The organism is Mycoavidus sp. SF9855 (genome assembly GCF_024582735.1).
Taxonomy (GTDB): domain Bacteria; phylum Pseudomonadota; class Gammaproteobacteria; order Burkholderiales; family Burkholderiaceae; genus Mycoavidus.
On the sequence record NZ_CP102085.1, the window covers coordinates 686,029 to 742,697 of the forward strand.

The 56,669-nt window shown below is 48.5% G+C and carries 57 protein-coding genes, 1 tRNA gene and 2 pseudogenes (1 of these 60 running past the window's edge); 42 read left to right on the forward strand and 18 right to left on the reverse strand.

The window, feature by feature from the left end; all coding sequences use genetic code 11:
- The first annotated feature begins 146 nt into the window (after positions 1-146).
- A tRNA-Leu gene (locus tag NQD60_RS02915) sits at positions 147-231 on the forward strand.
- Between the two features lie 134 nt (positions 232-365).
- Here NQD60_RS02915 and NQD60_RS02920 read toward each other — a convergent pair.
- The 6 genes from NQD60_RS02920 to NQD60_RS02940 form a co-directional block, all read right to left on the reverse strand.
- On the reverse strand, positions 366-1,136 hold the full coding sequence (locus NQD60_RS02920) for a transporter substrate-binding domain-containing protein (protein WP_257100993.1): 771 nt from the start codon (positions 1,134-1,136) through the stop codon (positions 366-368).
- A gap of 408 nt (positions 1,137-1,544) precedes the next feature.
- Positions 1,545-2,417, reverse strand: a complete 873-nt coding sequence (locus tag NQD60_RS02925; RefSeq protein WP_257100994.1) for an NAD(P)-dependent oxidoreductase — start codon at positions 2,415-2,417, stop codon at positions 1,545-1,547.
- Between the two features lie 136 nt (positions 2,418-2,553).
- Complete coding sequence (locus NQD60_RS02930; RefSeq protein WP_257100995.1) at positions 2,554-3,672, reverse strand: sedoheptulose 7-phosphate cyclase; 1,119 nt, start codon at positions 3,670-3,672, stop codon at positions 2,554-2,556.
- A 41-nt stretch (positions 3,673-3,713) separates the two neighbouring features.
- Positions 3,714-5,036, reverse strand: a complete 1,323-nt coding sequence (locus NQD60_RS02935) for an aminotransferase (RefSeq protein ID WP_257100996.1) — start codon at positions 5,034-5,036, stop codon at positions 3,714-3,716.
- A 966-nt stretch (positions 5,037-6,002) separates the two neighbouring features.
- Positions 6,003-6,272 carry a transposase gene (locus tag NQD60_RS09155; RefSeq protein WP_368736111.1) on the reverse strand — a complete coding sequence of 90 codons (270 nt, stop codon included), beginning with the start codon at positions 6,270-6,272 and terminating at the stop codon, positions 6,003-6,005.
- Positions 6,273-6,386: 114 nt separating this feature from the next.
- On the reverse strand, positions 6,387-6,950 hold the full coding sequence (locus NQD60_RS02940; protein ID WP_257100997.1) for a TMEM165/GDT1 family protein: 564 nt from the start codon (positions 6,948-6,950) through the stop codon (positions 6,387-6,389).
- Between the two features lie 170 nt (positions 6,951-7,120).
- Between NQD60_RS02940 and NQD60_RS02945 the strand changes: the two genes are divergently transcribed.
- From NQD60_RS02945 to NQD60_RS03005, 13 genes are all read left to right on the forward strand, one after another.
- Positions 7,121-8,173, forward strand: coding sequence for a methionine ABC transporter ATP-binding protein (locus tag NQD60_RS02945; protein WP_257100998.1), 1,053 nt, complete (start codon positions 7,121-7,123; stop codon positions 8,171-8,173).
- A gap of 1 nt (position 8,174) precedes the next feature.
- Positions 8,175-8,816: a methionine ABC transporter permease gene (locus tag NQD60_RS02950; protein ID WP_257100999.1), complete on the forward strand. Its 642-nt coding sequence runs from the start codon at positions 8,175-8,177 to the stop codon at positions 8,814-8,816.
- 13 nt (positions 8,817-8,829) lie between these two features.
- Positions 8,830-9,630 carry a MetQ/NlpA family ABC transporter substrate-binding protein gene (locus NQD60_RS02955; protein WP_306438081.1) on the forward strand — a complete coding sequence of 267 codons (801 nt, stop codon included), beginning with the start codon at positions 8,830-8,832 and terminating at the stop codon, positions 9,628-9,630.
- A 62-nt stretch (positions 9,631-9,692) separates the two neighbouring features.
- Positions 9,693-10,442 (forward strand): electron transfer flavoprotein subunit beta/FixA family protein, encoded by a 750-nt coding sequence (locus tag NQD60_RS02960; protein ID WP_257101000.1) that lies wholly within the window; start codon positions 9,693-9,695, stop codon positions 10,440-10,442.
- A 45-nt stretch (positions 10,443-10,487) separates the two neighbouring features.
- A complete protein-coding gene (locus tag NQD60_RS02965) occupies positions 10,488-11,435 on the forward strand; it encodes an electron transfer flavoprotein subunit alpha/FixB family protein (protein ID WP_257101001.1) in 948 nt (315 codons plus the stop codon).
- A 135-nt stretch (positions 11,436-11,570) separates the two neighbouring features.
- The gene (locus NQD60_RS02970; RefSeq protein WP_257101002.1) at positions 11,571-11,873 is read left to right on the forward strand and encodes a helix-turn-helix domain-containing protein; all 303 of its coding nucleotides are present in this window, start codon (positions 11,571-11,573) and stop codon (positions 11,871-11,873) included.
- The gene (locus NQD60_RS02975; RefSeq protein WP_257101003.1) at positions 11,870-13,174 is read left to right on the forward strand and encodes a type II toxin-antitoxin system HipA family toxin; all 1,305 of its coding nucleotides are present in this window, start codon (positions 11,870-11,872) and stop codon (positions 13,172-13,174) included. The genes NQD60_RS02970 and NQD60_RS02975 overlap by 4 nt, the downstream gene beginning before the upstream one ends.
- 136 nt (positions 13,175-13,310) lie before the next feature.
- Positions 13,311-14,432, forward strand: a complete 1,122-nt coding sequence (locus NQD60_RS02980; RefSeq protein WP_257101004.1) for a PA0069 family radical SAM protein — start codon at positions 13,311-13,313, stop codon at positions 14,430-14,432.
- A 136-nt stretch (positions 14,433-14,568) separates the two neighbouring features.
- Positions 14,569-14,820 carry a 30S ribosomal protein S16 gene (gene rpsP, locus NQD60_RS02985; protein WP_223694062.1) on the forward strand — a complete coding sequence of 84 codons (252 nt, stop codon included), beginning with the start codon at positions 14,569-14,571 and terminating at the stop codon, positions 14,818-14,820.
- 50 nt (positions 14,821-14,870) lie between these two features.
- Positions 14,871-15,485 (forward strand): ribosome maturation factor RimM, encoded by a 615-nt coding sequence (rimM, locus tag NQD60_RS02990; RefSeq protein WP_257101005.1) that lies wholly within the window; start codon positions 14,871-14,873, stop codon positions 15,483-15,485.
- Positions 15,486-15,540: 55 nt separating this feature from the next.
- On the forward strand, positions 15,541-16,317 hold the full coding sequence (gene trmD / locus NQD60_RS02995) for a tRNA (guanosine(37)-N1)-methyltransferase TrmD (RefSeq protein ID WP_257101006.1): 777 nt from the start codon (positions 15,541-15,543) through the stop codon (positions 16,315-16,317).
- Between the two features lie 156 nt (positions 16,318-16,473).
- Positions 16,474-16,863 carry a 50S ribosomal protein L19 gene (gene rplS / locus NQD60_RS03000; protein ID WP_257101007.1) on the forward strand — a complete coding sequence of 130 codons (390 nt, stop codon included), beginning with the start codon at positions 16,474-16,476 and terminating at the stop codon, positions 16,861-16,863.
- A gap of 105 nt (positions 16,864-16,968) precedes the next feature.
- Positions 16,969-17,913 (forward strand): CobD/CbiB family protein, encoded by a 945-nt coding sequence (locus tag NQD60_RS03005; protein WP_257101008.1) that lies wholly within the window; start codon positions 16,969-16,971, stop codon positions 17,911-17,913.
- A gap of 5 nt (positions 17,914-17,918) precedes the next feature.
- Here the strand turns inward: NQD60_RS03005 and rsgA are convergent, their stop codons facing one another.
- Positions 17,919-18,812: a ribosome small subunit-dependent GTPase A gene (rsgA, locus tag NQD60_RS03010; RefSeq protein WP_257101009.1), complete on the reverse strand. Its 894-nt coding sequence runs from the start codon at positions 18,810-18,812 to the stop codon at positions 17,919-17,921.
- Complete coding sequence (locus NQD60_RS03015) at positions 18,809-20,059, reverse strand: M48 family metallopeptidase (RefSeq protein WP_257101010.1); 1,251 nt, start codon at positions 20,057-20,059, stop codon at positions 18,809-18,811. The genes rsgA and NQD60_RS03015 overlap by 4 nt, the downstream gene beginning before the upstream one ends.
- Positions 20,060-20,161: 102 nt before the next feature.
- Here NQD60_RS03015 and orn point away from each other — a divergent pair, with 102 nt between their 5' ends.
- Both orn and pmbA read left to right on the forward strand, forming a co-directional pair.
- Positions 20,162-20,767 (forward strand): oligoribonuclease, encoded by a 606-nt coding sequence (gene orn, locus NQD60_RS03020; RefSeq protein ID WP_257101011.1) that lies wholly within the window; start codon positions 20,162-20,164, stop codon positions 20,765-20,767.
- Between the two features lie 64 nt (positions 20,768-20,831).
- The gene (gene pmbA, locus NQD60_RS03025; RefSeq protein ID WP_257101012.1) at positions 20,832-22,190 is read left to right on the forward strand and encodes a metalloprotease PmbA; all 1,359 of its coding nucleotides are present in this window, start codon (positions 20,832-20,834) and stop codon (positions 22,188-22,190) included.
- Between the two features lie 59 nt (positions 22,191-22,249).
- Here the strand turns inward: pmbA and NQD60_RS03030 are convergent, their stop codons facing one another.
- From NQD60_RS03030 to lexA, 4 genes are all read right to left on the reverse strand, one after another.
- Entirely contained in the window at positions 22,250-22,744 is a 495-nt protein-coding gene (locus tag NQD60_RS03030) for a dihydrofolate reductase (protein WP_257101013.1), read from the reverse strand.
- Between the two features lie 5 nt (positions 22,745-22,749).
- Complete coding sequence (locus NQD60_RS03035) at positions 22,750-23,583, reverse strand: thymidylate synthase (RefSeq protein WP_257101014.1); 834 nt, start codon at positions 23,581-23,583, stop codon at positions 22,750-22,752.
- A 6-nt stretch (positions 23,584-23,589) separates the two neighbouring features.
- The gene (dusA, locus tag NQD60_RS03040; protein ID WP_257101245.1) at positions 23,590-24,534 is read right to left on the reverse strand and encodes a tRNA dihydrouridine(20/20a) synthase DusA; all 945 of its coding nucleotides are present in this window, start codon (positions 24,532-24,534) and stop codon (positions 23,590-23,592) included.
- A gap of 305 nt (positions 24,535-24,839) precedes the next feature.
- A complete protein-coding gene (gene lexA, locus NQD60_RS03045) occupies positions 24,840-25,493 on the reverse strand; it encodes a transcriptional repressor LexA (protein ID WP_257101015.1) in 654 nt (217 codons plus the stop codon).
- Positions 25,494-25,935: 442 nt separating this feature from the next.
- On the opposite strand from lexA, the gene rpsB reads away from it, so the two are divergent.
- The 17 genes and pseudogenes from rpsB to NQD60_RS03130 all read left to right on the forward strand — a co-directional run bounded on the left by rpsB (position 25,936) and on the right by NQD60_RS03130 (position 41,876).
- A complete protein-coding gene (gene rpsB, locus NQD60_RS03050) occupies positions 25,936-26,694 on the forward strand; it encodes a 30S ribosomal protein S2 (RefSeq protein ID WP_257101016.1) in 759 nt (252 codons plus the stop codon).
- Positions 26,695-26,841: 147 nt separating this feature from the next.
- Positions 26,842-27,729, forward strand: coding sequence for a translation elongation factor Ts (tsf, locus tag NQD60_RS03055; protein ID WP_223694095.1), 888 nt, complete (start codon positions 26,842-26,844; stop codon positions 27,727-27,729).
- Between the two features lie 86 nt (positions 27,730-27,815).
- Complete coding sequence (gene pyrH, locus NQD60_RS03060) at positions 27,816-28,541, forward strand: UMP kinase (protein WP_257101246.1); 726 nt, start codon at positions 27,816-27,818, stop codon at positions 28,539-28,541.
- 70 nt (positions 28,542-28,611) lie between these two features.
- The gene (gene frr, locus NQD60_RS03065) at positions 28,612-29,172 is read left to right on the forward strand and encodes a ribosome recycling factor (protein ID WP_223694097.1); all 561 of its coding nucleotides are present in this window, start codon (positions 28,612-28,614) and stop codon (positions 29,170-29,172) included.
- A gap of 31 nt (positions 29,173-29,203) precedes the next feature.
- Positions 29,204-29,977, forward strand: coding sequence for a polyprenyl diphosphate synthase (gene uppS / locus NQD60_RS03070; protein ID WP_257101017.1), 774 nt, complete (start codon positions 29,204-29,206; stop codon positions 29,975-29,977).
- Positions 29,971-30,873, forward strand: coding sequence for a phosphatidate cytidylyltransferase (locus NQD60_RS03075; protein WP_257101018.1), 903 nt, complete (start codon positions 29,971-29,973; stop codon positions 30,871-30,873). The genes uppS and NQD60_RS03075 overlap by 7 nt, the downstream gene beginning before the upstream one ends.
- Positions 30,874-30,894: 21 nt before the next feature.
- The gene (locus tag NQD60_RS03080) at positions 30,895-32,058 is read left to right on the forward strand and encodes a 1-deoxy-D-xylulose-5-phosphate reductoisomerase (protein WP_257101019.1); all 1,164 of its coding nucleotides are present in this window, start codon (positions 30,895-30,897) and stop codon (positions 32,056-32,058) included.
- 235 nt (positions 32,059-32,293) lie between these two features.
- Positions 32,294-34,549: pseudogene (gene bamA, locus NQD60_RS03085) on the forward strand (outer membrane protein assembly factor BamA); the annotation flags it as partial.
- A gap of 154 nt (positions 34,550-34,703) precedes the next feature.
- On the forward strand, positions 34,704-35,144 hold the full coding sequence (locus NQD60_RS03090) for an OmpH family outer membrane protein (protein ID WP_257101248.1): 441 nt from the start codon (positions 34,704-34,706) through the stop codon (positions 35,142-35,144).
- Positions 35,131-36,240, forward strand: a complete 1,110-nt coding sequence (gene lpxD, locus NQD60_RS03095) for a UDP-3-O-(3-hydroxymyristoyl)glucosamine N-acyltransferase (protein ID WP_257101020.1) — start codon at positions 35,131-35,133, stop codon at positions 36,238-36,240. Before NQD60_RS03090 ends, lpxD begins: the two co-directional genes overlap by 14 nt.
- 36 nt (positions 36,241-36,276) lie before the next feature.
- Entirely contained in the window at positions 36,277-36,759 is a 483-nt protein-coding gene (gene fabZ, locus NQD60_RS03100; RefSeq protein ID WP_257101021.1) for a 3-hydroxyacyl-ACP dehydratase FabZ, read from the forward strand.
- Between the two features lie 19 nt (positions 36,760-36,778).
- Positions 36,779-37,567, forward strand: a complete 789-nt coding sequence (lpxA, locus tag NQD60_RS03105; protein ID WP_257101022.1) for an acyl-ACP--UDP-N-acetylglucosamine O-acyltransferase — start codon at positions 36,779-36,781, stop codon at positions 37,565-37,567.
- 57 nt (positions 37,568-37,624) lie between these two features.
- Positions 37,625-38,785 carry a lipid-A-disaccharide synthase gene (gene lpxB, locus NQD60_RS03110; protein WP_257101249.1) on the forward strand — a complete coding sequence of 387 codons (1,161 nt, stop codon included), beginning with the start codon at positions 37,625-37,627 and terminating at the stop codon, positions 38,783-38,785.
- A gap of 147 nt (positions 38,786-38,932) precedes the next feature.
- Positions 38,933-39,526: pseudogene (gene rnhB, locus NQD60_RS03115) on the forward strand (ribonuclease HII); the annotation flags it as partial.
- An 18-nt stretch (positions 39,527-39,544) separates the two neighbouring features.
- Entirely contained in the window at positions 39,545-40,345 is an 801-nt protein-coding gene (locus tag NQD60_RS03120) for an RNA methyltransferase (RefSeq protein ID WP_257101023.1), read from the forward strand.
- Between the two features lie 319 nt (positions 40,346-40,664).
- Positions 40,665-41,618, forward strand: a complete 954-nt coding sequence (locus NQD60_RS03125) for an Rpn family recombination-promoting nuclease/putative transposase (RefSeq protein ID WP_257101024.1) — start codon at positions 40,665-40,667, stop codon at positions 41,616-41,618.
- 3 nt (positions 41,619-41,621) lie between these two features.
- On the forward strand, positions 41,622-41,876 hold the full coding sequence (locus NQD60_RS03130) for a hypothetical protein (protein ID WP_257101025.1): 255 nt from the start codon (positions 41,622-41,624) through the stop codon (positions 41,874-41,876).
- Positions 41,877-41,880: 4 nt separating this feature from the next.
- Here NQD60_RS03130 and NQD60_RS03135 read toward each other — a convergent pair whose 3' ends face one another.
- Positions 41,881-42,696: a pyruvate, water dikinase regulatory protein gene (locus NQD60_RS03135; protein WP_257101026.1), complete on the reverse strand. Its 816-nt coding sequence runs from the start codon at positions 42,694-42,696 to the stop codon at positions 41,881-41,883.
- 134 nt (positions 42,697-42,830) lie between these two features.
- Here NQD60_RS03135 and ppsA point away from each other — a divergent pair, with 134 nt between their 5' ends.
- The 5 genes from ppsA (at position 42,831) to NQD60_RS03160 (ending at position 49,451) form a co-directional block, all read left to right on the forward strand.
- The gene (gene ppsA, locus NQD60_RS03140) at positions 42,831-45,218 is read left to right on the forward strand and encodes a phosphoenolpyruvate synthase (protein WP_223694130.1); all 2,388 of its coding nucleotides are present in this window, start codon (positions 42,831-42,833) and stop codon (positions 45,216-45,218) included.
- A gap of 58 nt (positions 45,219-45,276) precedes the next feature.
- Positions 45,277-45,702 carry an NfeD family protein gene (locus tag NQD60_RS03145; protein WP_257101027.1) on the forward strand — a complete coding sequence of 142 codons (426 nt, stop codon included), beginning with the start codon at positions 45,277-45,279 and terminating at the stop codon, positions 45,700-45,702.
- Positions 45,703-45,742: 40 nt separating this feature from the next.
- Positions 45,743-46,663, forward strand: a complete 921-nt coding sequence (locus tag NQD60_RS03150) for an SPFH domain-containing protein (RefSeq protein ID WP_223694134.1) — start codon at positions 45,743-45,745, stop codon at positions 46,661-46,663.
- Positions 46,664-46,888: 225 nt separating this feature from the next.
- Positions 46,889-48,067, forward strand: coding sequence for a hypothetical protein (locus tag NQD60_RS03155; RefSeq protein WP_257101028.1), 1,179 nt, complete (start codon positions 46,889-46,891; stop codon positions 48,065-48,067).
- An 808-nt stretch (positions 48,068-48,875) separates the two neighbouring features.
- Positions 48,876-49,451 (forward strand): hypothetical protein, encoded by a 576-nt coding sequence (locus tag NQD60_RS03160; RefSeq protein WP_257101029.1) that lies wholly within the window; start codon positions 48,876-48,878, stop codon positions 49,449-49,451.
- Between the two features lie 152 nt (positions 49,452-49,603).
- Here NQD60_RS03160 and smpB read toward each other — a convergent pair whose 3' ends face one another.
- Positions 49,604-50,050, reverse strand: a complete 447-nt coding sequence (gene smpB, locus NQD60_RS03165; protein WP_223694140.1) for an SsrA-binding protein SmpB — start codon at positions 50,048-50,050, stop codon at positions 49,604-49,606.
- 105 nt (positions 50,051-50,155) lie between these two features.
- Between smpB and NQD60_RS03170 the strand changes: the two genes are divergently transcribed.
- From NQD60_RS03170 to guaA, 4 genes are all read left to right on the forward strand, one after another.
- On the forward strand, positions 50,156-50,590 hold the full coding sequence (locus NQD60_RS03170) for a type II toxin-antitoxin system RatA family toxin (RefSeq protein WP_223694142.1): 435 nt from the start codon (positions 50,156-50,158) through the stop codon (positions 50,588-50,590).
- Positions 50,580-50,897, forward strand: coding sequence for an RnfH family protein (locus NQD60_RS03175; protein ID WP_257101030.1), 318 nt, complete (start codon positions 50,580-50,582; stop codon positions 50,895-50,897). The genes NQD60_RS03170 and NQD60_RS03175 overlap by 11 nt, the downstream gene beginning before the upstream one ends.
- 90 nt (positions 50,898-50,987) lie before the next feature.
- On the forward strand, positions 50,988-52,448 hold the full coding sequence (gene guaB / locus NQD60_RS03180; RefSeq protein ID WP_223694147.1) for an IMP dehydrogenase: 1,461 nt from the start codon (positions 50,988-50,990) through the stop codon (positions 52,446-52,448).
- Between the two features lie 6 nt (positions 52,449-52,454).
- Entirely contained in the window at positions 52,455-54,038 is a 1,584-nt protein-coding gene (gene guaA, locus NQD60_RS03185) for a glutamine-hydrolyzing GMP synthase (protein WP_257101031.1), read from the forward strand.
- A gap of 146 nt (positions 54,039-54,184) precedes the next feature.
- On the opposite strand, the gene NQD60_RS03190 is transcribed toward guaA, so the two are convergent.
- The 4 genes from NQD60_RS03190 to NQD60_RS03205 all read right to left on the reverse strand — a co-directional run.
- Positions 54,185-54,463, reverse strand: a complete 279-nt coding sequence (locus NQD60_RS03190) for a hypothetical protein (protein WP_257101032.1) — start codon at positions 54,461-54,463, stop codon at positions 54,185-54,187.
- A 151-nt stretch (positions 54,464-54,614) separates the two neighbouring features.
- Entirely contained in the window at positions 54,615-55,148 is a 534-nt protein-coding gene (locus tag NQD60_RS03195; RefSeq protein ID WP_257101033.1) for a hypothetical protein, read from the reverse strand.
- Positions 55,149-55,340: 192 nt separating this feature from the next.
- On the reverse strand, positions 55,341-56,396 hold the full coding sequence (locus NQD60_RS03200; protein WP_257101250.1) for an ABC transporter substrate-binding protein: 1,056 nt from the start codon (positions 56,394-56,396) through the stop codon (positions 55,341-55,343).
- Between the two features lie 110 nt (positions 56,397-56,506).
- Positions 56,507-56,669 carry the final stretch of a LysR family transcriptional regulator gene (locus NQD60_RS03205; RefSeq protein ID WP_257101034.1) on the reverse strand. 788 nt of this gene lie beyond the right edge of the window, so the window shows 163 of its 951 coding nt (coding positions 789-951); the start codon falls outside the window, past its right edge; it ends in the stop codon at positions 56,507-56,509.

Consider the following 56,669-nt stretch of genomic DNA (forward strand, 5'->3'; position numbering starts at 1 on the left):
TGGTGAAAGATGATGCCAAAGGCTTTGGATAAACCCTAAAAAATGCGAATTGCGGAGCAAGCCGCAGAATTGCGGAGCAAAAATAGCGATAAAATCAAATAGACATATGCCGCAACTCCTTTGTTTATGGTATTATGCGCCCCATTGCCCAGGTGGTGAAATAGGTAGACGCAGGGGACTCAAAATCCCCCGCCGCAAGGCGTGCCGGTTCGATTCCGGCCCTGGGCACCAAGTAAACATAAGGGTAGAGCTTTTTTAGCTTGTTCTACAAAAATCATTTTGTAGGCGTCACGATTCTTCTTCTAGTAGGGTCATCTAGAAATGGCTGATTTTTAAGCCACAACCTCGTAATCACAGCGAACTTCTCAATTTTTATAGTGACTATGGTTGAGATATTTAGCAGTTAATTTCTGAAATGTACCATCTTGATGGATCTCAGCCAATGCTTGATTGAGTTGCTCTTTCAGATCCTGATCTTTTTTACGTAAGCCAATTGCAATATCCTGTCTCGCCTCAAGGTCTCTGAGGGATGGTCCGGAAAAAGCAAAACTTTGGCCTTGTGGAGTTTTTAGAAAACCAAAAGTAGCCTGCATTTCATCTTGTAGCGAGGCGTCAAGTCGTCTAGACAAAAGATCGGCATACACTTGGTCCTGACTTGCATAGGAAACGACTGTAATCTCTTTAGGTGCCCAGTGCTGTTTTGCGTAAATTTCCGCAGTGGTGCCCTGTTGCACGCCAATCCGCTTACCTTTTAACGTATTGACATCTGGCGTCAGCTTTGCATCCGCCAACGCAACCATACGGACTCGGATATCGAATAGCTTATTAGAAAACTCGATTTGCTTTTTGCGTGGCGCTGTAACTGCCATAGACGATAAAATAGCATCGAATTTGCGTGCTTTTAACGCCGGGATCATGCTGCCAAAATCTTGCTCGAACCAAATACATTTGGCTTGTAGCTTGGCGCAAAGCGCTTCACCAATTCCTACGTTAAGGCCCTGTACTTGACCGCTAGGAGCTTTATATTCGAACGGAGGATAGTTTGGATCAATGCCAAAACGAATGACTTTCCAATCTTTCGCATTTACATTCGCCGCAGCAAACGCGAGCGTCAGATAAATAATCGGCGTTTTCATGATTAGTATCCTGTGGCTTTTATTGTGACGTGAAGGTCAGCAGGTTTAATGCCTTGTTTAGCAAGCCACATCAGTCGTTCAGTGAACCCTGATAGGCTATTGGCTATTTTCTTTGATTTACGTTTTAGGCTCGCTGCATCCAATAGCAACGAGCAGTCCAATTTCGCTTTAGCAACATCGATACTTAGGTAAAACATCTATATATTCTCAATTAAAATGACAATACCAACTCACTCACTATCCTTGTACATACAGGGTCGAACCCTTGGCTACCGTCCAGTGCCATGTTAGTGAGAAGAGAAGGGTTTGATCTCATGTACAAGGTCTAGGCCTTAAGGTGTACAACAAACTCTCTTCACTTCGTGTGATGGTAGCTAACTATCGCAAAAGCAATGATACAAGCTACGGTCAATCCGATAACTTTAATTCTTCGTGAATACCAGATAATTCGTCATTCGGGAACCCGGAAGCAATCCGACGATCGATCAATGTTTGCAGAGGATCGAGTAACTCTGTACTGACATTCGCGTCACGGCTTGCTTTGCGAATCGTGGCAAACCCTATGGACATTTGGCTAAGCTTGGACGCTACATCCTTCGTGTAGTCACCCGAATCAATCTGTTTTGCTAAATGTGGGATGAATTCAGCAATTAAATTCAGATACGGCACGAGTAAAGATCTGGTGAAATCCGCCGCTTTGACGCCTTTTGTGCTAACCATGGTGATGGCATGAACTGCTCCGCCAAGCATGCCTAGCGCGGTTCCGTTCATTGCGAGATCCAGCAACGATGCCAAGCCAGGATCTGCTCCGACATAATGAGCCTTGCCCATCGCCTCTAATAGAGGGCGGTTCTCTTTAAAAGCGTCCTCAGCAGCACCGCTATATAGGATAAACGCCATATTAGTGCCGACCTGCGGTGGCATCGCCATGATGCCCGCATCGATGTAATTTATGTCTCGGGCTTCAGCCCAAGCACTCATGCTCCTAGCTTCGTCTGGCGTACTCGTCGTTAGGTTAAAAATCGCTCGTCGAGAAAGTTCATGTTCGACGGGCTCTAATACGGCATGAACAGCCGAGTAATCTAGCACGCAAACGATGATGATCGGATTTTCTCGAATGGCGTCATGGATAGAGGTAGCGCGTATTGCGCCCTTTGCAACAAGCGCCCTGTCTTTCCCTGCGGTCCTGTTCCAAACTGTTACGTTATGTCCGGCTCTCAGAAGGGCGCAAGCCAGTGCTTGCCCCATTGTACCTAGTCCTAAAACGGCTACGCTACTCATAATATTTCATTTCCTTAATTTTTGGATTTTCACTGTAGATTTCAAAGAAACCGCTTCGTTACCCTGTCCCGATGTCGGTATTTTTTCATTTTCGTTGCTCGTTTTCCATACTGCAACTGGTCTACAGCCAATCATGTTAGATTTCGGCAGCCTCTAAATATCCTGCTAAGCACATGGCATCACGGATATTTTCACGATTTATATCGTTAACAAAAATGCAATTTCCTAGACCTTTGGGTAAAGGTACTCTCTGCAAGCCACCTCTATGTTTAGTTCTTTCTTCAAGACTATTCCAAAGGTCATTTTCATTAATACATTCTGTCGTGGTTTGCATATTGAGAGTATGATAAAGCTCCAATACTTTATTAAAATCATCTTTACTTAATAATCCTTTTGCTACAGAAATTGCACAAGATATGATAATATCAAGCGAAACTGCAATTCCATGACTAATCTGATAATTACTATTTGACTCTATTGCAAGGCTAAATGTGTGACCAAAATCCACGGCACGTTCCAGATTATCCTCATATAAGTTATCGGATAGTTGTTCAACCATCAATGAAATTGATTTGTCCAAAATAATATCAGATTGTTCACTCTGAAATTTTGACATAAGACAACTTTCCCCATGATAACGTAGATCATTAAAAAGATCATGATCCAAAATGACAGCAAGCTTAATAATTTCACCCAATCCGTCTTTTAATATATCTGTCGAAACAGTTTTAAGGAAGGAGCGATCTAAAATAACGGATTGAGGAGGAGAAAAGGTACCCAGTCTATTCTTTGCTTGGTCAACATTGATTCCCGTTTTGATACCAACCGAAGCATCAACGTAGCCCATCAATGTAGTAGGTATCTTTACTATAGGAATACCTCGCCGATAGGTGCTAGCAACAAGACCGACAATATCAGTAACAACACCGCCGCCGATAGAGCAGATAATCTCTCGACGTCCTAAATCGTAGGTACAAACCTCCTTGAAAACGTCGTAGAAAGTATCGATATTTTTGTTTTGATCTCCGGCATTTACGATGGAAATTCGGTATTTAACATTATTATTATTCAGATACCTTTCAAGTTGTTTTTGATATAACTCAGATACATTATCATCAATAGCAAATAAAATGTTCGAATTGGACTCGAAATTTAACATTTTACTAAGAGTGGAATTTTCCAAATTGAAAATACCATCTGTCTTTACTATTTCATACTGATATGGCTTTTTTCCTGATATTAACCAATTATTCATGTGTGTCCCCTTGAAAAATATATATAAAATTATGCAATATATTAATTTCTTGTCAGGAAATCCAATCCACTTATAATCTTTTGAGTGAATTCATGGACCTCGCTTTCTTTCCAGCAAAGAGATGGTGCAAATAATATGCCATTTTCCATAACATCAACAATTAACCCATTTGAAATGAAAAAATCTAATAATTTTGAATAACGATAACTTATTTTTTTGTCTTCAAGCAAAATTTCTTTTCTTATCTGTATTGCTCCAATCATGCCTTTTATTCTTATGTCTCCAATAAGATTGGACTTATCTTTAATATAATTTAAGGAATTTTCTAGTATTTTTGATACCTCTCTAGAGGATTCTATTAAATTTTCTTCTCTTAAAATTCGAATATTTTCCAATGCGACGGCACATGACACAGGATGCCCAGTAAAAGTATAGCCATGCTGTAATTTTATTTCCTTATCGAGCAATACCTTGGCTATTCTGTCTCCGACCATAACAGCGGATAATGGTGCATATCCCGATGTTAATCCCTTAGCTAGGGTAATGAAATCCGGCTCCAAATTATAGGCACTGCTCGCGAACCAGTTCCCAGTTCTTCCGAAACCCGTAATAACCTCATCTACACATAAAAGTACATCGTACTTTTTGCATATGTTTTTTATTAACGGCAGGTAATTGTCCGGGGGAATGATCGCACCACCTCCGCCTTGAATGGGTTCAATAAAAAATGCGGCAACATTTTCTGGGCCTATTTCTAATATCTTATTTTCTAATTCGTTTGCAGAAAAAATACCAAAATCTTCCTGAGTTTGACCACTACCAAATTTGTAATAATATGGTGGCATAATATGTACGAAGCCTGGAAGAGGTAAACTGGAAGCCGAATGCATAGGCTTCATACCACCTAGTGAAGCGGCAACCAATGTGCTACCATGATATGCATTGTCTAGACTAATTATGACCTTCTTTTCTTTTTTGTCGAGTATATTCCAATATTGTCTAATGAATTGAACAATAGAATCGTTCGCATCTGATCCAGATGTTCCAAAAAATACATTATTAAGATTTCCTGCACTAATTTTTACAAGCTCTTCGGATAATTTTTCAGATGGAGAATTGGTTGTTTTAAAAAAATTATTACAATAAGGGAGCTCAGTCATTTGAAAGCGAGCAGCTTCGGCAAGCTCTTTTCTGCCGTAACCAATATTAACGCACCATAAACCGGAGAGCGCATCGAGGATTTTATTTCCAACATTATCAAAAATGTAAGATTTATCTGCCTTTGAAATTATTTTTATTCCATTTTCTCTGATATCGTAATTATTTTGAAAAGGATAAATCTGATGCAAATCCGGAATTTTCATATTTTCACTCCTGTTTTAAAAATATTGATTAATAAGTCACTAAGCACAATCTCGCACTGTGCTTGCTCAAAGCGCTCCTGATCCATTTCTTTTTGACACTGTGACGCGTGCGTTTCCACACCAATCCCAACCGCTGGCACGCCCGCTTTAGGGCGCTCAAATGTATTTCAATAGCAAACTATTTGGACGCTACCTCCTCATGTAACCATAGCAACGTTTGCGACCGATCTCTTAGCCTTAAATCGCTACGGCTTCTCGAGCTTCTTTCTAATATCTCTTTCTCTTCTTAACTCAACTCCAGTCGCTTCACTCTCATCTATTTACTTGCGCTTCTGTTTAATATTCCTACTATAGATACATTTGTGCGCAGTGACTTATTAAACTTACTGGACTAATTAACTGGAGCGAATTTATAAGCTTTGACTTATATGCGTTTACAAAATTTCTGCGCCTCACGCTTACAAGGCATTATCTTTTTTAGCGCATTTTAAATTCCACAATCAGATGTTTTTTGAGTTGCCTAAGCTAGCGCACCGTCCACCTGATCGCCCGACCTAAAGTAATATTCAAGATCGTTGGGAATGTCTAAAACAGCTCTTCTGAACGGGATTGATAAAACGTGCTTTTTTGTTCATCCTACCTCCTCCTTATTCTCTAACACTAGGTAAACACCCAAAACTGAGTGTCTTTTTTGGTTATACAAGGTAAAACAACAGGATTTTTTTGAGCTTTGATGCTTTGTCTCCTGGTAGGAATATAGCAAACGGCCCACGCATTGTGCAAGGGCATTATTTAAATTTTGTCAGGAGCAAATAAAATGTCCGGTTTTGTAGCACATGAAATGTCTGATTTATCTGCTGCAGTGTACAGCTAAGCGATTTGGTCCGGCGAGCCAAGTTGCCTAAGATTTTCTGGTTTTAGCGGGGTAAACCACCAAAAAGCTGACGGCCGCTCTGATCGACATTTTCAGTGTAGCCCTTCCTGAGTTTCTATGATTCGGATAGGGCGCGCCCTTCGGGAGTTTAATCGGGCACGCTTCATACGCAACTCAGCGTTTTCGCGGCGTAACCTCGATAATTCCGCTTCTTGCTCGCTTATCTCTCGACGAGTAGCTCCAACATGGTTGAGCTTGCCCTCCCGGGCCTTTGATAGCCAATTTCCGATTGTCTTGGCCGGTAACGATAACCGCCTTGCCACATCTATCGCCCTTTCTTTGCCTTCTAAGATCGGCCTCACTGCTCTTGCAGTCTAAATTCTTGTGTAAAGTACTGTTTTGGTAATTTTTCCATTTGAGTTCCTTCGACGCATTTCTTCTTCAGTCATGGCGTCTATCAAATCGATATTACCTCATCAAATTTTAAGCATTGCCATTACACCAAGCACACCAAATATGCCTGCAGCAATAGCATGTACCCAACGCTGTGGCAGCCGGTGTGCAAAGCGGTCACCTAGTAAAATAGCCGGTACGTTCGCCAGCATCATGCCAAGCGTTGTGCCTAGCACGACGCCCCAAAAATCATGGAAGCGGGCGGCCAGAGCGATCGTCGCCAGTTGTGTCTTATCCCCTATCTCAGCAATGAAAAAAGCGATTAACGTAATGCCAAAGATGCCGAGCTTGCCTGCCTTATATTCTTTTTGCGGGCCGAGTTTATCAGGCACAAGCATCCATACGCTCATGCCAATAAACGAGATGGCCAGCGCCCAGCGCATTAATTCAGGCGTAAGCTGAGCGCCTAGCCAAGCGCCGAGCGCGCCGGCTAGGGTATGATTGACCAGGGTCGCAGCCAGTACGCCGAGAATAATTGGCCACGGTTTACGGTAGCGGGCAGCAAGAACCAGGGAGAGTAATTGCGTCTTATCGCCTATTTCGGCTAGCGCCACGGTGCCAGTCGAAATTAAAAAAGCAGTTATCACGGTTAATCGGCTCCTAAGCCTTGCGTCGGTTTCAAGAATAATGTGTAGCTTGTCAGTAGCTAGCTACAAAACTTAAACTAGTAAGCTTTTTCATCTTTAGCTTGCTTAAGCTTAAGCAGGCTGCCATCATCGTGTAGATCAAATATGTTAACACTTTCGCTGTTTTGCTTATGATTGAGCTTCACCACATTACACAGCGCTTCGCGGGTCCCAAGGGTCCAATTGAGGCCTTACATGACGTCAACCTAACGATTGCTGCTGGTGAGATATTCGGCATTATCGGGCGTAGCGGCGCGGGTAAGAGCACACTGATCCGGATTCTTAATCTACTTAGCCGCCCCGCAGAAGGGCGCGTTGTCGTTGCCGGGCGTGATTTAACGGTGCTTACGCCAGATGCATTGCGCACGGCTCGTCGCGATATTGGGATGATCTTTCAGCATTTCAATTTATTATCCTCGCGCACCGTGTTTGACAATGTTGCGCTGCCGCTTGAGCTTGCGGGTATGCGTCGTGCCGCAATCGAGGCAACGGTACTGCCCTTGCTCGAATTAGTTGGCTTGAGTGCGCAAAAAGACCGCTATCCAACGCAGATTAGCGGTGGACAAAAGCAAAGAGTGGGGATTGCACGCGCACTGGCAAACCGGCCGCGCGTGCTTTTATGCGATGAAGCGACTTCCGCCCTTGACCCTGAAACAACGCGTTCAATTTTAGATTTACTTAAGCAGATTAACCACGAACTAAAGCTGACGATTGTATTAATTACACATCAGATGGATGTCATCAAGGCAGTCTGTGACCGCGTAGCGGTGTTGGATGCTGGCCGCATCCTTGAGGTAGGGCCGGTGCGAGAGGTGTTTTTGCAACCACAACACGAAATCACTCGCTTATTATTGGGTGAAACGATCGGGCATGAATTGCCGCCGGCACTGAAAGCGCGTTTGCGCGCGCAAATGAATGAGCGCAACCAGGGCGAGCAGCGCCATCATCTATTTAGACTGGCCTTTGCGAGCAGCGGTGTCGATCAACCCGTGCTCTCAGAAACGATGCGTCATTATGCGATGATCGATTTTAATATTTTGCATGGCCGGATTGACGAAGTCCAGGGGCAGCCATTTGGGTCTCTAGCTGTGCTCGCGAGTGGCGCTCCAGTCAAAGTCGCTGAGGCCGTTGCATTTTTACGGCAGCGCGGGGTGCTTGTCGAGGAACTATTGGATCTAGAATAAAATGTTCAGCTTATTGGTTTTATCATTTGAAGAAACGCTACTGATGGTCGGTGTATCGGGTGTGCTGGGCGCGCTGTTGGGGGTCCCGCTAGGGGTTCTCCTTTACCTGAGCGCGCAGGGTGGTGTGCTGCCAAACGTTCTGTTAAATCGTATGCTTGGGCTGACGGTGAATGCCGTGCGCTCAACGCCGTTTATTATTTTGCTGGTGGCGGTCATCCCTGTCACCCGCTTGCTGGTCGGTTCTTCGATTGGCACCATGGCGGCCATCGTGCCATTAACGATTGCGGCCGCGCCATTTGTGGCGCGCTTGGTCGAAGTGGCGTTACGTGAAGTGGATGCCGGTTTGATTGAAGCTGCGCAGGCAATGGGCGCCAGTACCTGGCAGATTATCTGCAAAGTACTCCTACCCGAAGCATTGCCTGGGATTGTGGCGGGTTTGACGGTAACCTTTGTGAGTCTGGTTGGCTATTCAGCGATGGCCGGCGCAGTAGGCGGCGGCGGGCTGGGTGACGTTGGTATTCGCTACGGTTATCAGCGTTTTCTACCCGAAGTCATGTTGGCTGTCGTATTGATATTGGTGGTTTTTGTGCAGTTGGTACAGTCGTTTGGAGATTGGCTTGTGCGCAGGCTGAGTCACAAATAAAAGGGAGCAATTAATGATAAAATTTCGTGCTTTATTCCGGTTTTCCGTGGTCCTGGGGGGCCTGTTTCTTTCGCCGCTGTTGGCGTGTGCTGCAGACAAAATTAAAGTAGGCGTAACGACCGGCCCACATGCGCAAATGCTGGCGGTGGTACAACAAGTTGCGGCCAAAGAACCTAATGGACTGGTCATCCAGATCATCGAATTCTCTGATTTTGTGCAGCCTAATGCCGCACTTGCTGCGGGTGACCTGGATGCAAATAGTTTTCAGCATCTGCCTTATCTGACTGCGCAGAACAAAGATCGCAACTACTCGTTGGTCAGTGTGGCAAATACCGTAACGTTCCCGCTGGGGGTTTACTCGGCGCGGCTTAAATCCTTATCTGAACTTAAGCCTGGCGCCAAAATTGCGTTACCGAACGATCCGAGCAATGGCAGTCGCGCGTTATTGCTTTTGCAAAAACAGGGGTTGATTAAACTGCGTGCTGACGTAGAGTTAGTTACACCGCTTGATATCACGGATAATCCTAAAAAACTGAAATTCATTGAATTGGATGCAGCGCAGATTCCACGGGTATTAAAAGATGTGGAGGCAGCGGCGATCAATACAGATTTTGCAATGCAAGCGAAGTTGACCCCGACCCGTGATGCAATCGCCACTGAAGACCCGAAAGGACCGTATGCAAACATCATTGCCGTGCGTGCGAGCGACCAAAACAAGCCTTGGGTCGCCAAGCTGATAAGTGCGTATCACTCGCCCGAAGTGAAGCAGTATATTGAAAGCCACTTTAAAGGGGAAGCGCTGGTTGCCTGGTGACAGGTAGGCTCGTGACGCTCGCTATAATATCGCTCAATTAATATTTAGAAGGGAGTAGGTGGATGAAGGTCCTGGTAGCAGTCAAGCGGGTGGTTGACTATAACGTGAAAGTGCGTATCAAGCCTGATCATACAGGTGTTGATATTGCGCACGTGAAAATGTCGATGAACCCGTTCGATGAAATCGCCGTTGAGGAAGCCGTGCGGTTGAAAGAAGCGGGGCTAGTGACGGAAATTATTGCCGTCTCATGCGGTGTGGCGCTGTGTCAGGAAACGTTGCGCAGCGCGTTAGCAATCGGCGCGGACCGTGCAATTTTGGTTGAAACGAATGCAGAGTTGCAACCGTTAGCAGTCGCTAAAATCTTACAAGCGCTGGTCACTAAAGAAGCGCCGCAATTAATTATCCTGGGTAAGCAAGCGATTGACGATGACGCGAATCAAACGGGTCAGATGCTGGCTGCCTTAGCCGATTTACCACAAGCCACCTTTGTTTCAAAAGTGAATATTGTCGATGGCCGCGCGCAGATTACGCGTGAAATCGACGGTGGCATAGAAATGCTTTCCTTAACGCTGCCAGCAGTGATTACAACTGACTTGCGTTTAAACGAGCCGCGTTATGTGACGCTGCCAAGCATCATGAAGGCGAAGAAAAAGCCGCTTGAGATTATTTCTCCAGATGCGCTTGGCGTGGATGTAACGCCACGGCTAACAACACTCAAAGTGGCTGAACCAGTGCCGCGCTCGGCCGGCATTAAAGTGCCGGATGTAAAAACTTTAGTCGACAAACTAAAAAACGAAGCAAAGGTTCTGTAGCGGTTTAGAGCCAGGCAGTTTTTTAGATCGCGAAAAAGAGGTGACATGACAATTCTATTCATTGCAGAACACGATAATCATAAATTGAAGGCAGGCATGCTCAATGCAGTGAGTGTGGCCTCCAAGCTAGCCAACCTCACAGGGCAAGAACTCTACCTGTTGGTCGCTGGCCACCAGGCGCAAAGTGTAGCGAACGAGGCGGCGCAGATTGCTGGCGTTGCAAAAGTGCTGCTAGCGGATGCTGTGCAACTTGCTGATGGCTTAGCCGAAAATGTAAGCACGACGGCACTTAAGATCGCCGCGTCTTATTCGCACATTGTGCTATTAGCGAGCGCGTATGGTAAAAATATTGCGCCGCGTATCGCCGCCAAGCTGGATGTTGCCCAGATTTCTGATGTGATTGCCGTACTGGACGCAGATACTTTCGAGCGGCCTATTTATGCCGGCAATGCCATTGCCACGGTGCACTCTAATGACTCGATAAAGGTTCTCACTGTGCGCGGCACAGCCTTTGACGCCGCGGCAGTGCAGAGCCAAAACGCCCCGATTGAAACGCTCGAGGCGGCCCCTGAGCAAGGCCTCTCTCAGTTTATTGGCCGCGAACTCACTGAGCTTGATCGCCCGGAACTGACGGCTGCGAAAATCGTGGTAGCGGGCGGGCGTGGGTTGGGTTCTGCAGAAAATTACACCAAACTGCTAGAGCCGCTGGCCAATAAATTGGGCGCTGCCTTGGGCGCCTCGCGTGCAGCCGTTGATGCGGGCTTTGTTCCTAATGACTATCAAGTCGGGCAGACCGGTAAAATCGTTGCTCCGCAACTGTATTTGGCGGTAGGCATTTCGGGGGCGATCCAGCATTTGGCTGGAATGAAAGACGCTAAGGTAATTGTTGCGATTAATAAAGACCCTGACGCGCCAATCTTTGGTGTCGCAGATTATGGTCTAGTGGGCGATCTTTTTGAGCTTGTGCCGGAGTTAGTGGCTGAATTACCCTAATGTGCGGAATGCCTCTCAAGTGTTAAGCGCTACTTTTTAATGAGGTAGCCCTGGGTACACCATAAAGATTTGTTGATATAGATCATTAAATGTACTTATAATTAAGTGTCAAATTATTAAATGACACAATATTATATGTCTTATAAAGAGCTTTTTCAGCATCTTCGAGCCATGCGTAAGCAAGCGGGCATCAAGACAGCGCAGATCATCGCTAACACAGGATGGTCTCGCCAGCGCTTGTCACAGCTTGAGCGCGGTGAAGTGGACGCGCAATTGTCCACCTTGATTGCGTTGGCTAATGCAGTAGGGGCAGAAGTGATGCTGGTACCTAAAGCTTTGGCGCCGTTGACTCGGGAGTTCATCGCTAGCGAGGGAGCGCTATCACCGCGTACAACCAAAACGGGCATCGAGTTCTTGCTTGAGAAACCTCGCTCATGAAATTCCTGGCCGTCTACCTTAACGAAACTCGAGTTGGCTTTTTGTCGCAATTTGGGGATATTTATCAATTTTTGGCAGACGATAGCTATTTAGCGGAACCGAATCGGCCTACTTTATCGCTGGCTTACACGGTTCTTGGCAACGATCAACTTACGCGTCAATTACTCACCGAACCTGCAACGATTTTAACCCGCGGTTTTGGCCGTTTGCCCCCTTTTTTTGATAATTTATTGCCGGAAGGGGCATTGCGAGAGTGGCTGGCCGCCGAGCGTCATATCGCCCTCAATGACGGTCTAGAATTATTGGCTGCAGCTGGCAATAATTTACCTGGCGCGGTCATTGTACGTCCTGAATTGCCAGCGGAAAGTGTCAAACTAAAACACTATACAAATAAAAAAAATGCCTTGCAATCTCAGGGCGTCGAAGCGCCGCTTGTAGATGCTTTTTCGCTCGCTGGCGTGCAATTCAAGCTCGCCTTATCCGCGCTTGACGGGAATCAGCGTTATACGATGCATTTCGAAGAGGGGATTGACGGTGAGCCGATTATCGGTAAATTTCCTGCGGTACAACATAGCGATATGGTCTATACCGAGTTTTCTGGAATGGAGCTGACTCGTGTGGCTGGGATCGAAACGGCGGATTGCTGGCTAGCTCCGATCACCGCGCTAGATAAAAGGTCGCAAGTTAAAACACAGTCATCACTAGGAAAAGAGTTTTTGGCTGTCAGGCGCTTTGACCGAAAAGCGGGCGGGGGCCGTGTCCATATCGAAGATTTCTGTCAAGTGTTGAGTATGGCGCCTGAACGTAAATACGGTAAACCGGCTGATTATGAAACACTGGCCGCTATACTGCTACGTGCCGCCGCAGATGGAGAGCAACAAGTTGCAGCTTATATCCGTCGGCAGGTCGTCAATACACTGCTAGGCAATACGGATGCACATTTAAAAAATTTTTCACTCATCTACCGTAATGGCTGCAGTCCGGAATTGGCGCCAGCCTATGATCAAGTTCCTGTGTTTCTGTATTTTGATGAGACTCCAACTCTCGCCATCAACAAAAAAATCGATGCAATACTCACCGCACAGACTCTGAAGACTTACCGTGAACTCTTCAAGCAGCTGGGTTTAAGTCCGGCTTTAGCTGCGCAGATTGTCAAAGATACGGTTGAGCGGTGCCTAGCATTATGGCCAGAGGCAATGCGCCATTTGCCGCTGACCGTTACGCAGCGCCATAAAATTGAACATCGGATAAACCATTTGCCGTTAGTGCTAGAGATTCTCAGGCGTCGCTCATTTAAATAACGCAGAATTGAAAGATATTCTGCCCAAATGTGGCACCCATCCTGCCGCCTCCCAGAATGGCAATGTGCATAGATAGCCTGCTAGAAAAATATACTGTATATTTATACAGTATATAATGACTAGGAACAGACCTGCCATGAATTCTGTTAAACCGCTTATCTCGCCGCTTGCTTGGTATAAGGGGCGTGGCGCAATCACACATCTGCCCGGGCGCTTTGAAGTAGATCAGCGCGAACCATTTGACGATGGCTGGCCATCTAATGATGGGCCAGCCCCGCTCTTACATACTGAAGTGTTCAGCGAGCAAGCAAAAAGTATCTTAACGCATAATACTTCGCCCGATCTCCCATTCAATGTCTCGCTCAATCCCTATCGCGGCTGTGAGCACGGTTGTATTTATTGTTTTGCTCGGCCTACGCATAGTTATCTAGGATTATCGCCTGGGCTTGACTTCGAGAGCCGCCTATACGCAAAAATGAATGCACCGCAATTGCTTGAGCGCGAGCTTGCCCGGCCAGCGTATCTACCGCAACCGATTGCCCTTGGGGTCAATACGGATGCCTACCAACCTATTGAGCGTGAGCTACGCATTACGCGCCGTATACTTGAAGTGCTGCACGCTTGCGCCCACCCAGTTGGGCTGATTACTAAATCATCATTAATCGAGCGCGATATTGACTTGCTTGCGCCTATGGCGGAACGCCAGCAAGCCATGGTGGCGATCACCATTACCACACTTGATGCTGCGCTGGCGCGCATCTTAGAGCCGCGTGCCGCGGCGCCAGAACGGCGGCTGCGCACAGTGCGTACGCTGGCAGCAGCCGGCATCCCGGTTGCGGTATCGATTGCGCCAGTGATTCCATTTGTGACCGAGCCGGAGCTTGAGCGTGTCTTAGAAGCGTGTGCAAGCGCAGGTGCTACAAGTGCACACTATATTGCGCTGCGTTTGCCATGGGAGGTTGCGCCGTTGTTTCGGCAGTGGCTTGAAGCTCATTTTCCAGACCGTAGCCAGCGCGTCATGAACCGGGTGCAAGAGATGCATGGGGGTAAAGAATATAACGCGGAGTTTGGGCAGCGCATGAAAGGTCAGGGGCTGTGGGCAAATCTGCTGAGGCAGCGTTTTGCAAAAGCAGCCCGCCGGCTTGGACTGAATGGCCGCCAATATGAACAGTTAGACAGTTCGCGTTTCATCCGGCCGGTCATCAAACCTATCGCGCACGGTGATAGTTCGCAGCTATCTTTATTCGATCATGAATAGCAGATGATTGGCGATTATGGGGTCCGCATGGACCTAGCTCATATAAAGCTGGGTGCAAATAACCAATCTTTTTGAAACTTCGGCTATAATTACGCCCTTTGCCATTCGCGCACATCTGGTTTTTAAGGATTTTAATATGGTTATTATTCGCTTGGCACGCGGTGGCGCAAAGAAGCGCCCATTTTATAACATCGTTGTTACTGATTCGCGTAACCGCCGCGATGGCCGTTTCATTGAGCGTATTGGTTTCTACAATCCGCTCCAAACTAAAGGCGAAAGCCTGCGCTTGTCGCAAGAGCGTCTGGCGTACTGGCAAGGGACTGGCGCCCAGTTGTCGGCAGCCGTGGCACGCCTTGCAGTGCAGGCCGCTAAGCAAGTTGTTGCTTAAAAATTGTTTAGCTTGAACTGCGGCTTATACGCTCGCCGTAAAGTTTCATAATGGCGGATGCACCTGTACCGGTAAGCGCTATACCTGATGACTGTGTTGAAGTAGGCATAGTCGGAGGGGCTTATGGCGTGGGCGGCTGGATCAAAATTTATCCGCATGCACAGCGTAATCAAGGCGGCGAAGCACTTTGCAGTGCACAGCGCTGGTGGTTGGCTGAGCCTCCCGCCGGTGTCAATGGTAGCAAACCCAATCGTCAAGTAGATCGCCAGCAGGGTGTCACGGTGCTGGCGGCCAAGGTGCACAGCGGCGCAGTCGTTGCACAGCTTGCCGGCTGCAATGAGCGTGAGGCGGCGCAAGCCCTAAAAGGGCTGCGGGTACGGATCAGTCGCGCCGATTTTCCAGCGCTGACTAACGATGAATATTATTGGGTAGATTTAATTGGGCTTGAGGTTGTTAATCAGGCGGGGGTGATGCTGGGTACGGTTAGCGATCTGATCGATAACAGTGCTCATGCGATCCTGCGTATCGCTGACTTAACTTCGGACCAAGCGGGTGAGCTGGTTAACCATGAACTACTTATCCCGTTCGTTGGAGCCTATATTCATCAGGTCGATCTGGCTGGTGGCAAGATTTTTGTCAATTGGGACTTGGATTACTTAAACTAGAAATTCTAGGTTGCAGTAGCTGGTGGCACAAAGCCTGTGTGGATTAGAGGGTGCAATGCAATTTGATGCAATTACGCTTTTTCCTGAGATGTTTCGCGCCCTCACTGACTGGGGCGTTACAGGGCGGGCGGCAAAGCAACAGCGTTATGTGTTGCGTACCTGGAATCCGCGTGATTTCACCACCGATCGTCATCGGACCGTTGATGATCGTCCATACGGTGGCGGCCCTGGCATGGTGATGTTGGCGCGGCCACTGTCGGCGGCGATTGCCGCGGCAAAAGCGCAGCAGGCTAAAATAGGTGTGACCCCTCGCGTGATCCTGCTGTCGCCGCAAGGAACGCCGTTAACGCATGTCGGCGTAATGCGGCTGGCGGCTGAAGCGGGTTTGGTGTTTTTATGCGGGCGCTACGAAGGCATTGACCAAAGATTAATCGACACTGAAGTCGATGAAGAAATTAGCGTTGGTGATTTTGTACTGTCTGGTGGCGAATTGCCTGCGATGGCGCTGATGGATGCTGTGATCCGTCAGTTGCCCGGTGTTTTGAGCGATGCGCAGTCTGCGATCCAAGATAGTTTTGTGGATGGTTTGCTCGATTGTCCGCATTACACGCGTCCAGAAGAATATAATGGCATGCGTGTACCTGAGGTATTATTAGGGGGCGATCATGCGGCCATTGAAAAGTGGCGGCATAAGCAAGCCTTAGCGAGCACGCTCACAAAACGGCCGGATTTAATTGAGGCTGCGCGTTTGCAACAAACGCTCACTGAAACGGATCAAACCTGGCTGGCAGATGCGCATTTTCATCTGCGTGTGCCTGAGTCTTTAGGGTAACAAATAACGTATCTCTAACGCTTGATTCAGCATTAGAGAAGCGATAGGCGGTGTCACATTTGATGTGGCGCCATTTTTTAGCGTCATCCTCTGCCAAGGCCATACTTAATTTTAAGGTGTGCATACAACGTTGGTACGATGATTTTGGAGTGAGTAATGCATTTAATTGAACAGCTCGAGAAAGAAGAAATCGAGCGTGTGATGGCGGGTAAGACGATCCCGGATTTTGCCCCGGGTGACACTATTATTGTCAATGTCAATGTGGTTGAAGGTAGCCGCAAGCGTGTCCAAGCTTACGAGGGCGTGGTGATTGCCAAGCGTAATCGTGGCTTGAATTCATCGTTTATTGTCCGCAAAGTTTCATCGGGCGAAGGCGTTGAGCGGACTTTTCAGACTTACTCGCCTTTGTTGGCAAGCATCGTTGTTAAGCGCCGTGGTGCGGTGCGTCGCGCGAAGCTATACTATCTGCGCGAGCGTTCTGGCAAATCTGCTCGGATTAAAGAAAAGCTCACCTTCAGAAATCGTTCTGCGGCACCTGCCGCCTAGAGCGAAGTTTCGGCTTATCGGAAAAAGCACCCATAGCTCAACACTCTGGGTGCTTTTTCTATTTCATGGCATTTGTAGAATTTAACTCGAGGCGTGGTTTTTGGCATGACTTTTTTCTCCATATTGCTCGCTCTTATGCTTGAACAGGCACGCGCATTGTCGCTGCGAAACCCTGTTTCTAGGTTGCTGCGTTACCATGCAACTACCATTAAACACAGCTTTGATGCAGAAGGTGCAACTAAGCGGAGTGCGCTCGCCTGGCTCGCGGTTGTGTTACCGTGGGCGCTCGCTGTTGGCTTGGTGTATTACGTGTTGTATAACATCCACTTTGTGTTTGCCTTTGCTTGGAATATCGCGGTTGTCTATTTCACCCTCGGCTTTAGGCAATTTAGCCATTACTTTACAGACATCCAGCTGGCCTTAAATAACCATGACATCGTGCGGGCCCGTGAGATTCTCAATCAATGGACAGGTATTGACACGACCGCTATGCCGGCGAGTGAAATTGCTCGCCATACGTTGAGTCATGCAGTGATTGCGTCTCATCGACATGTATTTGGCGTTTTCTTTTGGTTTTTGGTCCCGTTTGGACCTGCCGGCGCCGTTTTATATCGAGTGAGTGAATACCTAGCACGGCTATGGGCCGAATCCTCTACGGTAGATCAGCACCATGCGCCACTTGCCCGCTTTGCGCAGCAAGCCTTCTTTATTATTGATTGGATTCCAGCTAGGCTGACTGCACTTGGTTTTGCGATTGTCGGTAATTTTGAGGATGCGCTTTATGCCTGGCGCAACGAGGTGCGGCAGCCTGCTGAGAGCAACGATGCTGTTTTGTTAGCGGCCGGTAGTGGTGCACTAGGCGCTCGCCTAAGAGGACCCAGTGCTGAACCGTCGAGCATAGATGTACTCTCTACCGATGAGCCGCCAATCTCCGTGGGTGAGGAGTGTACGCCGGCGATGTTGCAATCGGCGATTGGGCTTGGCTGGCGGGCAATGATACTGTGGATGTTACTGTTGCTGATGCTCACGATTGCGGTTTGGTTGGGGTGATTTCCTCACTGCTCTTTTTCAGCGAGCAATTGCATATAAAGCGAATGCCGTGCAGGCGCAATTTCTCCTCTTTTTAGCGCAGCCAACACTGCACAACCCGGTTCATGCAAGTGGCGGCAGTTATAAAAACGGCAGCCCGCAAGAAACGGTTGGAACTCTCCAAATGCGCGCTCAAGCATCCCTTCGGATAAATGATGCAAGCCAAATTCTTGAAAACCTGGCGAATCAATCAAAGCACCGCCGTCAGGCAATCGATAGAGCCGGGTAAGCGTTGTCGTGTGCTTGCCAGTCTTTAGCGCAGTCGAAATCTCACGCGTCGCGGCTTGGGCTTCAGGCACCAATAAATTCACCAATGATGATTTACCCATGCCAGATTGGCCTAACAAGAGTGTTGCTCGGCCTGCAAGCCGGCTCGCAAGGTGTTCATGGGTGGCTTGTGGTTGCGCATGAACGGAAACTTCAAGCACCTCGAACCCCAACTTTTGATACAAGTGTAGTCGCGCGCGTGCGCTGGCTAGCATAGTGGTTAAGTCGGTTTTATTTAATACAATAAGCGTAGTCAGTTCGTGCGCTTGTGCGGCCAGCAATGCGCGACCGAGCATTTCTTCACTAAAGTACGGCTCGGTGGCTAGCACAATCAGCAACTGATCAAGATTAGCCGCTAAATATTTTGATTTAAATGCATCCGAGCGATACAGTAAATTACGACGCGGCAGGATTTCAAGAATCACGCCTTGATTATTTGAGCGGCGTTCGCAGATGACCTTATCGCCGACTGCCGCGTCATTTTTTTTGCCGCGCGGAAACCCTTGTAGTAGGCCACCATTATTTTCTAACTCAATTAAATAATGGCGGCCATAGGCCGCAGTAATCACACCGCTTTCGAGAGGAGCGCTCATGTCGTTGCCAAGAGCCGTTCGATACGCTGTGCTGCTGGCGGGTGTGAGTAATAGAAAGTGCTATAGATCGGGTCTGGAGTTAACGTCGATGCATTATCCTCATAGAGCTTAACCAGTGCGCTCACCAGTTCATGAGGATTGGTTTGTTGGGCCGCAAACGCATCTGCCTCAAATTCATGCCGGCGAGAAAGCAGGCTGTTCAGTGGACCTAAGAAAAAAAGAAAAACTGGCATCATCAAAAAGAACAAAATAAGCGCTGCGCCATGATTGTTGCCAGTAGTGAGCACGGGCGTCACGCCCAGGCTGCTATAAAACCAGCTGTGCTGCACCAGCCAGCCAAATAATGCCAGTAATCCAAAGCTGATGGCAAAGGTGATGACAAGTCGTTGCGTCACATGGCGCCGTTTAAAATGCCCTAATTCATGCGCTAGCACTGCCTCCACTTCATTGCCCGATAAGCGGGCCAGCAGAGTATCGAAAAAAACAATCCGTTTAGCTCTACCAAACCCGGTGAAATACGCATTGCCGTGAGCTGAACGGCGGCTGCCATCCATCACAAATAAGCCTCGTGCGGCAAAGCCACAGCGTTTGAGCAGCGCCTCAATCCGGCGGCGCATGGCTTCGTCGCGCAAGGGCTCGAATTTATTAAACAGGGGCGCGATCAGCGTCGGGTAAATAATCAGCGCTAGCAGGCTAAATGTAGCCCAAACTCCCCAGGCCCACAGCCACCAAAAACGACCTGCTTGCTCCATCAGCCACAGCACAATAAAAAGCAGCGGCAAGCCAAAAACAGCGCTCAGTACGCAGCCTTTGAGCGAATCGACAACAAACAGCGTTTTTGTCATCCGATTAAAACCAAAGCGTTGCTCAATCGAAAAATGACGAATATAGTCAAAAGGCAAGTCAATTAAGCTAAGGAGTACGATCACGCTAGCTACCAGGGCAATTTGTCCGGCGTAACCATGGCCGAGCCAGCCGGCAAGAGTTGTGCTTAATGCTTGCAGCCCGCCGAGTAGGGTGAGCGCAATGAGAACGATTGCACCGGTCACGGCTTCAGCGCTGGCAAGATGGGTGCGTGCCACGGTATAGTCAGCCGCGCGCTGATGGGCAGTCAGTGAAATAGTCGGCTCGAACTGCCTAGGAACTGCGCTGCGATGGAATGCGACATAACGAATTTGGCGCGCAGCAAGCCATAATTTCGTACTGACCATCGCAATTAACGCTAGCATAAAAAATATAGTCAGCATATAGGGGCTATCCGTTAGATTGAGTGTGCGAAAATGGTAAGTTGAGATTTTCGCCGATTTGGCGCTGCTCTGCCTAAAAACTTTAAGAGAACGATACCGATCATGCTTAACCCCAATGTCTCTAAGAATCCTCAGGCTGATACGACAGGCCTTGCGCGTAGTGAGTTTAACCTTATCTGGCTTGATATGGAAATGACGGGTTTGCAACCTTCAACCGATCATATTCTTGAGATTGCGGTGGTGGTTACCGATTCAAATCTAACGACGGCGATAGATGGACCGGTGCTTGCGATTCATCAGACGGATCTGATCTTAAGCGCGATGAATCAATGGAATCAAAAGACTCATGGCGGTTCAGGTCTAATCGAGCGTGTGCGTGCTTCCACCATCGGCGAGTCTGAGGCGGCTAGACAGATCAGTGAGTTTATAAATGACTATGTGCCGCCAGGCAAATCGCCGATGTGTGGTAATTCGATCTGCCAAGATCGCCGCTTTATGGCGCAATGGATGCCTGAGCTTGAGGCGCTTTTTCATTACCGTAATCTTGATGTGAGCACCGTGAAGGAACTCTGCCGCCGCTGGCAGCCGGCAATTTATAAGGGCTTTCATAAACGTGGGCTGCATACGGCACTGGCTGATATTCATGAATCAATTGATGAACTGAAATATTATCGGGAGCATTTTATCCGGTTGTCAGCCGCAAATTAAAAAATGTAAAATCACAGAATAGTATTCTATTTCATTCTTCACCCCGAGCTGAGTTGTATTCAATATGGTCGCCAAAACACATTTTTTCCCGCGTACGCAAGAACAATTAAAAGAAATCGCCTCGGATATTTTGCACTACGCTAAACAGCTGGGGGCGTCCGATGCGGTTGCAAGCGTTTCCGAAGGCGACGGTTTATCCGTGACGGTACGCTGTGGCGAGGTCGAAACAATTGAGCATAACCGTGACAAAGGCGTGGCTGTTTCTGTGTTCATCGGTAAAAAATCTGGCCAGGCGAGTACCTCGGATTTTATGCCGCAGGCGCTGCGTGACACCGTAGCTGCAGCCTATAACATTGCGCGCTTTACGGCTGAGGATGAATGCGCTGGGCTGGCAGAGCAGGAGCTACTTGAGCATTCACCGCTGGCGCTTGATCTATATCACCCATGGCAACTCGGCGCAGATGAAGCGGCGGCAATCGCGCGGCGGGCCGAGCAAGCAGCCTTTGCTACGGATGCTCGGATTAGCAACTCGGAAGGGGCCAGCGTATCTGCGCAACACGAGCATTCTGTGTTGGCGACCAGCCAGGGTTTTTTAGCGGGCTATCCGACTTCCCGCCATTTTATTTCATGTGCGCCGATTGCCGGCCGCGCTCAGCATATGCAGCGGGATAGTTGGTATACCTCAAAGCGTAGCGCGAGCGATCTGGCGGCTCCTGAAGAGGTGGGCCAATATGCGGCTCAGCGTGCGCTGGCAAGGCTTAGAGCGCGCTCCCTCAGCACGCGTCAATGCCCGGTATTGTTTGATGCGCCGCTGGCAGCAGGCCTGATCGGCGCCTTTGTGCAGGCGGTGAGTGGTGGTGCACTGTATCGTAAGATGACATTTCTAGTCGATAGTCTCGGCCGTCAGGTTTTTGCGCCGCATATTCGCTTGCTGGAAGACCCCCATCTGCCGCGGGCAATCGGGAGCAGTCCATTTGATGCGGATGGAGTGCGTACGCACCGGCGTGAAATAGTGCAAAACGGTATTGTGCAAGGCTATTTTTTATCGACGTATTCGGCGCGTAAATTAGGGATGCAGACTACGGGCAATGCGGGCGGCTCGCATAATCTTGCGCTTCAAAGTACGCTGACCCAGCCATCAGATAATTTGCCGGCGATGTTAAAAAAACTGGATACAGGGCTTTTTCTCACCGAATTGATGGGACAGGGCGTGAATTATGTGACGGGCGATTATTCGCGGGGTGCGGCTGGATTTTGGGTTGAAGGTGGGGAGATTCAATATCCGGTTGAGGAAATTACCGTGGCGAGTACCTTGCAACAGATGTTTCAGCAGATCGTGGCGATTGGTGCGGATACCTTTATATATGGCGCTAAGGAGACAGGCTCAGTGTTGCTTGAGCAGATGACGGTTGCTGGGCATTGAGGGGTAGCAAAGGTTTTACAGGGTGCGCTGCGGCACTCTGAGTTGGCCTTTTATTGCATCTATATGCGCTCATAAATCACAAACGCATACGCAAAATCGTTCGGCGGTAAGCTGTGATGCTGACTCTGGGTGATTTGTTTCCAGACCAGGGGGTCGGGTTTAGGAAAGAAGGCATCCCCGTCAAAATCCTTGTCGATTTCGGTAATGATCAGCTGATCGGCATAGTTTAGTCCTTCCGCATAAAGCTGCGCTCCGCCAATTAAAAATGCTTGCGGCACCGATGCGCTGGCACAAAGCTCAAGGGCATGAGCTAAGTTGCTGACTGTTTCGCAGCCAGCGAAGACTCGCTTAGGATCACGTGTGACAACAAGATTACGCCGCCCAGGCAGGGGGCGTCCGATTGATTCATGCGTTTTGCGGCCCATAATGACGGGCGCGCCCAAGGTAGTGCGCTTAAAAAAAGCCAGATCCTCGGGTAGATGCCAGGGCAGTTGATTATGACGGCCAATGACGCCATTGCGGGCGCGAGCGACAATAATTGAAAGCGAGGTCATATATTTTAGATAGCAATGGGCGCTTTGATGGCGGGGTGGCATTGATAATCGGCCAGAATAAAATCTTCAAAGCGGTAGCTGAATATATCCTTGGGCTTACTGGCAAGATTTAATTGTGGCAATGGATAGGGGGTGCGAGCGAGGAGTTGCTTAACTTGCTCTAAATGATTGGTATAAAGATGACAATCGCCTCCGGTCCAAATCAACTCGCCCACGGTTAGCCCGCATTGCTGAGCAAGCATATGGGTCAGTAGCGCGTAACTAGCAAGGTTAAAGGGCGTTCCTAAAAAGACGTCTTGGCTGCGGCAGTAAAGTAAACAGCTGAGTTTGTTATCGTTGACGTAAAATTGAGTTAAACAGTGGCATGGCGCGAGCGCCATGCGGCCCGCCTGAACATTTTCGATGGGGGTTTGCGATTCGTCTGGAAAATCCGCGATATTTAATGCCGTCAGCAATAAGCGACGTGAGTGCGGCCGTTCTTTGAGTTGCTTGACGAGCTGAGCAATCTGATCGACTGTGCTGCCATCCGGCTTAGGCCAGAAGCGCCATTGATGGCCGTAGACAGGACCCAAGTCGCCGTTTTCATCCGCCCATTCATCCCAGATGCTTACGCCATGATCGTTTAAATATTTGATATTGGTGTCACCGTTCAAAAACCAAAGTAATTCGTGAATCACGCTTTTAAGATGAATTTTCTTGGTGGTGAGAAGCGGAAAGCCAGCGGCAAGATCAAAACGCAGTTGGCGGCCGAATACGCTGATGGTGCCTGTGCCTGTGCGGTCTGCTTTTGGCGTGCCGTGGCTCAGAATATCTTGTAGCAGTTCGTGATAGAGTTGCATGCTGTGTCAAATGATTGGGGAAAGTCCATGATTGCGCGCTTCATCGAAGATGCGTAAATCACCTGTGGCAAGTTTGTGGTGATCGGATAGTACGCGTCGCCAGCTGCGGGCGCCAGGCACCTCATGATACAAACCCAGTATATGACGTGTCATTGCGCCTAAATATGTTCCGCGCTCAAGTTCTTGCGCAGCATAGGCGATAAATGCCGTTTCAATTTCCGCGCGCTGCAGTATCGGTGTTGCAGCTTGGTAAAAATGCTGATCAACACTGGCTAACAGCCAAGGCTGATGATAGGCTTGGCGACCTAGCATCACGCCATCTACATGAGCGAGTTGCTCTGCCATTTGCTCAATGGTTTGAAGCCCGCCGTTCAGAATGATTTCAAGCTCAGGAAAATCGCACTTTAAACGATGAACATAATCGTATCGAAGGGGTGGAATAGTCCGGTTTTCTTTTGGGCTGAGCCCGCCAAGGATGGCATTGCGCGCATGTACAATGAAAGTGCGACAGCCCGCGTTGGCTACGGTGCCAATAAAATCGCGCACAAACGCATAGTCAGTCCGGTCGTTAATGCCAATGCGATGTTTAACCGTGACTGGGATCGAGACGGCATCGCACATCGCGCGCACGCAATCGGCGACCAATTCTGGCTCAGCCATTAAACATGCACCAAATGCACCGCGTTGCACACGCTCAGATGGACAGCCGCAGTTCAGATTGATCTCATCATAATTGGCTGCTGCAGCGAGCTTAGCGCAACGTGCAAGCTCAGCGGGGTCACTGCCGCCAAGTTGTAGCGCAAGCGGGTGCTCCTCTTCATTAAATGCGAGGTGCTGAGCGGCGTTGCCATGTAACAGGGCGCCGGTGGTGACCATTTCGGTATAGAGCCAGGTATGGCGCGTCAAGAGCCGATGAAAATAACGGCAGTGACGATCAGTCCAATCCATCATAGGCGCCACGCAAACGCGCCGGCCACCTTTTACCGCAAGCGGGTGGGGTTCACTTAAAACTTCGTCCGGATGGTCTGGAGGTATCGTATTTTGGGACATGCCACGGTTTTTCATCACAACCACAATCTTTATTCAAATCCTGAAATCACAGTAAATAGAGCGCTCACTTAAAGCCAACTTTGTACTAGAGTTGTGGGCGAAAGCGCCGCGCCGCTTATTATAGCGCCAAGCGTCTAATCTAGAGATAGAGGTTAGGTCTTACTTGACTGATATTAGGATAATGGATGATGGAGGCTCATTTTTAATTAAAATGCACTGGGTCGAATGAGACCTACGACGATCCCTTCAAGGGCAAAATCCACCTGCTCGGGCTCAATGGTTAAATTAGGATAATCTGGGTTTTCAGCAATTAATTCTACTTTTTTGCCACGCTGTCTGAAGCGTTTAACGGTTACTTCATGATCGAGCCGTGCGATGATAATCTGACCGTTTTGGGCTTGGTCCTGACGCCGTACAGCGAGTAAATCGCCATCTAGGATCCCTGCATCGCGCATCGATAGGCCGCGCACATGCAATAAATAGTCAGGCCGGCTGGCAAACAGGGATGGATCGCAATGATAATGTTGAACAATATGTTCTTGCGCGAGGATTGGGCTGCCGGCTGCGACGCGGCCAATCAGCGGCAGCGATAATTGCATGAGGCGAGCGTCAGGCAGCGTGAGTTGGCGAGGCTTGCTCTGGGTTGCGGCCAGTTTAAGTTTAATGCCACGCGAGGTCCCCGCCGTGAGTTCAATCGCGCCTTTGCGGGCTAGCGCCCGTAAATGTTCTTCAGCGGAATTCGCTGAGCTAAAACCAAGCTGGGCGGCAATTTCTGCCCGAGTTGGGGGAAAGCCGCTGTGTTCAATCGCGTGGCGGACCAAATTGAAAACTTGCTGTTGCCGTGTGGTCAGTTTGAGCATAGTGTCGTTGTGTGTTTGATCAAATACCCCTGTTTTTTTATACAGTATAAAGTGTTTTGCTAGTGAATGAAAGCAGGATTTACTGCCATCTAATGCAAGCCAGCCATGCTTTGTTTTTATTTGGCAGGACCTGGCGTTTGGCCCAATCGTAGAGTGCGCCCTGCTTGGCTGATATCAAGTGGGCAGATTAGATAGTGCCAGCCTGCTGACAGCGTTGCCGGTGAGCTGGCTACAAAGTATCTCCGATACTTATTAAATCAGTGTTAAAATCCTAATTGGTTCTGCTTTACTCCTGTCATTTGGCTCAAAAATTGGGCGCGATGCGCAAGGCGTCAGCGTAACCAAATTATCAAACCAGCGCACCCAGGGTGCTTTTAGCTTTATTTAATAGGCTAAATAGTATCGCGGCTGGTTTTAGACCTAACCCTTACGGAGAATTCTCATGTCTATTACGATGCGGCAAATGTTAGAAGCGGGTGTCCACTTTGGTCACCAAACGCGTTTTTGGCACCCTAAAATGGCCCCTTATATCTTTGGCCACCGCAACAAAATCCATATTATCAACCTCGAAAAAACCTTGCCTATGTTTCAAGACGCGCTGAAATATACGCGTCAAGTAGCGGCTAATCGGGGCACCATCCTATTTGTCGGAACTAAGCGCCAGTCGCGCGATATTATTGCTGAAGAAGCGACCCGCGCTGGCATGCCTTATGTCAATAGTCGTTGGCTGGGCGGCATGTTGACCAATTTCAAAACGTTGAAATCATCGATCAAAAAGCTTAAAGAAATGGAAGCGATGGTCGAGGCGGGTGACCTTGAGCGCATGAGCAAAAAAGAAGCACTGATGTTTGAACGGAATATGGCGAAGCTGGACAAATCGCTCGGCGGTGTCAAGGATATGAACGGCATGCCAGAGGCAATTTTCGTGGTCGATGTGGGATACCACAAAATTGCGCTGACTGAAGCGAAAAAACTCGGCGTACCCGTCATCGCGGTAGTGGATACCAATCATTCGCCAGAAGGCATTGACTACGTGATTCCAGGTAATGACGATGCTAGCAAAGCAGTCGCACTTTATGTGCGCGGTATGGCTGACGCTATTCTTGAGGGTCGGGAAAAAGCCCTGCAGGGTTTGGTTGAGGCAGTCCGTAGCAGCGATACCCCTGAAGATGAATTTGTTGAAGTTGACGAAGAAGCGTAAGCCGTTTTTTGTCATTTGAAAAAGCTGGTTTGCACATTTTGTGTGTGCTAACCAGAACTATTGTGTGGCCTGCCGCCTTACCCAACTGAATACTATGTGGGTGAGCCATGGAGCAGGCCCAATCAACCCGTTTGACAGGAGTGAAGAATGGCGGAAATTACCGCAAGTATGGTAGCTAAATTGCGCGCCAAAACAGATGCACCAATGATGGAATGTAAAAAAGCATTGACCGAAGCTAACGGCGATTTGACGCGTGCTGAAGAGTTGTTACGCATAAAATTGGGCACTAAAGCGGACAAGGTTGCTGCGCGTGTAACGGCGGAAGGCATCGTAGCTACATATATTGATGCCGCGACCCAGGTCGGAGCGCTGGTTGAGCTCAATTGCGAAACAGATTTTGTGGCAAAAAATGATGATTTTCTAGCCTTTGCAAAAACCGTGGCTGAGTTGGTGGCAGCTCAAAAACCTGCCGATGTGGCGGCTCTATTAGCTTTGCCTTTGATGGACAAGACTGTAGATGAAGTGAGGCGGACTTTGATTGGCAAGCTTGGCGAAAGTTTAACCATCCGCCGTTTTGTCTGCTACCCAAGCACACATAAGCTGGCTGCCTATTTGCACGGTACTCGGATTGGCGTGCTGGTTGAATACGAGGGCGCTAATGAGCAGGTGGGTAAAGACCTTGCGATGCATATTGCCGCAATGAAACCGATCACGCTTTCGGCCGATGCAGTCCCTGCTGAGTTGATTGAAACAGAACGTAAAATCGCCGCACAAAAAGCGAGCGAATCTGGAAAACCAGCCGAGATTGTTGCAAGAATGGTTGAAGGCAGCGTGCAAAAATATCTGAAAGAAGTGTCGCTGCTCGATCAGCCATTTGTCAAAGACGATAAGCAAACTATCGGGCAGATGCTGAAAGCGGCTCAGGCTTCGGTTAAGCGCTTTACAATTTACGTTGCAGGCGAGGGTATTGAGAAGCACCAAGGCGATTTTGCAGCTGAAGTGGCGGCGCAAGTTGCGGCTGCCCAGTCGGTATAAAAAGCCATTACACAACTTTGTGCAGCTTGCTAGATTAAGCTGCGCAAAGTTGCCCGGTAAGTTCAAGAATTTTGATGTCAACCTCTATGCCAGTTTCTACCCCCAGTCGCTATAAGCGAGTATTGTTAAAGTTATCTGGCGAAGCCTTAATGGGCGAAGATGCTTTTGGTATCAATCGGATAACGATTGAGCGTATGGTGGCCGATATTGCAGAAGCTGTTCAGCTTGGCACGCAACTCGCGATTGTGATTGGCGGCGGCAATATTTTTCGTGGCGTCGCTGGCGGCGCTGCCGGGATGGATCGGGCGACAGCTGACTATATGGGGATGCTTGCCACGATGATGAATGCGCTGGCCCTGCAAGATGCGATGCGTCATGCTGGGATTGAGGGTCGGGTGCAATCGGCATTGCGCATGGACCAAGTGGTCGAGCCTTATATTCGACCCCGCGCCATTCGTCAACTTGAAGAGGGTAAGGTCGTCATCTTCGCAGCAGGTACGGGCAATCCCTTTTTTACTACTGATACTGCAGCTGCATTGCGCGGCGCTGAGATTGGGGCTGAAGTTGTGCTTAAGGCAACCAAGGTAGATGGCGTTTATTCAGCCGATCCACGTAAAGAGCCGACCGCAACCCGTTACACGACAATCAGCTTTGATGAGGCGATCAGTCGTAACCTACAGGTGATGGATGCCACTGCATTTGCGCTTTGTCGTGACCAAAAATTGCCTATTCGCGTATTTTCGATTGTCAAGCCGGGCGCCTTAAAGCGTGTTGTGCTTGGTGAGAACGAGGGAACGCTAGTCCATGTGTAGGCGTTCCGTGTGTGTAGATTCGTGGCCCTTGTGTCAGATATTGCCGCACAGCGGCGATTTGGAGTTTTAAATGAGTGTAGCTGAGGTTAAAAAAAACGTTGAGCAAAGGATGCAACGCTCGATTGACGCATTTAAGAATGACCTTGCAAAAATCCGTACTGGCCGCGCGCATACGGGGTTTCTTGAGCATATTCAGGTTGATTACTATGGTTCTCATGTGCCGCTTTCGCAGGTGGCCAATTTGACCCTTATCGATGCGCGCACAATCGGCGTTCAGCCATGGGAAAAAAAGATGGTGTCGGTGGTTGAAAAAGCCATTCGTGAATCTGACCTAGGTTTGAATCCAGCTACGCATGGTGAATTATTGCGAGTGCCGATGCCGGCTTTGACCGAAGAGCGCCGCCGTGACCTTACGAAAGTGGTTAAAAGCGAAGGCGAAACTGCCAAAATCGCGGTCCGAGGATTGCGCCGGGATGCAAAAGAACAATTGGACAAATTGGTTAAAGACGAAGGTGTGCCAGAAGACAGTGGACGTCGCGCGCAGGATGACGTGCAAAAATTAACCGATAAATTTGTTGCTGAAATCGACGAATTGGTGCAAACCAAATCGAGCGAAATTATGAAGGTTTAAAGCGTAGCACCTGCAGGTCTGCGAAATAGCTATGGCCTATACGAGTTCTACTATGGGTGTGCCTGTTGCGGTTGAGATGCCGCGGCATATTGCCGTTATTATGGATGGCAATGGCCGTTGGGCGACCCAACGGCGACTGCCACGCGTCGCGGGCCATACTAAAGGCGTTGAAGCCGTGCGCGCAATGGTTGAAGCCTGCGCGCGGCGGAATATTTCATATTTGACTCTGTTTGCTTTTAGCTCTGAAAACTGGCGCCGACCTACGGATGAAATTTCATTTTTGATGCGCCTTTTTGTGAATGTGCTTGAGCGTGAAATTGGCAAGATGCATAGTAATGGCATTCGGCTGCGCGTGATTGGCGATTTGACTAAGTTTGAGCCGCGTATTCAAGAACTGGTGCGCTGCGCTGAGGCAAAAACAGCCAATAATCAACGGATGACGCTGACCATTGCCGCTAATTACGGCGGCCGTTGGGATCTCACGCAAGCGGCTTATAAGCTGGCTGAGCAAGCCGTCGCTGAAAAAGGCATGCAATCTATAGGCGAGGCGGATTTCTCAAAATATCTTGCCATGGCGTATGCACCAGAACCCGATCTGTTTATTCGTACCGGCGGTGAGCAGCGTTTAAGCAATTTCCTGTTATGGCAATGTGCCTATACTGAACTCTATTTCACCGATATTTTTTGGCCTGATTTTGATGCGTCGGCGCTTGATCTTGCGCTTGATTGGTATCGTCAGCGCGAGCGCCGGTTTGGTCGAATTAGCGCGCAACTTGAATCCGAAGAAAAGCAGATCTCATGTTAAAAACCCGCATTCTGACGGCTGTAATATTGTTGGCAGTGTTACTGCCGGTGATTTTTTGTACCGCCTGCACCTTCAATCTATTCAATGCGCTAGTGGTTGGCATACTGACGCTCGCGGCCTGGGAGTGGGCGCGTTTATTGAAGCTCACGCCGAAGAAGTGTATCAGCTATGCAGTGCTAGTGGGTGTGATGTTATGCCTGCTTGCGCTCTGGCAATGGCAGCTTAACGGTACGTTGCAGAGCGCGTCGCAGGCGCTTTTCGGGGATGGATTATTTTGGCCGATGCTATATTGGATTGCCGCTTTTTTCTGGGTCGCGGTGGTGCCATTTATCTTAATGCGGCAACCTACTTTAGCGGTTGGCCTATGGCGTGTGCTTTTGCTGGCCGCGGGTTTAGTTATTTTTGCAGTGTGTTGGGATGCGTTGATTGCAGCGCATAGAGTAGGGCCGACTTTTCTTTTATCTGTTTTGCTTGTTGTATGGCTAGCCGATAGTGGTGCTTATTTTGCCGGAAAACGATTTGGTCGGCATAAATTGGCGCCCCTAATTAGCCCCGGCAAGACGTGGGAAGGTGTGTTGGGCGGCTGGTTGCTGGTGCTTGCAGTAACCGCCGTTGTAGCAGGTACAATCCGGCTTTTCGGCGTCTCACCATTGGCGGTTGAGGTTGACTCAGTCAGTGGCTGGTTGGGTATGTTAGCGGTACTGACCTTACTGGTTGGCGTCGGCGTTGTGGGTGATTTGTTTGAATCATTAATGAAGCGGCAAGCAGGATTTAAAGATTCGAGTATGCTCTTGCCCGGCCATGGTGGCGTATTAGATCGTTTAGATGCGTTGTTACCAATGCTTACGCTGGCGGTTGGCCTGTACGGGAGCCTTTTGCGTTTTACCCCTATCTAAGAGCGTGAAACCCGCAGCGATATGCAACAACGTCTAACTATACTTGGTTCAACCGGCTCAATCGGCGATAGTACGCTTGATATTGTTGCGCGCCACCCAGAGCGTTTTTCTGTGTTTGGGCTGAGCGCGCACCGCAATATCGATAAATTGCTTAAGCAGTGTTTACGCTTTACCCCTAGGTTTGCGGTCGTAAGAGATGCGGCATTAGCCGCTCAGCTGCAAACTCGGTTAAAGGCTGCTGGCAGCCGTACCGAAGTGGCGTATGGCGAGGCGGCGCTGATTGCCTTGGCGAATGCCGCGGAGTGCGACACGGTGGTGGCGGCGATTGTAGGCGCGGCGGGGCTTGCGCCAACGCTCGCTGCAGCCTGTGCTAGCAAGCGTATCTTATTAGCCAATAAAGAAGCGTTGGTAATGTCGGGCCGATTGTTTATGGAGGCAGTTTGCCAGCATAATGCACTGCTCTTTCCTGTGGACAGTGAGCACAATGCGATCTATCAATGCTTATCTGCCCGTGCTGGCGTCGAGAAAATTATTCTGACTGCGTCGGGCGGTCCATTTCGTACGCGCGAGCTTGCTTCACTGGCGCATGTTACCCCTGATGAAGCGTGTGCTCATCCAAACTGGCGGATGGGCCGAAAAATCTCGGTCGATTCCGCCACGATGATGAACAAGGGGCTTGAGGTGATTGAGGCACACTGGTTATTCAATGTGCCGATTAACCAGATTGAAGTGCTGATTCATCCACAAAGCGTGATTCACTCGATGGTCAGTTATGTCGATGGCTCTGTGCTGGCACAACTTGGCAATCCAGATATGCGGACCCCAATTGCCCATGCACTGGCCTTTCCAGATCGTATTGCAGCTGGGGTCGAACCGTTAGATTTAGCGTTAATTGCCACCTTGAGTTTTGAGCGACCTGAGCTTGAGCGTTTCCCCTGTTTAACGCTTGCCATCGAAGCTTTACGGCAGGGCGGCGTAGCGAGCGCTGTACTGAACGCTGCCAATGAAGTGGCGGTTGAGGCCTTTTTGCAGGGTGCTACATGTTTTACCTCGATTGCCGCTATTGTCGCGAATGTGCTTGAACGTATTGCGCCGAGCGCAGTCCATACGCTAGATGACGTGCTCGCAGCAGATGCACAGGCGCGCCGGCTGGCCTTTGAAGAAATTTCGGCGCTAGCTGTATAAATTGGATGGCGCCTAAGTGCCCCGTTATAAATAATGTGGGCCGTGAGCAGAGTGACGCTGGGTGAGGTTGTGTTAATGGACAGATGCTTATGAGACCATTGCTGTAAGGAAGAAGCAGCATGTCTCTGTTATGATTATTAGCTAAATTCTTTATTAAGGATAGAAGTTGTTGCCATTTCGTTTTGCATTTAGGATGGGTATTGTCGCTCTTTTCTCAGCGTATGCTACGCTGACGCACGCGGTCGCTCCCTTCGTGGTAAAAGACATTCGCATTGAAGGTCTGCGCCAGCTTGACGCGGGTACGGTGTTTGCGTATTTGCCTCTTAAGTCAGGCCAATCATTTACCGATGATAAAGGTTCGCAAGCGATTCGCGCGCTTTACGCAACTGGGTTTTTTAGTGATGTGCGCGTGTTATCACAAGGTAACGTGGTGGTGGTTCAGGTGCAAGAACGGCCGCTTGTCTCGTCGATTGATTTTGTCGGACTGCGTGAGTTTGATAAAGAAAATCTATACAAATTGCTGCGTGGCGCAATTGCTTTGTCGCCGGGTCGCTATTACGATAAAAATTTGATTGACAAAGCTGAGCAAGAACTTAAGCGCCGTTATCTAACGCGTGGTTACTACGCGGCTGAAGTCACTACCACAGTCACTCCGTTTGAGCGCAACCGAGTGAATATTTTATTCTCTGTCACAGAGGGTCCAGTTGCGCGTATCCGGCAAGTCAATTTCATTGGCAATAAGGCGTTTAAGACCAGCACCTTGCAAGACGAAATGCAACTCTCAACGCCTAACTGGTTCTCCTGGTACAGCAAAAATGATTTGTATGCGCGTGAAAAACTGGCCAATGATCTTGATAATGTCCGTTCCTACTATCTTGATCGGGGTTATCTGGAATTTAATTTTGAATCGACGCAAGTCTCAATTTCACCTGACAAAAAAGACATTTATCTGACGTTTAGCTTGCATGAAGGTGAGCCGTACACCATCGCTAATTTTGAACTGAGCGGGGAGTTGCTCGATAAAAAAGAAGAGTTACTTAAGTTGGTCAAAATCCGCTCCGGCGAGCGTTTTTCAGCAGCTAAGCTGCAAGCTGCGAGCAAAGCGATCACTGACAAACTGGGTGAATACGGCTATGCTTTCGCGACGGTTGCCCCGCAGCAGGCGGTTGACCAGCAGCGGCATACGGCAGCGATTAGCTTGCAAGTTACGCTGGGCCGGCGTGTATATGTGCGGCGAGTGAATGTGGTCGGTAATAATCGTACGCGCGATGAAGTGATTCGCCGTGAAATGCGCCAATTTGAGAGCGCTTGGTTCGACGGACAACGGCTAAAGCTGTCGCAAGACCGGATTAACCGCTTGGGCTATTTTACGGATGTTAATGTCGCCATGGCGCCGGTCGAAGGAACCAACGACCAAGTTGATGTTGACGTGAAAGTAGCGGAAAAGCCGACTGGTGCCGTGACCGTGGGCGCAGGATTTTCATCGACAGATAAGGTGGTGCTGTCAGCAGGGGTGTCGCAAGACAATGTATTTGGTTCAGGCACTAGCCTTGCGGTCAATATAAATACGGCCAAAACGTATCGCACACTGTCTGTCACGCAGGTCGATCCTTATTTTACGATCGATGGTATCAAACGGATTACTGAAGCCTATTATCGGACCTATCAGCCGCTTTTATATGGTGGCTCAAGCTTTATGCCGGGCTCAAATTCAAGTAATTTCACAATCGTCAGTATGGGCGGCAATTTGAAATTTGGTATCCCGTTTTCTGAGTTTGATACAGTTTATCTAGGCGCCGGTTTTGAGCAGGACCGGATGAAAGCGGATGAAACAGCGCCGAAAGCTTACCGGAACTACATTGATCAATTTGGCCGGGTGGTGAATAATGTCCCGCTGACCATTGGCTGGTCCCGTGATAGTCGTGATAGCGCCTTGGTGCCAAGTCGCGGTTATTACACGCAGGCAAATGGCGAGCTAGGTACGCCTGCCGGTGACACCCAATATTACAAAATCGATTTACAGCAACAATATTATTATTCGTTTGCGCGTGGCTTTGTGCTTGGTTTGAATGGGCAGTTCGGTTATGGGCGGGGGCTTGCCGGCAAACCGTATCCGATTTTTAAAAACTACTACGCGGGCGGAATTGGATCAGTACGCAGCTATGAACCTAGTTCGTTGGGTCCTAAAGATGCAGAGAGCACTGATGCAATCGGGGGTTCTAAGCTTTTGATTGGCAATATTGAACTGACTTTTCCGTTGCCCAAAACGGGTTACGATCGTACGCTACGTTTATTTACTTTCATTGACGGAGGTAATGTGTGGGGTCCGGATCAGAAGATCGCTCTGGGCAGCTTGCGTTATGGCTATGGGCTGGGGATCGCCTGGATTTCGCCAGTTGGTCCGTTAAAATTTAGTTTGGGTTTCCCGCTGACCAAAAAGCCAGGCGATACTTACCAAAAATTTCAATTTCAGCTTGGCACAGCCTTCTGAAGATTCATCTATCAAAATATGCAGGCACCCAATATAGAGGCGTATCGTGTTAAATAATCTATCCAAACAGCGTTATGTGTGCTGGTTTGCATGCGCCTTGTTCGCTAGCTCGGCGAATGTATGCGCTAGCCCAGCGAATGCGTCTACCCATGAAGTGCATATTGCCGCTGTCAATTCAGATCGCATTCTGAGTGAATCGACACTGGCTAAGGCGGCACAAGACAAGCTCAAGCAAGAATTTTTAAAGCGCGATCAGGAACTACAGGCCATCGCCAAGGATTTAAAAACGAAATCTAATAAGCTTGATAAGAATGCAGCCACTATGTCCGATCTTGAGCGTAAGAAAGTGCAAGCAGAGCTGACGCAACTGGATGCCGACTTTCAGCGTAAGCAGCGTGAATTTAGTGAAGATCTCAATCAACGCCGTAATGAAGAGTTGGCGGCTGTGCTTGAACGTGCGAATAAAGCGATTAAGCAGATCGCAGAGGCAAAAAATTACGACTTGATTGTGCAAGAAGCCGTCTACGTGAATCCGCGCATTGATATTACCGATGAGGTGTTAAAAGCGCTGGCTAAACCCAATGCTAGCTTCTGAGTTGAATATGCAATTGGCTTGCGACAAGCATAAAGGATTTACCCTCGAGCAACTCGCGCAACGGTTTGGTGGCGAAGTTGTGGGCGATGGCGCCTGCTCTATTCACGGTTTAGCGCCACTTGATCGTGCACAGCCGCAGCAGTTGAGCTTTTTGGCTAACCCAAAATATCTCGCTCAGCTTGAAGCGACGCGGGCAGGAGCCGTATTGATCACCTGTGCTGACTTATTGAAAGTTAAAAACCGTAGCGCCTGCTCGTTTCTTGTCACCCCTAATCCTTATGCCTATTTTGCGCGTGTTGCGCAATGCTTTGCGGCCGCGAGCATACCGCAGACGTTGCCCGGCATCCATGCCAGCGCAGTGATTGATCCTAGCGCGCGAGTGGCGGCTACAGCATCGATCGGGCCGCAGGTTGTGATTGAGGCCAATGCGGTGATTGGTGAGCGTGCGCGTCTTGATGCCCATGCGTATATTGGGCGAGGTGTTACGATTGGCGACGATGTACATTTATTTGCACAGGTTACCGTTTATCATGGCTGTACCTTAGGCGCGCGCGCGTTGGTGCATGCCGGCGCTGTCATTGGCGCCGATGGGTTTGGTTTTGCTCCCGATTTTAACGGCGATACCGGAGAGTGGGTCAAAATTCCACAAACCGGCACTGTTATGATTGGCGAAGATGTTGAGATTGGTGCCAATACCACGATTGACCGTGGCACAATGACTGACACCCTAATTGAGGACGGCGTAAAAATTGATAATCTGGTTCAAATTGCCCATAATTGCCGAATTGGCGCTTACACGGTGATTGCTGCTTGTGCGGGCATTGCAGGCAGTACGGTGATTGGCCGTCATTGTATGATAGGAGGCGCCGTGGGTATCGCTGGCCATTTGACGTTAGCCGATCGAGTGATCGTTACCGCCAAATCCGGTGTTTCAAAATCTTTATCTAAACCTGGCGTTTATACTAGCTCATTTCCTGCCATTGAAAATACTCACTGGAACCGCAATGCTGCTTTGATGCGCAATCTCGATAAAATGAATGCGCGCCTCAAGCAGCTTGAAGCTGTTATATTAGCTAGTCAAAATAAGCAGTCATGATTGTGACTGAAGCAAATCATTCTACGTAGAAAATCGATGAGTACACAAGACATTAAACTCGATATCCATCGGATCCTTACTTTACTGCCGCATCGCTATCCGATTTTGCTGGTTGATCGAGTACTGGAGCTTGAACCGCATAAGCGGATTAAAGCGCTGAAAAATGTATCCATTAATGAGCCTTATTTCACTGGTCATTTTCCGGCTTGTCCGGTCATGCCTGGTGTATTAATACTTGAGGCATTAGCGCAGACCGCAGGGCTTTTAACCTTTGCTGAAGAAGAGTATGACCCCGCTAAGTCGCTTTACTATTTTGTGGGAATTGATAACGCGCGCTTTAAACGGCCGGTTGAACCGGGCGATCAGCTGATTTTGAATGTAAGTTTTGAGCGCTATTTGCGTGGGATTTGGAAATTTAGCGCATTTGCTGAGGTAGATGGCGTTGTGGCGGCTGAAGCGAATTTGATGTGTACGGTTAGACCGACGCGTCAGAGTGATGCGCAAACATCAAACGTTTAATAAGACAACAACTCAGAGCATGACAAAAATTCATAGCAGTGCAGTGATTGAGCCGGGCGCCGAGCTCGATGAGACAGTCGAGATTGGCCCCTATGCGGTGATTGGCGCGCACGTAAAAATTGGCGCAGGCACAAAAATCGGTTCCCATAGCGTGCTTGAAGGCCATACTACGCTGGGCAAAGATAACCGGATTGGCCATTATGCCGCGCTGGGCGGCGCCCCCCAAGACATGAAATACAGAGGTGAGCCAACCCAGCTAGAGATTGGTGACCGCAATACGATTCGTGAATTCGCCACGATTCATACCGGTACGGTACAAGATACGGGCCTGACTCGCATCGGCGATGACAACTGGATCATGGCTTATGTGCATATCGCACATGACTGTATCGTAGGTAGCCATACTATTTTCGCCAGCAATGCGCAAATCGCTGGGCATGTGCAGGTTGGCGATTGGGCTATCCTGGGCGGTATGGCGGGGGTGCACCAATTCGTGCGCATTGGCGCACACTCAATGTTAGGCGGCGCTACCGTTTTAATCCAGGATATTCCGCCGTTTATCATGGCCGCGGGCGACAAGGCTAAGCCGCATGGTATCAATCTTGAAGGCTTGCGCCGGCGAGGCTTTACATCGGCTGCGATTACGACGCTGCGCACCGCTTATCGGACGCTGTATAAAGCAGGCCTTTCGCTTGAGCAAGCCAAAATCCAACTGGCTGAGTTGGTGGCTCAAGCGGACGATGGCAATGCGCATGTGCAGGAACTGCTTAGCTTTATCGCCGACACGCAGCGCGGCATTATCCGCTAGGCAGCAAAGGTGCTAAGTACACATCCAACTGGCGATACTGCGCCGGCCAGTTTGGCCATGGTGGCGGGCGAGGCGTCCGGGGATTTACTCGCCGCAGCCCTGATCCAGCAGCTTACAAGCCGTTTACCGGCGGCGAGCATGTACTTCGGCATTGGCGGGCCAAAGATGACTGCGCTCGGCTTTAATGCGCGCTGGCCGAGTGAAAAATTAGCCGTGCGTGGCTATGTTGAAGCCTTACGCAATATTCCCGAAATCTTGCGTATCCGTAGCGCGTTAAAGCGCCAACTGTTAGCTGCGCCGCCAACCGTCTTTGTGGGTATCGATGCGCCTGATTTTAATCTCGGCCTTGAAGCACAACTGCGCCGCGCTGGCATTCCCACCGTTCATTTCATTAGCCCATCGATTTGGGCGTGGCGCGGCGCCCGCATTAAAAAAATCCAGCGGGCCACAGATCTCATGTTGTGCCTATTTCCCTTTGAGCCGGAAATTTACGCGCGCGCCGGAGTTGCTGCACGCTATGTTGGCCACCCATTAGCGGATGTGATCCCGCTGGTACCTGATCCAGTGGCTGCCCGGCGTCGTCTGGATTTACCCGTACAGGGTCCGATCATCGCTGTCTTGCCGGGTAGCCGGCGCTCGGAAATCGCCTTGATTGCGCCCAATTTTTTAGCTGCGATGGCGCTGATGCAAGCCTCTGAACCTGGGTTACGGTTTATCTTGCCCGCGGCGTCAGCGGCAATTAGGGCGCAGTTGCAGCCGTTGATTGCCAAGTATCCACAGCTTTCTCTGACGGTGCTTGAGGGCGACTCACATAGTGCCCTAGAAGCTGCTGATGCCGTGCTCATTGCCAGCGGCACCGCAACCTTAGAAGCCGCCCTATATAAAAAGCCGATGGTGATTTCGTATCAAGTCCCCTGGCTGACTGCCCAAATTATGAAAAGGCAAGGTTATTTACCTTATGTTGGACTGCCTAATATTCTCGCTGGCCGATTTGTGGTACCCGAATTGCTGCAGCATCTTGCCACGCCTGATGCACTAGCGCGCGCGATGATGGATCAATTGAATGATCATGCAAATCGCGATAAGCTCAATCAAATTTTTACGCAAATGCACCACACCTTAAAGTGTGATTCAGCCGCTGTTGCAGCGGATGCGATTGCCGAGTTAATTGAAACTTCACAGCGCCAGGCAGCGAAGTCCGTTTTACCTTTAAAGTAGTTTATCTCAATCTATTCGGATGTCGCGGCTCAAGTCTTCAATAGCATTAATGAGTGCCAAGCGACACGCCTAAAATTTCGCGTGACTGACTTCATGGATCCATCCTTTTCTACCCCTTATAACTTGCTATTAGACGATCCAAGCAGGCTAACCTGCGGCGTTGACGAAGCAGGCCGAGGCCCGTTAGCTGGCCCAGTGGTCGCGGCGGCGGTGATGCTTGATGCAACACGGCCGATTGAGGGCCTCGCTGATTCAAAGACGTTGAGTGCCAAAAAGCGCGCGCTACTCTTTGATCTGATCTGTGAACGTGCGCTCGCTTTTAGTATTGCGTCGGCCTCAGTGGATGAAATTGATCGCTTAAATATCTTGCACGCAACGATGCTGGCGATGCAGCGTGCGGTTGAAACACTGCCGATTACTCCAAGCTTGGCAAAGATTGATGGTAACCGTTGTCCATCCTTAAAGATGCAGGCGCTAGCCATTGTGCGTGGCGATGCATTGCTGCCAGAGATTTCAGCTGCCTCGATTCTCGCTAAAGTGACACGCGATCGAATGCTGGTTGAATTACATATCGCTCATCCCGAATATGGTTTTGATGCACACGCAGGTTATGGCACACCACAACATCTTGCTGCGCTTAAGCAGCATGGTCCCTGTATTCACCATCGCCGCTCATTTGCCCCGGTGCGCCAAGCACTAGGTGGCGACCCTGGATTGCCTTGTTCGATTCATTCACTATGATGCGCGTAGACCTACATAATGAAAACCATTACTGCGCGCGATAACCCTTTTTTTAAGAGGCTCAAGCAACTCGCCGGCACGCTCACTCGTGAACGCCGGGCCGGCCAAGCTCTTGCTGAAGGGCTACATTTAGCCAGCACCTATCTCGATACGCTAGGACAACCACGTTTCTGTATTATTGCCGAGAGCACGCTGTCTGAGCATAAAATGCAGCAAAGCCTGCAGCCAATCATGTCACGCATTGAGCCAGCGCGTATGGTGGTGTTATCAGATACGCTCTTTGCACAATTGTCGACGTTAGCGCGAGCAGCGCAGGGTGGCAACGTGATATTTTTGGTTGATATCCCGGCCTCTGAATTGCCGCAGAAAATTACCCGTGATTGCATCATTCTTGACGGTGTGCAAGATGCAGGTAACGCCGGCTCTATTTTGCGTAGCGCCGCTGCCGCCGGCATTCAATATGTATTTTGCGCACCCGGTACGGCGTGTGCCTGGTCTCCTAAAGTACTACGGGCGGGGATGGGGGCGCATTTTCTACTGCATATTTTTGAGGGAATTGAGGTAGACCAACTCTTGCCACACCTTGCCGTGCCATTGCTCGTTACAGATTCGCACAACGCCACTTCGATCTACCAGCAGGATTTGACCAAACCTTTTGCCTGGATCTGGGGCAACGAAGGTGCTGGCGTCTCTGCGACATGGCGCGAACACGCCGCACACTCTGTCACCATCCCCCAGCCTGGTGGGATGGAATCCATTAATGTCGCAGCTGCCGCGGCTGTTTGTTTATTCGAGCAATGCCGCCAGCGCAACACTTAGTTGCTTGCACGATTTTCAAAAGATTGTGCACCCAAATTGTTGCGTAGTAGAAAAATATCAGGGAAAATAAAAGAGGCCATTTCACTATATTATCTTGTTGAATAGGTCTTTCTCTAGCGTGCGCGCTCATGAGCCGATAATAAGCTCAATACGACTGTAGCCAATGAGCAACATTTCTATGTTTTAAGCCCATTATGGGTGAAAAACTTTGCCCATATTGCTGCAGGCAAACCGGTGCTCAATATAAGCATTTCGGGAACAATCAAGGTTCGTTCATAACCATGACGGCAACCGCCGTTTTTTATTAAAGATCGATCCGATGAAAAGTTCCTTGTCTATTCCTCATGATGCATTGTTTAAAAAATTTTTATCCAATGTAACCCTTGCTAAGGCTTTTTTAGAAGTTTATTTGCCAACTTCTGTAAAACAATATTGCGATTTAAACACGCTGCAGATTGCCAATGGCTCGTTTGTAGACGCCCATCTGAGACAATATTTTTCAGATATTGTCTATTCATTGAAGATTGCTGGCGCCCCTGGATATATTTATGCTGTTATTGAGCACGAGAGCGTCGTAGGTCAATTAACGCCTTTTAAGCTTTTGCGTTATCAAACTGCAATCATGCAGCAGCACCTTGAGCAAGGTAATGAATTATTACCTGTAGTAGTGCCTATGCTTTTTTATCGAGGGCGGCGCAGCCCTTATCCAGGGCCGCTAGATCTACTGAGTTGTTTTGAAAACCAGGAGCTTGCGGAGAAAATTTTCCTAAAGCCAATTAAGCTCATCGATCTTTCTGTCATTCCAGACGAAGAAATTCAAACGCATAAAAGCATTGCTGCGTTTGAACTCTTACAAAAGCACATCCGAACCAGAGATTTGCTACAGCTGGCGCAACCTGTTTTGAAAATACTCAACACTGATCCGCCCCCCGGTGAACTCCTGCATAGCATGCTAAAATATCTTGTGGAAGAAGGAAAATGTACCAATTACCCGCAGTTCATCCAGTTGGTGACTGAAACTGCGCCGAACTATCGTGAGGAAATTATGACTCTTGCTCAACACTTAGAACTCGCAGGTTGGAAAAAAGGCCACCAAGAAGGTCGTCAAGAAGGCCACCAAGAAGGTGAGCAGAAAGGCGAACTGAAAGGTGAGCGCAAAAAAACTCTTGAAATTGTGAACAATATGTTAGCTACGGGAATGCAACTCGATAAGATTAAAGAGCTCACAAAACTTTCTGATCAAGATTTCGCAGAGCTAACTGAAGTATCTTAATAGATGATTGAAACCGCAATGAACTTACGCGAGGAATTTATGACTGTTGCTAAACACTTTGAGCTTGAGGGTTGGAAAAAAGGCTGGAAAGAAGGTTGGCATGAGGGCTGGCAAAAAGCTAAACGCGAGACAGTTGTTGAAACGGCTAACAATATGTTAGCCGCGGGCATGCAGCCCGGTAAGATTAAAGAGATTATGAGGCTCTCTGATCGAGATTCTGAGGAGTTAATCGTAAACCACGTCATAACCCCGGAATAAGCCATTAATACGATGGCTTATCAAGCCTGATTTCTTGCAAAATAGTGGCGGCGATCTCTTCAATTGATTTATGCGTGGAGGACAGCCACTTAATATTTTCGCGTCGCATCAGAGCTTGAGCCTCATTGATCTCATAGCGGCAATTTTCAAGGGAAGCGTATTTACTACCAGGACGCCGTTCATTGCGGATTTCCGCAAGCCGGCTGGGGTCGATCGACAAACCAAAAATTTTCGACTTATGGGTGAGCAGCGGTGTAGGCAGTTTGCCACGCTCAAAATCTTCTGGAATCAGCGGATAATTGGCAGCCTTTACGCCATATTGCATTGCTAAATAGAGCGTGGTCGGTGTTTTGCCGCTGCGTGAGACCCCGACTAAGATAACATCGGCTTCTTTAAGGTTAAGATGAGACTGGCCATCGTCATGTGTCAGTGAAAAATTGATCGCTTCAATCCGGTTCTTATAAGCCTCGGTATCTGCTGCTTGATGCCCCCGTCCCATGGCATGGCTGGACTTCATCTTAAGTTCTTGCTCAAGGGGCTCGATGAAGGTCTGGAACATATCCAACACAAGGGCATTCGAACGCTTCACAATCTCGTTTGACTCGCTATTGACAAGCGTTGTAAAGACAATCGGCCGGCTGTCACCTAGTTCTGCGGCATGATTGATATCATTGAGCGTGGTATAAGCTTTGTCGAGCGAATCAACAAAAGGCACGCGAATCAAGCGGAATTTCAGATCAAATTGTGAAAGAATTGAATGAGCGAAAGTTTCGGCAGTAATGCCGGTTCCATCAGAAACAATAAAGGCAATAGGTTGCATGGTGTTGTATCGGTGTCAATATAAAGCACATATAGAGTAGCGGCGCCATAGGCCCCGTTGGGTGATAGCCCAGAGCACGGTAGAATAGCGGTTTTTAAGCGTCAATACAGATTTTTTACACTTTAGGGACTGTGATGAATAGGGCAGTGGACAGCAACGCTTACGTAGTGCCGTTTGAGCAACTGCGAATGACGGACGTTGAGATCGTCGGCGGTAAAAATGCATCGCTTGGTGAAATGATTAGCCAGCTTACCCGCGCTAGCGTGAGTGTGCCGGCTGGCTTTGCGACAACGGCACAGGCATTTCGTGATTTTCTGCAACTCAATCATTTGAGCGCGCGAATCGCGCAGCGGTTGCAAGATTTAGACATTGAAGATGTCAAAGCGTTAGCCGTTGCTGGCAGCGAAATTCGCCAATGGATTATTGACGCGCCGTTGCCGCCAAGGTTAGTCGCTGAGATTCGAGCGCATTTTGAGCTCTTGCAAAAAGACGCAGCTGAACTATCGTTTGCCGTGCGCTCATCAGCAACCGCTGAAGATTTGCCTGATGCCTCATTTGCCGGCCAGCAGGAAAGCTACCTTAATGTGGTTGGCATTGACCAAATCCTAGACCGCGTCAAACACGTCTTTGCTTCGCTCTACAATGACCGCGCGATTTCATACCGGGTTCATAAAGGCTTTACGCACGCAGAGGTCGCATTATCGGTAGGGGTGCAGCGCATGGTGCGCTCAGATGTGGGCGCGGCTGGCGTGATGTTTACGCTAGATACGGAATCCGGCTTTAAGGGCGTGGTATTTATTACCTCGAGCTATGGCTTAGGAGAAACCGTCGTACAAGGTGCGGTCAACCCTGACGAATTTTATGTTTTTAAGCCAACGCTGGCAAGCGGTCATTACCCGATCATCCGCCGTTCGCTGGGCTCAAAATTAGTCAAAATGGAATTTGCTCCACCAGATGATGTGGAGCGAGTCAAAACGGTTGACGTGGAAAGCGCGCAACGCAACTGCTATTCGATTACCGATGAAGATGTGATCCAGCTCGCCAAATACGCCGTGATTATCGAGCAGCACTATGGCCGCCCAATGGATATTGAATGGGGTAAGGATGGTCGCGATGGCAAGCTTTATATCTTGCAAGCGCGGCCTGAAACGGTCAAAAGTCAAGCCAGCGGCAAACTTGAGCAGCGCTTTAAGCTTAAAAATATTGCCCCGGTACTGGCCACGGGCCGAGCCATTGGCCAAAAAATTGGCGCGGGTCCAGTCCGCGTGATTCGTGATGTGAGCGAGATTGAGCGCGTGCAGCCTGGCGATGTGCTGGTCGCTGATATGACGGACCCGAATTGGGAGCCAGTCATGAAGCGTGCTGCTGCCATCGTCACTAACCGGGGTGGCCGCACTTGCCATGCGGCCATCATCGCGCGCGAGTTGGGTGTACCTGCCGTTGTCGGTTGTGGTGAAGTGACCGACCTATTACGAGAAGGCGCACTTGTTACCGTTTCATGTGCGGAAGGTGACGAAGGCAAAATCTATGACGGCTTGCTTGAAATGGAAGTGACCGAGATTGAACGCGGTGATTTGCCTGCCTTGCCAGTTAAGATCATGATGAACGTCGGCAGTCCACAGCTGGCCTTTGATTTTTGTCAGCTGCCTAATGCTGGCGTGGGTTTGGCGCGGCTCGAATTCATTATTAATAATAATATTGGGGTGCATCCTAAAGCCGTGCTTGACTATCCAGAGGTTGGCCCGGATCTCAAAAAAGCGGTTGAGAGCATTGCCCGCGGCCATGCCTCGCCACGCGCATTTTATGTCGATAAATTGACCGAAGGGATTGCCACGATTGCCGCTGCATTTTATCCAAAGCCCGTGATCGTGCGGCTGTCTGACTTTAAGTCAAATGAATATAAAAAGTTGATCGGCGGTTCGCGCTATGAGCCCGATGAAGAAAACCCGATGTTAGGGTTTCGTGGCGCGGCGCGCTATATTTCCGAGGATTTTGCGCCTGCTTTTGAGATGGAATGCATTGCTCTCAAACGGGTGCGTGAAGAGATGGGGCTGACCAATGTTGAGGTCATGGTGCCATTTGTGCGTACGCTGGCGCAAGCCGAGCGAGTGGTGGCGCTGTTGGAGAAATTTGGTTTAAAACGCGGCGAGCATGGTCTGCGCTTGATTATGATGTGCGAAGTCCCATCCAATGCGATTCTTGCCGCTGAATTTTTGCAGTATTTTGATGGTTTTTCAATTGGCTCAAACGACTTGACCCAACTCACGCTTGGACTTGATCGAGATTCTGGCATGCCCTTGCTGGCGCAAGATTTCGATGAGCGCGACTTGGCGCTACGTTTCTTGTTAAGCCGCGTGATTGACGAGTGCAAACGCCAAAACAAATATGTGGGTATTTGCGGGCAAGGACCCTCCGATCATTTGGACTTTGCGCAGTGGCTCACAGAAGCTGGAATTATGTCAATGTCGCTCAATCCGGACACAATCATTGATACTTGGCGCACGCTTGCAAAAATGAGTTAAAGTGTTCTAGTCGAGGCACTTTCGCGGCCTCAACTGACACTAATATTCAGGAGTATTTATGATAGAAACAGGCCTCTTCTGGTGGGTTCTGGCCGGAGGGCTCGTGATTGCCGAGTTGCTAAGCGGCACCTTTTATTTATTAATGATCGCACTGGGCTGCGTAGCCGGCGGAGTGGTTACGCTTTTTGGGCTCTCCGTGAGCTTACAGTTGGTCGTTGCCGCCGCAATTGCACTCAGTGCGTTGATACTGTTGCGCCGTTCACGTGTTGACTTAGCTAAGGGTCGCCATGCTAATCCGAATAACAACCTTGATTTAGGTGCATTATTGCAGATTGATGCTTGGCAAGGACGCCGCGCGCGTGCCCTTTATCGCGGCGCGCAGTGGGATGTTGAACTGCTTGCTGGCGAAGATATAGATGGCCAATGGTATGAAATTAAAGAGATGCGCGGCAATATTTTGGTTGTTGCAGCCAAGCGCAGTTAATCAATGACGGGCTAAAAACGGCTCACTCATAAGGAAAATTATGTTAGTAGATACAAGTCTTATTGCGTTGATTATATTTATCGTCGCCGTTGTCATTGCGGCGCAAGCCGTGAAGATTGTGCCTCAGCAACATGCTTGGGTGCTTGAGCGGCTTGGCCGTTATCATGCCACGCTGACGCCGGGCGCGAATATTGTGTTGCCCTTTATCGACCGCGTTGCATATCGGCATATTTTGAAAGAAATCCCGCTTGATGTGCCTAGCCAAATTTGCATCACGCGCGACAACACGCAATTGCAAGTGGACGGCGTTCTATACTTTCAAGTGACTGACCCGATGAAAGCCTCCTATGGCTCAAGCAACTATATCGTGGCTATCACTCAGCTCGCGCAAACCACCTTGCGCTCGGTCATCGGCAGGCTGGAGCTCGACAAAACCTTTGAAGAGCGTGCCTTGATCAACCACGGCATTGTTGAGGCGCTAGATGAGGCAGCAGCAAACTGGGGCGTTAAAGTACTGCGTTATGAAATCAAAGATCTCACCCCTCCTAAAGAGATCTTACATGCAATGCAATCACAAATTACCGCCGAGCGTGAAAAGCGTGCATTGATTGCAGCTTCAGAGGGTAAGCGGCAAGAGCAAATTAACTTAGCCACGGGTGCACGCGAAGCGGCAATTCAAAAATCAGAAGGTGAAAGACAAGCGGCGATTAACCAGTCACAAGGGCAAGCATCAGCCATTCTTGCCGTAGCCGAAGCCAATGCGCAAGCGATTGCAAAAATTGGACAATCGATTCAATCGTCTGGCGGTATGGAGGCGGTTAATCTTAAAGTGGCGGAGCAATATGTGAATGCGTTTAGTAATCTTGCTAAGTCGGGTAATACATTAATCGTGCCAGCTAATTTAAGTGAAGTGAGCTCGATGATTGGGACGGCGTTATCGATTATTAAGCAGGGAAAGTAATCTCAGATTTATAGTAGATATTTAGTAAAAACTAAATAGATGCTAGATCTATTGTAAGTCTGACATAGACACACTATCCTCGCGTAAAAGTGCTAGATAGAGTGCCTATAAATTTGTTTGCTTACACTATGATATTTGCTTTTATAGCAGTTTTTTAGAATAATTACTCCTGCTCAAACGGAGTAAAAATTAAGACTGACGGGGAAAAACATGAAGAAATTAGTTTTGATAAGCCTACTGGCGATGGGAAGCGGGGTTGCGGGTTGCTGTGGCGATGGTAGTGGCGATCATGCTGGGCACTCTAATGCATCTGCTGCGAGCGCTGCGTCTACTGGTAGTGGTCGCGCTGAATCCTCTAATGCATTGGACGCTGCGAGCGTTGCATCTACTGGTAGTGGCGCTCAAGCTGAACCTTCTAATGTATTGGAAGCTGCAGGCGTTGCTTCTATTGCTAGTGAGGATGAAGCAAGATGGGTTTGGAAGGGGCAACCTCATAAAGAGCAGCAGATGCTTCTCTCCAAAGATGGCCGTGCTGAGTTACGTTTTAAAGTGCCTACAGAAGATTTATCGAATCTCGAGATCTCTTTGAGTAAGTCGGGACCTAATGAATATAAAATTAGCACAACGGATAAGGGTAACTATGGAAAATTGCGCTTCCTTGAGTTGGACGTCGCTGCTCCAATAGTAGAACTGCGAGCAAGTTTACCTCGATTGGAAGAGGTCGGCTTGGACGACAAAGAGTTAAAGAAAATTCTAGCGAGCAGCATAGAATCTGTTTTGACTGATGAAGAGGGTCAAGAGCATAAATCTGGCGATAAAGAAGTGACCGCGAAGTTTTTAACCCATCATTATAAAAGAGGTGGCGGATCATATTGGGTTGTTACTAGAGAAGCAGACTTTGTAGGTAAATATGGCTGGCAGATAACGGAGCAGATAGAACATAGTGATGCTCATTACTCTTCTGAGTCTGTCGATGAGGATCGTAGAGATGAGGTCGCGGATACTTATTATTCCACTCTACCTGCAAGCAGTACTACGGGGTCACCAGCTTCGTTATCATCATCCTGGTGGGATATGGACGCAGGGAGCGGCGACGCTCTCGATCAACGCCATACGGATGAAGGCAAGCGTGCGTTATCAAGTGGGTATGAGCAAATACAAACAGAAACAGATTCAGTCGTGAGTGAGACGGGCTCGACTAAAGGGCAAATCAGCACTACTACCCATACAACGACGAGTAGTACGGTTCGAAGCCAACACGGGGTACAACATATGACGCGTACCGTCGCGAGCGGAGTTCACAGTGAACAACGAGAAGTGTCTGGTGAACAGGCATCAACTTCTCAAGTGCGCTCGATCAAGAACAAGAACAAGAGCAAACAAACTGATAAAAATAAGTCATAAAACATAAAAGCTAAGAATAAAGCAAAAATAAAGGCTAAAAAGCAATATAGAGTAAAAGGCGGGAAGAGCAATATTGCCACCGCTTAATTGTAGCTTTATCTACTTGAGATTGCCGAGAAAACGGCAATCTCAAGCTTTATTTTGGGGTCCACCGCAAGCCGGCTGAGGCCCATAACACCTTGTCTACAAACGCCCTGCCTTATAAGATTGACTAGCCTTAATTGGTTCGGTCTAATTTATTTCCCCGAAGGAAATGGGCCTTATATCTTTGACCCTACCGCATACTTAATTTAGAGCCAGTGTTTCTCAGATTAAATTTTCACTAGGGCAAGTAATGCCATACCTGCTCAGCAAGCGCGTATTCATAGAATCTAAACCCTGGGCATCTTGAATAGACATGTTGGTTAAGGTCAGTTCATTCTGATATGCGTTCCAATATAAACTCATCTTCCAGCCGTTGCTTCCTAAGCTCGTCGAGTTGATCTTGCAACTGCCATCCTTGCAGTGCCCGAAGCTGGTTACAAAGATTGGAGAGACGATTCAATTGTGAGTACGATGATTTGGTGGCGTGATCACTCGTTAATCAAGGGGAGTGGTGTCAGTTTATAGATAATTATTTGGAACAACTTAAGACGACAAAGCTATTAAATGATTATAAATCTGGTGTGGATGCCAGGCTAAATTCTAGAAAAAATGAAGGAAAAATATTTTTTTCCAATTTATTAGAAATATGATATTTTTCTTTTTTTAAAAAGATTTTTTGAGTAATTGTCTCTGGCCAAAATAGGCCTAATTTTACGGGGGAAATATGAAGAAAATGGTACTAATAAGCTTGCTGGTTACGGGAGGTTGGATCGCGGGCTGTGGTTGTGATGACTCTATCCGCTTGAACTCTGCGTCAGAGGCAGAATTGGGTTGTCCTGAAGGTTATGAATTTTGGACTAAGGCAGAGGGTTCTGAGCAAGAGCTTTTTTCTGACGATGGCGCGGCTCGGTTGACTTTTAAATTGCCTAACTCAGACGTATCAAATCTCCAAATCTGTTTGGGCCGACCGCAAGACTACCAATATGAACTTAGGACAATGGGTGATTACGATAAAGTAATCGAGCCTCAATTGGCCTTTTATTTTCCCATGACCGATTTGGAAGTAGTTATACCTGAATTGAAGGAGCTTGGGCCGCAGTTCGTCGAGGCTAATGTGAAGAAAGTTCTGAACGCTAGTGCAAAATATTTTTTTGCTAATGCAGTTCCTGGGAGTAAACGGCAATATAGTGATATAAAATGGTTGAAACAGGCAGAAAATGAGCTTGACTCATATTGGGGCGTAACCAGAAGAGCAAAACAAGTCGGTATATATGGCTTCGAGATAGGTCACTATGAGTGAGTAATTTTAGCTAGTTTTTAATCGCAACTACGATCTACTTTAAGGTTGCCATCAATTCCATATTGGCAACCTTAAAGTTTTCGCAACGCAGTCAAATCAATTTTTGAGGAAGGGGGTATGTGTAGTCTAGTATTTATTTTTCCTTAGGAAAGTCATACACCACTACGCATCAACCGAGCCTTCTCCCGCTCCCAATCCCGCTGCTTCTCAGTCTCCCGCTTATCATGCTCCTTCTTACCTTTAGCCAAACCAATTTCACATTTAACCCGTCCCTTCGTATAATGCAAATCTAACGGCACAAGCGTATAGCCACGCTGCTCAACTTTACCGATGAGGCGTTTGATTTGTGTGGCATGCATCAGCAGTTTACGGGTACGCACCGGATCTGGCCGGATATGGGTCGAGGCGCTTAAGAGTGGGCTAATATGCGCGCCGATTAGAAATAACTCAGCATTGCGGATGACGACATAGCCTTCTCTAATCTGTGAGCGGCCAGCGCGAATAGCCTTAACCTCCCACCCTTCGAGTACGAGGCCGGCTTCGTAGCGATCTTCAATAAAGTAATCGAAGAGTGCTTTTTTATTGTTACTAATACTCATGATGAGAGAGAACGTATACTTCGGCTAAAATAATCATTCTAACAAAGCCGCTTACCTTATGCTGTCGATTTTGCGCAAACTGCGCATCCTTTTTACCTAAACCTTATGCCGGATGTTCAAAAAACCGTTTTGGTCCGCTACGCGGCCGAACAAATGTTCGATCTTGTCAACGATGTTGCCGATTATCCAAATTTCCTACCATGGTGTGGAGGGGTTGAGATTTTTGAACAAAACCCCACCGAGATGAAAGCCAAGATTGATATTACATTCAAAGGGATCAAGCTACATTTTACAACCCGTAATACCCAACAGCGGCCAAACCGCATCGATATGGTATTTGCGGATGGTCCGTTTAAAAAATTCACTGGCTACTGGTGCTTTACGCCGTTACGTGCTGACGCGTGTAAGGTCGAATTTTCATTGCACTATGAATTTGCAAGTATGATCTTAGGTAAACTCATAGGACCCGTGTTCCATCATATTGCGAACACTTTTGTTGAATCTTTTGTGAAGCGCGCACAAACCAAATATGCTTGCTAAGATTGAAATCGAAGTTTGTTATGCTTTGCCGGAGCGGCAAACAGTGCTGAAAATGACACTGCCAGCAGATGCGACAGTGCATCAATCCATTATTGCATCGGGTATTTTGCAACTCTATCCAGAGCTTGATTTAGCAACGCAGGCGGTGGGGATATGGGGCAAACTTAAATCATTAGAGACCGTCTTGGCGGCAGATGATCGAGTTGAAATTTACCGGCCTTTAAAAGTAGACCCCAAGCTTGCGCGGCAACGGCGTGTGGAAAAAGGGCGCATGGGACGACCTGAGGGTCGTAGATGGCACGCATAAATCGGAAAAATATTAAATCAATGCCTGGCAGGCGCTAGGTTAGCGCTGAAGAATCGCGTATAATCCGTTTTTGCGCCTCCAGGATATCTTATGCGCCTCCTCCAAAAAGCACTGACCTTTGACGACGTATTACTCGTGCCCGCATTTTCCAATGTACTGCCACGAGAAACCTCCCTTAAAACCAAATTCACCCGCCGCATCACGCTAAACATGCCGCTTGTATCCGCGGCCATGGACACCGTGACCGAAGGCCGGCTTGCCATTGCTATGGCTCAGCTAGGCGGGATTGGTATCATTCACAAAAATTTGCTAGCGGCTGAACAAGCCCGTGAAGTGGCCAAGGTTAAGCGCTTCGAGTCTGGCATTGTGCGTGATCCGATCACGGTGCCGCCTCATCTCAAAGTGCGCGATGCCATTGCGTTGTCGCAGCAGCATGGTATTTCCGGCTTCCCTGTCGTTGAAGGCAAGCAACTCATTGGCATTGTAACTAATCGTGATTTGCGTTTTGAAACGCGGTTGGATGAACCTGTGCGCGCCATCATGACCCCTCGAGAGCGTTTGATCACGGTGCCGGAAGGAACGCCGCTTGCTAAAGCTAAAGAGTTGATGCATTGCCATCGGCTTGAGCGGGTATTGGTGGTGAATGATACGTTTGAATTGCGCGGCTTAATGACCGTTAAAGACATCTTGAAAGCGACTGAACATCCAGATGCATGCAAGGATGAGCAGGGCAAGCTCCGGGTTGGCGCCGCCGTTGGGGTTGGCCCAGAAAACGACGAGCGCATTGAGTTGTTGGTGCAAGCAGGCGTGGATGTGATTGTGGTGGATACGGCTCATGGCCATAGCCTAGGCGTGCTTGAACGCGTGCAGTGGGTTAAAAAGCATTTTCCGCAAATTGAAGTGGTGGGTGGCAATATTGCCACGGCCGATGCGGCGCGTGCTTTGGTTGAATATGGCGCCGACGGCGTCAAAGTGGGCATCGGACCAGGCTCAATTTGCACGACCCGGATTATTGCCGGGGTTGGGGTGCCGCAGATTTCTGCGATTGCGAATGTGTCTGCAGCGCTGGCGGGTACCGGCGTGCCGGTGATTGCCGATGGCGGAGTGCGTTATTCGGGAGATGTTTCCAAGGCGTTAGCAGCGGGGGCGCACAGTGTCATGATGGGAAGTATGTTCGCCGGTACTGAAGAAGCGCCAGGCGAAGAGTTTCTATATCAGGGCCGTTCCTATAAATCTTATCGCGGCATGGGTTCGGTGGGAGCCATGAAAGATGGCGCCGCCGATCGTTATTTTCAGGACAATTCGGTCAATATCGATAAACTTGTGCCGGAAGGCATTGAGGGCCGCGTTGCATATAAAGGGAGCGTGAGCGCCATTTTATATCAGCTCGTGGGTGGCGTACGCGCAAGTATGGGCTATTGTGGCTGCCGCACTATTGAAGAAATGCACGAACAGGCTGGTTTTGTTGAAATTACTTCGGCTGGCATTCGTGAGTCGCATGTGCATGATGTACAGATTATGAAAGAAGCCCCGAACTATCACGTGGAATAAATGCAGATGCATGACAAAATTTTAATCCTTGACTTTGGTTCACAGTTTACTCAGCTGATCGCCCGCCGTGTGCGTGAGGCCCATGTATGTGCTGAGATTTACCCTTCTGATGTGAATGAGGCTTTCATTCGTGATTTTGCCCCGAAGGGCATTATTTTATCGGGTGGTCCAAATTCAGTGACGGGTGCTGATACGCCGCGCGCACCACAAGTTGTGTTTGAGCTTGGCGTACCCGTGCTGGGGATTTGCTATGGTATGCAGACCATGGCCGAGCAACTGGGTGGCAAGGTTGAGCATGGCCATGTGGGTGAATTTGGTTACGCCGAAATCTTAGCCCATGGTCATGCAAAATTCCTGCACGGAATTGAAGATTTTCATACGGATGCGGGCCAGAGCGTGCTTAAAGTCTGGATGAGCCATGGCGATAAAGTGAGTGCAGTGCCACCTGGCTTTACGCTGATTGCGTCGACGGATGCGTGTCCAGTTGCAGCTATGGCAGATGACGCAAGGCGCTTTTACGGCGTTCAGTTTCATCCAGAAGTTACCCATACACTACAGGGTAAGGCTCTTCTGACACGTTTTGTGCATGAGGTATGTGGCGCGCGCGCAGATTGGATTATGGGCGACTATGTTGATGAAGCCGTCAAATCGATTCGTCAGCAGGTCGGCAACGAGCGGGTGATTTTAGCCATTTCAGGTGGCGTAGATTCCTCGGTTGCGGCAGCTTTGCTGCATAAGGCAATTGGTCCGCAACTGACTTGCGTGTTTGTGGATCATGGGTTACTGCGGCTTAATGAAGCAGAGCAGGTCATGGAAACTTTCGCTAACCATCTAGGGGTGAATGTTATCCATGTCGATGCAAGCGGACCCTTCCTTGAGAAGCTTGCCGGTGTGGCTGACCCAGAGCAAAAGCGCAAAATTATTGGCGCGGAGTTTGTTGAGGTATTCCAGCACGAAGCACGCAAGTTGGTCGATGCGAAATGGCTTGCGCAAGGTACAATCTATCCAGATGTTATCGAATCGGCCGGCAGCAATAAGCCAGGTGCCGCTAAAATTAAAAGTCATCACAATGTAGGTGGCTTACCAGAAACTTTGCATTTAAAGTTGCTTGAACCTTTACGTGAACTGTTCAAAGATGAAGTGCGCGAATTAGGCATCGAACTAGGTTTGCCGGCTGCGATGGTGTATCGTCATCCGTTCCCAGGCCCAGGCTTAGGGGTGCGGATTCTAGGCGAAGTTAAGCGCGAATATGCTGCTTTGCTGGCCCGTGCCGATGCGATCTTTATCGATGCGTTACGCAATACGATCGATCCGCACACAGGCAAGTCGTGGTATGAGCTTACCAGCCAGGCGTTTGCGGTTTTTCTGCCGGTTAAAAGCGTGGGCGTTATGGGCGATGCGCGCACCTATGAGTATGTGGTTGCGCTGCGCGCGGTGCAAACACAAGACTTTATGACCGCACATTGGGCTCATCTGCCGCATGAGTTGCTAGGCCAGATCTCGAACCGGATCATTAATGAAGTGCGTGGCATTAATCGTGTGGTCTATGATATTTCAGGAAAGCCGCCTGCGACTATTGAATGGGAGTGACCCAGCGTCCGGTAACAGCTGTTACCTAGATGCACGAGAAATCCTCTAAGCCCGCATTACTGCGGGCTTTTTGCATCTGTTGGCACAATGTACGGGTTTATGGGGGACTGCCCATAAATGTTCCGTTGATCCCCAATGGCTGTTAATTACAAATCTTTGAGGCACAAATCAAATAGTTGTCTTTTGAAAAAAGAAAATTCCTCATTTTCCTTTTTCAAAGGATATCCATCTTTATGAAGGGTGAGATCATTTAATGCTCCCATACCTCTATATAGTGACAGGATTTCTCGCTTGGTTTCATTGGGTGTATCGAGAATCTCATAACTGAATGGCTCGATGATCCCTTCCCAGTCTTTAGCATCACTTAATTTAATCAAGTCTAACATTTTGGTTAAAGTCAATTTTATGTTTTCAGTTTGAGTCATTTTGGCGGTCTCACAGCAAGTATTTTTATACCATAAATTATCGAAGCATCTGGCACAACAATCTGCTTAACTCCGCCAACATAAAAGCTTTCGCGAATTAATTTCATCTACATAAAATTTAGTTCTGGATGTTATATTTTTTACAAAAATATCAAGGTGGCAAAATAGCACCTGTCGAGATTGAAATATTTATAACTTTCCCTGTGTCCATTTCGGTCAGCGAAAGTATCCCCTGTTCATCATTAATAACCCAATCTGAGACAATGTCTGTGCCAACACTCCATATTCCTGTTAAGTCTCTCGTAACAACTTGCGCACCTATTTCATGAATAATGCAAAGATTTCCATTTTCCAATAGAAGCAGGTCAAAAAAGACTCCATCTAGCCGAAACAATCGATTTTCAATCGTTGAAGATGATTGAATAGTGGAGACTGCTGCTATGTAAGAATCAAATCCTATATACACAGTTTGATAATTTTCGATCAGCAATATTTTAGGCGTTATGCCTGTTCCTGTAACTGCTATACCAAGTCCAAAAGCTAGTTCATTTGAATCAGATTCAAGCGAATAGCATTCATTAACAGCTTCATGATTAGATCCCAAAATTAGCCATTTTTCATATTTATCCTGGAACCAATATTTCATTTCTCTTACAGAATCATAGGTCTCAGTAAACGTGATCATTATTACTCTCAATGCTTCGGTTTATGGGTGAACCGACCGACCGGCAGGCCCGAATGCTTTTCCTGATACTAGGCGATTACCATCCCAATAGTTTCTAGCTTCATTCCACCTCTAGGCCCTATTAGCAGAGAATGACGTACTACAATGCCATTTTCTTGAATACCAACGATGCTCGCGGCGAAACATCAACAGCTATGAATATCTAAGAGGAATTAAACCCAAGGGGGCATGCTTTTTGTCGCTTAGCATCCATTCATTGAAGCGTTCGATGGTTGTGCTCTGGTTCTTAAGCCAGTACGAAGCGTCAATAAACAAGCCTTTTTTAAGATTGTTTGGATAAGTTTGGAGAAGCTTAGCCTGCTGTGGGGCAATATGATTGAACGCACCAGGATGTGTCGGTCCAATTGCATCCGGAGCAAGGAGTGCCTGTCGCTCCGGATGCGACGCGAATTTGATGAACTCGCGGCATGCATCAGCGTTACGGGTTTCCTCGAAAATTGCCCAATTATCATATCCATAAATATGCTGGTCCCATGAAAAGGCGAATGGGGCACCAGCACTAGTAGCCGCTTGCAATTTAGAAATCAAAGCCGGCATCAAATCTACTTCGCCAGAGTTCAGTATCTGTTCAATTTGAGGCCCGCTTGTCCACCAGACAGCAATGTGTGGCTTGATTTTATCAAGGCTACGAAATGCGCGTTCGAGATCACACGTGTAGACTTCGCTGGGAGTTACCCCATCTGCCATTAACGCTTGTTCAATAGTGTCAAAAGGGAGCTTACGTAGACCACGGCGACCAGGGAAATTATCTACGTCCCATAGATCCCGCCACGACAGCGGTGCTTGTCGATTTTTAAAAATATCCTTGCGATATGTCAGCACAGTGGTATATACATTTGTCCCCACGCCGTAAGGCGATATGAACTGTGGCGCAATCCCCGAAACAATTGGGTCGCTCTCCAGCCCATGCTTTTTCAAGTAAATATTCTTGCCCGTTGTCAGATACAAAATAGCTCTATGGCTCAGACTCGCCATATCCCAAGATTGGCTTTTCGTTTCGACCATCGTCCTAATATATGCAGTGGGTTCCGCATCTGACCAAACATTGATTACTTTAATACCTGTCTTGCGCGTGAAGGGCTCATAGAGCACCTTTTTGTATAGTCGCGATAGGACCCCACCTGGGTCTCGAATGACTATTTGTTGCGGAGCTACCCGAGAGCGAGTCCATACAAAGGGCGAATACATAGCAACGCCAACTCCTAGAGCAGTCTTGATGACGCCGCGGCGGCCTGGGTTTTCAGGCTGATTTTTAGTATCCATGGTGCACTATATCCAGGAAGGAAAAACAGCGTGTTTTAAGATAAATTGCGCGAGAAAATGGACGATTTCGCCACAATTAGCCGAAGCAATTGATTGGTGGCTGGTGAAAGTGGTCTACCCTGTCTAACGATTAAACAAGATTCCACAGAGGTAAAAGCTGGGTGATAAATTTCAAGCGCGATGAGTTGGCCGGTCTCG

Excerpts from the sequence above, each read along its gene's own strand:
- NQD60_RS03135 (WP_257101026.1), bottom strand. The coding sequence starts at position 42,696 with ATGCAACCTATTGCCTTTATTGTTTCTGATGGAACCGGCATTACTGCC.
- NQD60_RS03005 (WP_257101008.1), top strand. The coding sequence starts at position 16,969 with ATGACTTTTTTCTCCATATTGCTCGCTCTTATGCTTGAACAGGCACGC.
- rimM (WP_257101005.1), top strand. The coding sequence starts at position 14,871 with ATGGCGGATGCACCTGTACCGGTAAGCGCTATACCTGATGACTGTGTT.
- lpxB (WP_257101249.1), top strand. The coding sequence starts at position 37,625 with ATGGTGGCGGGCGAGGCGTCCGGGGATTTACTCGCCGCAGCCCTGATC.
- NQD60_RS02930 (WP_257100995.1), bottom strand. The coding sequence starts at position 3,672 with ATGAATAATTGGTTAATATCAGGAAAAAAGCCATATCAGTATGAAATA.
- guaA (WP_257101031.1), top strand. The coding sequence starts at position 52,455 with ATGCATGACAAAATTTTAATCCTTGACTTTGGTTCACAGTTTACTCAG.
- lexA (WP_257101015.1), bottom strand. The coding sequence starts at position 25,493 with ATGCTCAAACTGACCACACGGCAACAGCAAGTTTTCAATTTGGTCCGC.
- rpsB (WP_257101016.1), top strand. The coding sequence starts at position 25,936 with ATGTCTATTACGATGCGGCAAATGTTAGAAGCGGGTGTCCACTTTGGT.
- NQD60_RS02965 (WP_257101001.1), top strand. The coding sequence starts at position 10,488 with ATGACAATTCTATTCATTGCAGAACACGATAATCATAAATTGAAGGCA.
- NQD60_RS03120 (WP_257101023.1), top strand. The coding sequence starts at position 39,545 with ATGAAAACCATTACTGCGCGCGATAACCCTTTTTTTAAGAGGCTCAAG.
- NQD60_RS02960 (WP_257101000.1), top strand. The coding sequence starts at position 9,693 with ATGAAGGTCCTGGTAGCAGTCAAGCGGGTGGTTGACTATAACGTGAAA.
- NQD60_RS03200 (WP_257101250.1), bottom strand. The coding sequence starts at position 56,396 with ATGTATTCGCCCTTTGTATGGACTCGCTCTCGGGTAGCTCCGCAACAA.
- pmbA (WP_257101012.1), top strand. The coding sequence starts at position 20,832 with ATGGTCGCCAAAACACATTTTTTCCCGCGTACGCAAGAACAATTAAAA.
- trmD (WP_257101006.1), top strand. The coding sequence starts at position 15,541 with ATGCAATTTGATGCAATTACGCTTTTTCCTGAGATGTTTCGCGCCCTC.
- NQD60_RS02945 (WP_257100998.1), top strand. The coding sequence starts at position 7,121 with ATGATTGAGCTTCACCACATTACACAGCGCTTCGCGGGTCCCAAGGGT.
- NQD60_RS03035 (WP_257101014.1), bottom strand. The coding sequence starts at position 23,583 with ATGCAACTCTATCACGAACTGCTACAAGATATTCTGAGCCACGGCACG.
- NQD60_RS03030 (WP_257101013.1), bottom strand. The coding sequence starts at position 22,744 with ATGACCTCGCTTTCAATTATTGTCGCTCGCGCCCGCAATGGCGTCATT.
- NQD60_RS02950 (WP_257100999.1), top strand. The coding sequence starts at position 8,175 with ATGTTCAGCTTATTGGTTTTATCATTTGAAGAAACGCTACTGATGGTC.
- uppS (WP_257101017.1), top strand. The coding sequence starts at position 29,204 with ATGGCCTATACGAGTTCTACTATGGGTGTGCCTGTTGCGGTTGAGATG.
- NQD60_RS03015 (WP_257101010.1), bottom strand. The coding sequence starts at position 20,059 with ATGCTGACTATATTTTTTATGCTAGCGTTAATTGCGATGGTCAGTACG.
- NQD60_RS03195 (WP_257101033.1), bottom strand. The coding sequence starts at position 55,148 with ATGATCACGTTTACTGAGACCTATGATTCTGTAAGAGAAATGAAATAT.
- NQD60_RS03125 (WP_257101024.1), top strand. The coding sequence starts at position 40,665 with ATGAAAAGTTCCTTGTCTATTCCTCATGATGCATTGTTTAAAAAATTT.
- NQD60_RS02925 (WP_257100994.1), bottom strand. The coding sequence starts at position 2,417 with ATGAGTAGCGTAGCCGTTTTAGGACTAGGTACAATGGGGCAAGCACTG.
- dusA (WP_257101245.1), bottom strand. The coding sequence starts at position 24,534 with ATGATGGATTGGACTGATCGTCACTGCCGTTATTTTCATCGGCTCTTG.
- NQD60_RS03075 (WP_257101018.1), top strand. The coding sequence starts at position 29,971 with ATGTTAAAAACCCGCATTCTGACGGCTGTAATATTGTTGGCAGTGTTA.
- NQD60_RS02980 (WP_257101004.1), top strand. The coding sequence starts at position 13,311 with ATGAATTCTGTTAAACCGCTTATCTCGCCGCTTGCTTGGTATAAGGGG.
- NQD60_RS02935 (WP_257100996.1), bottom strand. The coding sequence starts at position 5,036 with ATGAAAATTCCGGATTTGCATCAGATTTATCCTTTTCAAAATAATTAC.
- smpB (WP_223694140.1), bottom strand. The coding sequence starts at position 50,050 with ATGAGTATTAGTAACAATAAAAAAGCACTCTTCGATTACTTTATTGAA.
- rplS (WP_257101007.1), top strand. The coding sequence starts at position 16,474 with ATGCATTTAATTGAACAGCTCGAGAAAGAAGAAATCGAGCGTGTGATG.
- pyrH (WP_257101246.1), top strand. The coding sequence starts at position 27,816 with ATGCCAGTTTCTACCCCCAGTCGCTATAAGCGAGTATTGTTAAAGTTA.
- orn (WP_257101011.1), top strand. The coding sequence starts at position 20,162 with ATGCTTAACCCCAATGTCTCTAAGAATCCTCAGGCTGATACGACAGGC.
- NQD60_RS02970 (WP_257101002.1), top strand. The coding sequence starts at position 11,571 with ATGTCTTATAAAGAGCTTTTTCAGCATCTTCGAGCCATGCGTAAGCAA.
- NQD60_RS03080 (WP_257101019.1), top strand. The coding sequence starts at position 30,895 with ATGCAACAACGTCTAACTATACTTGGTTCAACCGGCTCAATCGGCGAT.
- ppsA (WP_223694130.1), top strand. The coding sequence starts at position 42,831 with ATGAATAGGGCAGTGGACAGCAACGCTTACGTAGTGCCGTTTGAGCAA.
- NQD60_RS02955 (WP_306438081.1), top strand. The coding sequence starts at position 8,830 with ATGATAAAATTTCGTGCTTTATTCCGGTTTTCCGTGGTCCTGGGGGGC.
- frr (WP_223694097.1), top strand. The coding sequence starts at position 28,612 with ATGAGTGTAGCTGAGGTTAAAAAAAACGTTGAGCAAAGGATGCAACGC.
- lpxD (WP_257101020.1), top strand. The coding sequence starts at position 35,131 with ATGCTAGCTTCTGAGTTGAATATGCAATTGGCTTGCGACAAGCATAAA.
- NQD60_RS02920 (WP_257100993.1), bottom strand. The coding sequence starts at position 1,136 with ATGAAAACGCCGATTATTTATCTGACGCTCGCGTTTGCTGCGGCGAAT.
- NQD60_RS03130 (WP_257101025.1), top strand. The coding sequence starts at position 41,622 with ATGATTGAAACCGCAATGAACTTACGCGAGGAATTTATGACTGTTGCT.
- lpxA (WP_257101022.1), top strand. The coding sequence starts at position 36,779 with ATGACAAAAATTCATAGCAGTGCAGTGATTGAGCCGGGCGCCGAGCTC.
- rsgA (WP_257101009.1), bottom strand. The coding sequence starts at position 18,812 with ATGAGCGCTCCTCTCGAAAGCGGTGTGATTACTGCGGCCTATGGCCGC.
- guaB (WP_223694147.1), top strand. The coding sequence starts at position 50,988 with ATGCGCCTCCTCCAAAAAGCACTGACCTTTGACGACGTATTACTCGTG.
- NQD60_RS03145 (WP_257101027.1), top strand. The coding sequence starts at position 45,277 with ATGATAGAAACAGGCCTCTTCTGGTGGGTTCTGGCCGGAGGGCTCGTG.
- NQD60_RS03175 (WP_257101030.1), top strand. The coding sequence starts at position 50,580 with ATGCTTGCTAAGATTGAAATCGAAGTTTGTTATGCTTTGCCGGAGCGG.
- rpsP (WP_223694062.1), top strand. The coding sequence starts at position 14,569 with ATGGTTATTATTCGCTTGGCACGCGGTGGCGCAAAGAAGCGCCCATTT.
- fabZ (WP_257101021.1), top strand. The coding sequence starts at position 36,277 with ATGAGTACACAAGACATTAAACTCGATATCCATCGGATCCTTACTTTA.
- NQD60_RS03150 (WP_223694134.1), top strand. The coding sequence starts at position 45,743 with ATGTTAGTAGATACAAGTCTTATTGCGTTGATTATATTTATCGTCGCC.
- NQD60_RS03160 (WP_257101029.1), top strand. The coding sequence starts at position 48,876 with ATGAAGAAAATGGTACTAATAAGCTTGCTGGTTACGGGAGGTTGGATC.
- tsf (WP_223694095.1), top strand. The coding sequence starts at position 26,842 with ATGGCGGAAATTACCGCAAGTATGGTAGCTAAATTGCGCGCCAAAACA.
- NQD60_RS03190 (WP_257101032.1), bottom strand. The coding sequence starts at position 54,463 with ATGACTCAAACTGAAAACATAAAATTGACTTTAACCAAAATGTTAGAC.
- NQD60_RS02975 (WP_257101003.1), top strand. The coding sequence starts at position 11,870 with ATGAAATTCCTGGCCGTCTACCTTAACGAAACTCGAGTTGGCTTTTTG.
- NQD60_RS03170 (WP_223694142.1), top strand. The coding sequence starts at position 50,156 with ATGCCGGATGTTCAAAAAACCGTTTTGGTCCGCTACGCGGCCGAACAA.